Raw genomic sequence first — 54,513 nt, 5'->3', positions numbered from 1 at the left:
AGAATATGCCTGGCGGCGATAGCGCGGTGGTCCCACCTGACCCCATGCCGAACTCAGAAGTGAAACGCCGTAGCGCCGATGGTAGTGTGGGGTCTCCCCATGTGAGAGTAGGGAACTGCCAGGCTTAAATTTGAAGGTGTAATACACCGGGTTATCAGATTGACTCCTCTGATAACAGACAGAATCGGTGGTGCGGTAGTTCAGTCGGTTAGAATACCGGCCTGTCACGCCGGGGGTCGCGGGTTCGAGTCCCGTCCGCACCGCCACTTTTTCAAGCCCTAGGTGTCATACCTAGGGCTTTCTATTATTGTCAAAAAATCAGCAATGTGAACTGCCCCGCTCCGGTAGACGAACCTGCCCTATTGGAGGACTCCCCCCCGGTAGACGATCCTGCTCTATAGTTTGAGCATAGGGGGAGCATATGGGCACACCACGATTTACACCTGAATTTAAGGAAGAAGCCGTCCGTCAAATAACGGAACGCGGTTATTCCGTTGCCGAAGTATCTGACCGTCTGGGGGTTTCTGCACACAGCCTCTACAAGTGGCTACGGGCTATCAAACCTGATAACAGTGAACAGCATGCCCGTGATTTACTGGAAGCCAAAAGCGAGATCCTGAAACTACGGGCGCAGCTAAAACGCACCGAAGAAGAACGGGATATCCTGAAAAAGGCCGCGCGGTACTTTGCAAGGGAGCCCGACTGAAGTACCGCTTTATCAATGAGCACCGCAATATATGGGGTGTGATGACGAAGTGTCGGGTACTGAATGTCGCCCGGGCCGGGTTCTATGCGTGGCTGCATAACCCTGTTTCGGCGCGTGATAAAGATAACGAGCGCCTGCTGATGCTTATCCGTGACTCATACTCACTGAGCGGAGGCGTTTACGGTTACCGGCGGGTTCATGGCGACCTGAACGAAATCGGGGAAACCTGCGGTAAAAACCGGGTGAGCCGCATCATGCAACTGAACCGGATTAAAGCTGTGCGCGGCTATAAAGCGCCACGCCGTATCGCTGGCAGACCCTCAGTAGTCGCGCCTAATCGCGTGCAGCGGCAGTTTACTGTTGTCCGGGCCAATCAGGTCTGGGTCACCGACATCACTTATATCCGCACCTGGCAGGGCTGGTTGTATCTGGCGGTAGTTATCGACCCTCTTTGCCCGTAACGTAGTGGGCTGGTCGATGAAGCCGACTCTCTCACGCGAACTGGCGCTGGATGCGCTGATGATGGCTGTCTGGCGACGTAAACCCGACGGCGAGGTCATCGTACATAGCGATCAGGGCAGCCAGTACGGCAGTGATGACTGGCAACGCTTCTGCCGGGCCAATAACCTGGCCCCGAGCATGAGCCGGCGTGGCAACAGCTGGGATAATGCGGTGGCCGAATCGTTCTTCAGTTCGCTGAAAAAAGAACGCATCAGAAAGAGAATATACAAAACCCGGGCTCTGGCCCGAGCGGATATCTTCGATTACATTGAAGTGTTTTACAACCGGGCCCGGCGCCACAGTCATCTCGGCGGCGTCAGCCCGGAGGCCTTTGAACAGGCCTCGTCGTGAGGACAGGTTTTGTCTACTGTCGTGGGGTCAGTCCAAGGGGTTTATTCTTGCTAATGGATTGAAAGCCAGGAGCAAAGCTTCTATAACAAGGTTTATTACTACATGATTACAGCAAGTACGGGCGAAATGTGCGCAGTAAAACTTATGCAATGAGATACGTTGCGGGACAGCCCGTAAAACGTATTTTTCCTCCAGCACTGCAATACTATTCAGAGCATATTGCTCCTGCAGGGCGGTTATTGCGAAAAGAAGAGGTTTTACAAGTCGTTGTTTGGAATATATTTAAGCAGCAACGCATTAATTGGCTGTCTGTATTAAAACAATTTGGGCACAGCGCGCAACTGATGTTGTTGCAAGAGGCTCAGTCCACTCCCGAGCTCATTCGATTTGCCACTACGCACTATTTATCTGCTGATCAGGTTCCAGCATTTAGTCTTCCTCAGCATTCTTCTGGTGTTATGACGTTATCAGCTGTTCAGCCTATGTATTGCTTTCCTATGCGGGAACGTGAGCCATTGATTCGATTGGCTAAATCGGCATTGGTGACAGCATACCATCTCCATGATGGCCGATTGTTGATGGTGGTGAATATTCATGCGATCAATTTTAGCCTTGGTGTGGAAATTTATACCAAGCAGTTGGATGCTATAGGGATACAGCTTCTAAACCACCATGGACCAGTAATTATGGCTGGAGACTTCAATGCATGGAGTCAACCGAGGCTAAATGCACTCTATCGATTTGTTGAGCAAATGCGGCTGGTTGAGGTCATTTTTGCTGACGATCATAGACGAAGAGCCTTTGGGCGCCCCTTGGATTTTATTTTTTATCGCGAGTTGGATGTTTCGCGATCTTCAGTGCTAGTGACTGATGCATCGGATCATAATCCCCTGTTGGTTGAGTTTGGCGTATCTTGAATCTGGGTTGTGGACAGCGCTCATCGTGATATAGACGCTCCTGCGCTATAGTTTGAGCATGGGAGGAACGTATGGGCACACCACGATTTACACCTGAATTTAAAGAAGAAGCTGTCCGTCAAATCACGGAGTGCGGCTATTTCGTGCCGAAGCTTTCGATCTCCTGGGTGTTTCTGCACACAACCTCTACATGTGTTAAGGGCTATCAAACCCGCTAAAAACGAACAGCAATCCTGTTTTACTGGAAGCTAGAAATGAGATCCTGAAGCTCCGGTTGCGGTTGAAACGCACAGAAGAAGAACGGGATATTCTGAAAAAAGCCGCACGCTACCTTTGTCAGGGATCCTGTCTATCAATGAGCAGAGAGTCATGCGGTGAGTCGGGTACTGAATGTCGCCAGGGACTGGGGCATTCCAATGATTAACTTCACCAAAGTGCCTTTCCATAACATTCAGCACTAAAGGATGTAGCGGTCAATACGAGGGAGACACTAATCCTATCAAGCAAAGTATTTCTGCGAGATTGACAAGTGTACTCAGGGCGCGCGATCGTTGAGTGTTGGCAGGTTTGAGAAACAGGCATAGCGACGTTGGCTTACTTTTTACACATCAAGTAGTTCACATTCGCTACGCCTGTCTTTATTTACGAAGGGCAGCAGACAAACCTACGCTTATTTCTACAGAACTTATCATGATTCTGGAGACTGCTTATCGGTAACGTAAAGCGTTAATCTATCACCTGGCTGGATATTGGCGTTCTTATTGATCACCGAATTCCAGCGCATTACATCTGTGGTGTTCACACCATGGCGTTTCGCTATGCTTGCCAACGAATCACCCTTCTGAACACGATAGACTATCGAACTCTGTTTACTGCTGGACAATTTGACGGTTGCAGATGATGCGCTAACTTGCGCTACCTGCAGGCTTTGTCCTATTTTCAGTGAGTTACCCTTAAGGCGGTTCCATTTTTGCAAATCCTGGGTACTCACTTTCATACGCTTGGCAATACTGGATAACGTGTCGCCAGAACGAACCTTATATGTCGTACTGAGGCTTGCTTGCACCATCTTCACGGGTTGCACTGCCACTGCTATATCACCGTCAGCTAAAGAGTCTTTCAACTGAGCAACGTGTGATTTTGGCACCATTATGTAATGAGGACCATTGGGTGCCGTCACATCACGTTTGTAACCGGTGTTATAGCTTTTTAGCTTGCTGACGGATAAACCCGCAAGCTCTGCAGCCTGGGTCAATTCCATTTGCTGACCCAGCTCAACCCGCGCTAAAGCCCGATTTTCATTGGGCTTCGGTAACTCAACACCATACTTTTTGCTGTGTTTGAGAATTTCACTCAGTGCCAGCATTTTGGGTACATACGTAGAAGTTTCATAAGGCAAAGCAAGAGCCCAATAATTTATAGGGCGCCCCTTGGCCTTACTGGCTTTAACCGCCTGCATGATCCGTCCTTCTCCTGCATTATAAGCAGCGACAGTTAATAACCAGTCACCATCAAACATGCGGTTAAGACGTTGCATCATATCAAGCGCTACAGTCGTGGATGCCACCACGTCTCTGCGTCCGTCGTACCATTGATTCTGTTTCAAACCATAATTACGCCCTGTATGCGGGACTATCTGCCATAAGCCGACGGCATTGGCAGATGATCTGGCATTTGGGTCAAAAGCGCTCTCCACTATGGGTAGCAGTACCAGTTCCATCGGCATATTACGTTGTTTAATCTGCTCGACTATCCAGTACATGTACGGCTCTGCCCGTAATGTTACATCGTGGAGATAGCTCTTATTTTTTAAATAACGCGCTTTTTGCTCGCGGATCCGGGCGTTATCCGGAACCTCCATCTTCAGCTCGTCGCCAATGAAGTTCCACAAATCTCGCTGCGCGAGGCTGTTATCATCCAGCCAACGTGCATCGGTCTCTCGACCATTTGTGTACATTCTTGCTTCACTTTGACCTGCCGAAGACAGACTCTGTGCATGTTGTCTGGGTTGGGAAGTATCGTAAGGCGATACTTGGCAACCCGTTAACAAGACTGAGGCGATGAGGGTCGCTTTAGTCTTCATATATATGTCAATAGTTGCTTAAAAGACACGCAATCATACTTTGATTGGCTGTCAGGCACAACAAAAAACGTCAGAATTGGTTTTTCATTGTGCGTAAATGCGCAAAAATTTGCCAATCTGCATCAGTATCCATGTTATTTAAAAATTTTCTTTTTAAATCAATATCATTACATCTTAGAAAAATATTTATTCTACGTTCTACTCCTAATCGGGAAGGCAAGGATGGTGATCCTTTCTCTCGTAATTGTCTGATTTTGAGTAAATAATCGCGAATGTCAGTCTCTTCTGGCCAGATATGATGTGCGAATTCAAGATTGGACTGTGTGTATTCATGAGCACAGCAAACCAGTGTTTCATCTGGTAGCTGCGCTAATCTACTGACTGACCCCCACATCTGCTCCGGCGTTCCTTCAAAAATGCGCCCGCAGCCAGCAGAAAATAATGTGTCACCGCAGAACAAATATGGGGCGCTATAATACGCGATATGTCCCGCCGTGTGTCCCGGAACGGAAAAAACAGAGAATTCTGATCCTAACAGCAGTATGACACTACCTTCGTGTACGATTTGCGTTGCCCCCTTCAGTCGGGTTTCTTCCGGGCCATAAACCGGTATGGAAGCAAAGCGCTCTTTTAGTGCAGTCACGCCCCCTGTGTGGTCATGGTGATGATGGGTTAATAGAATTGCGACAGGATTTAGCTGACGTTCCTCAATGGCCGACAACACTGGAGATGCATCACCGGGGTCAACGATGACACATTGATTCTCATGCTCCAGTAGCCATATGTAGTTATCCGTAAAAGCGGGAACACTGATAAGATTCATACTGCATCCTTGTTTCGATTTGTCTGGGGAAGATACTGGAACATGAAACCTGCACAAACATTACAGAAGATAGCCGCGCCAGAATCATGGGAGAAGATTCCCTGGGGAAATTTGTATAAAGAAACGCTGAATACAGCGCTATCCCCTTGGTGGTCAAAGATTTTTGGTTTTCATTTATTGAAGGTCGGTGCTCTGAGCATAGAAATTGACAGTGAGGAATGTACGATCCCTCATCAAGTCAATATGTGCCCGGCTCTTGGCCGAGCGCATGTTGTCGCTGATCCTTATCAACTGCCTTTCGCCGAGAAATCTATTGATGCCTGCCTGTTGGCGCATACGCTGTCATATTCCGCTGATCCTCACCGAGTGTTGCGAGAAATTGATCGCGTGTTGATTAGCGATGGTTGGCTTATTATCAGCGGCTTCAATCCGATTAGTCTGGTTGGCATGGGGAAGTTGTTGCCCGGAGTCCGGCGTCGGCAGCCTTATTGCAGCAGAATGTTCAGCCAGATGCGGGTAATAGACTGGTTGAGTCTGCTGAATTATGAAGTAGTACACCATGACAGCTTGCATGTATTGCCCTGGCGTCATCAGGAACGTGGGGTCTGGCGAAATCATTTGCCTTTGCTTGGATGCATTAATGTGCTGATCGTGCGGAAGCGAACAATTCCACTGACGATTACCCCCTCTAAAACCTTGTTTAGAAAATCATCATTACGCCGTCCTTTGGGCGCGACGAAGAGCTACCACCAGAGTCATCAATCGGGTTGATACCCAGTGTCTTCCTGCGTGGGATTATTTGCCGCCTGTTTGGCCAGCACATCGCATCGCTCGTTTTCCGGGTGACCGGAATGCCCTTTAATCCATTTCCAGTGCAAATGGTGACGCTGAACTGCGGTATCCAATCGTTGCCATAAATCGGCATTTTTGACCGGTTTCTTCTCCGTAGTTTTCCAGCCGCGTTTTTTCCAGTTATGAATCCACTGAGTAATGCCTTGCCGGACATATTGGCTATCGGTGCTGAGTGTGACTTCACATTCGGTTGTTAACGTTTCCAGGGCTGCAATGGCGGCCATCAGTTCCATGCGGTTGTTGGTTGTCAGACGGTACCCCCCACTGAGGGTTTTTTCGTGCTGTTTATAGCGTAACAGCGCACCATAGCCGCCAGGGCCAGGGTTTCCGAGACAGGAACCGTCAGTGAAAATTTCAACCTGCTTGAGCATCTCTGGTAGACTCTTGTTCATAAGATCAAAAGCCCAAGTCTGACATAAACGAAACCGATGAGCACTGTAATTACGAGACAAGTCGTCCTTGATACCGAAACCACCGGCATGAACCGGCTGGGGGTTCATTATGAAGGCCACCGTATTATTGAAATTGGTGCGGTGGAAGTCATCAACCGTCGGTTAACGGGACGACACTACCATGTATATCTTAAGCCGGATCGGTTGGTAGATCCCGAAGCGTTTCAGATTCATGGCATCAGTGACGAGTTCTTGATTGATCGGCCAACCTATGCCGACATTGTCGATGAATTTATTGAGTTCATCCGTGGTGCGGAACTGGTAATCCATAATGCATCGTTTGATATCGGTTTTATGGATTACGAATTCCGTATGTTGAATCGGGATATCCCGAAGACCGAAACATTTTGCAGTATTACGGATAGCTTGGCGATGGCGCGCCGGTTGTTCCCCGGAAAACGTAATAACCTGGATGTGTTGTGTACACGCTATCAGATAGACAATAGCAAGCGAACTCTGCATGGAGCATTGCTTGACGCTGAAATTCTGGCGGAAGTTTATCTGGCGATGACCGGCGGTCAAACGTCTCTGGCGTTTTCCAGCGACAACGAAGGAACACAACAGGCGGTGGTGGCGGAAGCGATACAGCGTATTGCCCGTCCAGCCTCGGCGTTGAAAGTCATTCATGCCAATGATGATGAATTGATGGCACATGAGCAGCGTCTCGATCTGGTGATGAAGAAAGGCGGCAGCTGTTTGTGGCGGAATTGATCGCAGTGACGGGCAATAACTCGCCATTGCGACGAAATTGTAAACAAATAGAATCGGTTAGTGATAAAAAACATTGACGGTTTCTGCCGCGCGCAATAATATCCCTCCCGCTCTATGAGCACAGCGCGGTGCGGTAGTTCAGTCGGTTAGAATACCGGCCTGTCACGCCGGGGGTCGCGGGTTCGAGTCCCGTCCGCACCGCCAACCATTCAGAAGCCCTGGGCCTTGTCCGTCCGGGGCTTCGTCTTTTTGTCCTGTGATCAATCCTCGTTTTCAGTGATTCCGTTTTTCTTGTTCCGTACCCTGATGTCCGCTGACAAAATCGGAAAAGAGCGGGGACCGTCGCCCCCGATGTCCTTCAGGCCGTCAAACGATGGGAATATTTCTGCCGTAATAAATCTCCTGCATCTCGCGATACAACAGATTTGTAATGCGCTTACGCTCTTCCTGGCTGAGTTCTTCCGGACTGACGTTAAACAGATAGTGTTTGAGATCAAAATCCTTCAGCAACATTTTGGTGTGAAAGATGTTTTCCTGGTAAACATTCACGTCCATCAGGTGATACAGGGATTTCATATCTTCAGACATAAAGTTCTGAATAGAATTGATTTTATGGTCGATGAAATGTTTCACGCCGTTGATATCGCGTGTGAAGCCCCGAACACGGTAGTCGATGGTAACAATATCTGACTCAAGCTGGTGGATCAGGTAGTTGAGCGCTTTTAGCGGGGAGATAACGCCACAGGTGGAGACTTCGATATCAGCGCGGAACGTACACAGGCCCCCCTCAGGGTGGCTTTCCGGGTAGGTGTGTACGCAGATGTGGCTTTTATCAAGATGGGCGACGATGGCGTTTGGCAACGGGCCAGGATGCTCCGATGTATCCACATCCCGTGGATCGACCGGTTCTTCACTGACCAGAATGGTGACGCTGGCCCCTTGGGGCTCATAGTCTTGCCGGGCGATATTGAGGATATTGGCGCCGATGATAGAGCAGGTTTCGGTCAGGATTTCTGTCAAACGATTGGCGTTGTACTGCTCGTCGATATAGGCGATATAACCATCGCGATCGGCGGGCGTCTTGGCATAACAGATATCGTAGATACAAAAACTCAGGCTTTTAGTCAGATTGTTAAAGCCATGCAGTTTCAGCTTTTGCAATTTAATTCACCCCCTTATGCATTCAGGAGATCAGCGGGCGGCTGACAACGCATTCAGTAAATACTGCGGCAGGGCAAAACTGCCGACGTGAACGGCCGGATTATAATAGCGGCATACAATCCTGGAGGCGGTAAAACGCTGCTGCAGCGCTTCCAGCGAGAGTGTACGCAATAGAGGGTTATCGCTGGCCCAGGCAAACGTCATGATTCCACCGTAATAGGTGGGGATTGCGGCCTGATAAAAGCTGACATCGCTGAAATAATGACTCAGCTTCTGGTGGCTGTTGACGGCTTCATCCTGTTGCAGAAAGCAAACACCGTTCTGGGCAACAAAGATGCCACCATCATTCAGACAGCGGGCGCATCCTTGATAGAAATCAGAAGTGAACAGGCTTTCTCCCGGACCTATTGGGTCGGTGCAATCGGATATAATGACGTCAAATTTTTCCTGGCAGGCGCTAACGAAATCAACACCATCGGCAATGACCAGGCGGAACCGGGGGTCGTCATAGGCACCGGCATTATGATCAGGCAGGTATTGGCGACAGAATGCGACGACGCCAGCGTCTATTTCTACCATGGTGATCTGCTCAATATCGCGATGGCGACAGACTTCTCGCAACATACCGCCGTCGCCGCCACCGATGATCAGCACACGCTTTGCGTTGCCGTGTGCCAGCAGTGGGACATGGGTCAGCATTTCGTGATAGATGAATTCATCCCGCTCGGTGGTCTGTACCACGCCATCCAGCGCCATTACCCGGCCCAGTGCGGCATTTTCAAAAATGATTAAATCCTGATGGTCGGTCTTTTCGTGGTAAAGAACCTGATCTATTGAAAAATACTGACCGAAGTTGGCATGCAGCGTTTCATACCATATTTCTTTCCGGGACATGTCAGGGCTTCCTCCGCGATAGCAGCCATGAAAAATGGCGCGCCATGATAGCTAACTCTCATGGCGCTTGCACGGTCATATTTCACGCAATACGGAGGATTTTATCTTTTACTGGGCGCTGGAAAGCAGATTGAGCGAGTTTCGAGCCAGCGACTGACATTTTTTCGGTGTGGATATGGCTATTCCGCTCAGATCCCGATAACTGGCTTCGCCCAAGGCAATCATGTCGTACTGATTATAGTTACTGAGATCCCAGTGGTTTTGTTGGGCGAAGACAACCAGCGCACGGCGAATCTGTTCGTTGGGCAAATCCTTGTAGCCGCAGCTATTTTTCAGATAGACAAAAATTGCCGTAAGGTCGGCAAGGTCTTCTGCTTCGAACTCATTCAGCGCCTTGCTGGCGGAAGAGAAGCTCATTAAACCGATCAGAAGCAGCACCAGTGCAGAATTTTTCATGATTAGACCTGTTTATCTGTCATCGGATGACGTTAACACAGTTAGTGTCTGGTATTCCAAGCATTATTGCCATCTGAACGGTGCTGGCGTGTGGCATGAAATGTGATGGACGGCTACCGACAGGGGGAAGGAACGGCAATGGCATGATTACAACATATTTATTGTTTTTTGATGTTATGTTGCCCGCCTTCTGCTTTGATATTAATAGTGTAATCCGAATTCTATTGCAGCCTATCTCTCATGACATCAGGTATCTGGCGCGTAAGTAGTAGTGTATTGGCCTGCATGCTACTGTTCCCTATGGGAACGGTAGCCGTACTGGCATGGTTTATTCCTGTCGATACGATGGGAATATTGTGGCGTTGGTTTCCGGCTTATGGCCTGAATTCGGTGTTGTTGGCGTTGGGGTGCATGGTATTTAGCCTGCTGTTCGCCTTGCCGTTGTCGTGGGGGATGGCCCGGTATCGGTTTATCGGCCAGCGCTGGCTGCATCGTGGGTTGCTGTTGCCGTTAGCGATGCCGGCATACCTGTTAGCTGCCATTTATAGCGGCGTACTTGGGTATGACGGCCCGGTCAGCTATATCCTGCAGGCGTTGACGTTTGATGTCGACATGCCGCCGTTGACGGTATGGCAGCATTTTTCACCTATCATCAGAAGCAGTCTGTGTCTGGCACTGGTACTGTTTCCCTATCTTTATCTGTTGGTGCGAACCGCTCTGATGACGCAACATCCGAATCTGCATCAGACGGCGCAACTGATGCATCACTCACCGGTGCGGATTTTCTGGCGTATTTCGTTGCCTTTATGTCGCCCCGCCATGCTGTTGGGCATGATACTGATGGCGTCAGAGTCTCTGGGCGATTATGGCGTCTCGGCGTATTTTTCTTTGCAAACGCTGACAACGGCAGGTTTGGATCTCTGGCGGGATAAAGAGCAACATGCGGCTGCGGCTGCCATATCGGCGATATTGCTGCCGGTGATTCTGGCGTTGTGGTTGCTGGCGCAATACAGCCGTACCCGACAGTTGCGTTACCAGATGAATGATCGCGTTAAAACCGCTTCACTGCCCGTGTTGAGTGGATGGCGGCGATGTGGGTTGATGATTCTGGGGTGGGGGTTGGTCGGCATCGCTTTTATCATCCCGGTTTTCTGCCTGTTTTATTGGTCAGTGAGGGCGGAAGTGCAAACCTGGAACTTGTCGTTCCTGTTGGCATTCACCAATAGCGCCATGGCTTCAACCTGTTCAACGTTGGCGATGATGGCGTTGGCGCTGTTGTGCATATTCGATGCACAATCGATTGGCAATATCGCGCATCGTAATCCGCTGCGTTTGCTCAGTATCAATCGTCTGATACCGGGCACGGTACTGGGAATGGGGGTAATGGTTCCTTTTCTGGGGCTGGATCTCTGGCTGTCACCTTCTCGCTTGGCCGGGGAGTCACTATGGGCTGGGTCGATTTTGGTGCTCATTATCGCTTATTGCATGCGCTTTAGCGGGTCACTTATCGATCGTTTGCAGCTACGTATGCGGCATATCCCGAGCGCGATGAATGACATCAGCCGTTCCATGGGATACACCCCGGCTCAGCGCGTGTGGTGGGTCTACTTACCTCAAGTGCGGTATAGCCTGATTGTCGGGGTCTTGCTGGTTTTTTGCGAAGGCCTACGCGAGTTGAATGTTGCTCTATTGATGCAACCCTTCAATGTAGAGACCATGGCGGCCTATGTGTTTCGTTTTATCATGGATGAACGTCTGGATCTGGTGGCCTCTCCGGCACTGATGGTGGTTGGCATTGGTATTCTTCCGCTGTTTGGATTGAGCCGTTTGGTGATGATGGAGGAGTAGAAACATTATGACGACACCCGATGTGTTGACGGTTACGTCGTTGAACTGCCGTTATCCTAACGTCCCGGTGCTGGACAACATAAGCTTCTCCGTCCGGGAAGGTGAGATGGTCTGTCTGTTGGGGGCCAGTGGTGAGGGGAAAACAACGCTGCTGAAATCCATTGCCGGGCTGCTGGCATTCGAACAAGGTCGTATCACGATTGCCAATCAGAAAGTGGGCGACTCGACGGCGGTTGCTCTCGTGCCCAATTCGGTCGGTATGATTTTTCAGGACGACGTGCTGTTTCCCCACCTGACTGTGATGGAAAATATTACGTTTGGTCTGCGCGATAAATCCGCTGATGAAATGAAGGCGATCACCGAAGACGTGGCGGCATTGATGCGTTTAGAGGCGTTTACCCGCTGCTACCCGCATGAATTGTCGAAAGGCCAACATCAACGGGTGGCGATCGCCCGTACATTGGCTTGCCAGCCCAAACTGTTGCTGTTGGATGAACCGTTTTCCAACATCGATAGTCAGATACGTTATCAGTTGCTCAGCGAGTTGCGTAAGATACTGAAACAGCGCCAGATTGCAGCGTTATTCGCCACATCAGATCGCGAAGATGCCTTTACCTTCGCTGATCATTTGATACTGATACATGACGGCGGCATTGTGCAGCAGGGCGTGTCGGCCGCGCTCTATTACCGACCGGTGAGCCGTTATGTGGCTGATTTTTTGGGCAACAGCAACTATCTTCCGGTGCGAGTCACCGGCGATCGCTATTGGCAGAGTTTTCTGGGCGATCATCAGTCACTTAGGTCTTTGAACCTGCCGTTGGGGGGCTACGACTGGCTAGTGAGGCCGCAGGAGATTGCGTTGGCGCTGGATGCCGAAAGCTCGGCAATTGTTGTCGATCGGCTATTCATGGGCAACAGCAACGTTTATCACGTCCGGGTCAACGATATGGAGTTGCAGGTACAAACAGGAAACTGGTTTGAGCCTGGACAGCAGGTCCGGCTCAGTATCCGTACTGATCAACCCGTATTTTTCCCACCGACAGTGGTGGACACACAGGTTCCGCAGACACAAAGGCAGCAGGCCTAGAGCCCCGCGGTTCAAAATATTCGCCGTTGATGGTGCGTTTGTAATACCTTCCTTGCTTGACGTAGAAACGTTCCCCGTTGACATCGACGACCGATGCGCCGCTGGGCGCGTTGACTACCGTTTGCGGCGGGGCGTCGACGACGACATAGCGATTGTCATCCCGGCGGTAGAACATGCCGTTCAGCACATAATAAGTGATACCTGCGATCAACACAGTTTCCGCGCCTGGGGGCAATTGATAGAGAAAACCGCCAACGGGAGGCCGATGAGTCAGTGCATCGCCGAATCCGGGGCCGAATGGCATCGGCCCTGGCGGCGCGGCCAATGTTGGCAGGCTCAGCGTCATCAGCATCAACAGGGTGGCAGCATTTTTCATACAGCGTTTCCAGTTATCATCAGTTGTCAGGAAGGCCCGTGTATCAGGATTACTTGCCGGCGTTATTTTTGGGTTGCTCGGGCTGTGGCGGCAATTCCCGTATGCTGATGCTGACTTCATACAGTTTGCCGTTGCCGGCAGGAACATTGGCGCTCAGTTTGCCAACGGCTTGCACCGGGTCCGTTGTTTGCAGCGATGCATGATATAGGGCGGGCATCGGCGGCATGAACGCCGGCGGTGGAGGGAAGGCCCCAGCCTGACCGAAAGCCGGCGCATCGGCCCGTTCCGGACTGGCGGACGCGCCGGGGACAGCGGCAATCAGGGAAAGACAGGTAATGAATGTTGCGGTACCGCAGATCTTGGTTAACGTTTTCATACTGCACCTCGCATTTAGGTTGTTTGGTCAGGCATATGAAAACCCTTGTACTGCGCCGGCGCAACGCGATTTACCGACATTTATGCCGTGATAACGAAATCCTGACTGTCTTGTAAAAATAGTGTTGTTATCACAGCAATTGGTGTGGTGGACGGCCGGTTATTCCTGCGGACTATCGAATAATGTCATGTCGGCGACCCAGGCGCTGTGGTGCGCGCTGAAACCAATTTTCGGGTAGTAGTCGACAGCCTGCGGCGCGGCGAGCAGGATGATCTTACACATCGGTTTTAATTGTCGGGCGGTATGCTGGATAAGCTGTTTGCCGATACCTTGGTGTTGAAACGCTTCGTCGACCGCCAGGTCGGACAGATAACAGCAAAAGTGGTAATCCGTTACGCTACGTGCGATGCCGACCAGCAGCGCCTGGCTCCAGGCCGTCACCAGAATATCGCCTTCTGTCAGCATCCCGGCCAGCACTTCCCGGTTGTCGAGCGGACGGCGAGGGCCCAGTGTGGTGCGGGAGAGCAGGTCGATAAACTGATCGACATTGATGGGCTCATTGATTTTGTAACTGATTTTGGAAGACTGGGCGCTCATGTCAGATCCTGTTATGTGTGGGGGCGATTCGGCTTTCTGCTATACTGCGCGCTCAGGTCTTTAGGCCCAAACTGGCTGCGTGTCTGCCTCGGAGCACGATCGGCGCGGCTGATACCGAATACTTTTTTTCAATGAGTTGTCAGTATGATGAAACATACGGTGGAAGTCATGATTTCCGAACAGGAGATCAAGGCTCGGGTCGCTGAGCTGGGTCGCCAAATCAGCGAACATTATCAAAACAGCGGCAGCGATATGGTCTTGGTGGGGCTTTTGCGCGGTTCGTTTATTTTTATGTCTGATCTTTGCCGTGCGATTACTGTCTCTCATGAGGTGGATTTCATGACGGCCTCTAGCTATGGCAGTGGTATGAGCACTACCCGAGATGTGAAAATTCTCAAAGATTTGGATGAAGATATCCGGGGCAAAGACGTGCTGATCGTCGAAGATATCATCGACTCCGGCAACACCCTCAGCAAGGTGCGTGAAATTCTGCAATTGCGCGCGCCTAAATCATTGGCTATCTGTACGCTGCTGGATAAACCGTCGCGTCGTGAAGTGGCAGTGACCGTGGAGTGGGTCGGTTTTTCCATTCCGGACGAATTTGTCGTGGGTTACGGTATCGACTATGCCCAACATTACCGCCATTTGCCTTATGTCGGCAAAGTCGTGCCGCAGTAAGTTGAAAAAACGACCAGGTGGGTAGGGGATGGATGACGCGCCCATTCTGATGGGCGCGCAAATGTGTACTCAGAGGGCGGATATGGCCCGACGGTAGCCTTGCTCCAGCATTTCCCGGCTGGTGGCGGTGACTTCCAGATCCCGCAGGCGACCATCCTGGATGCCGTAAACCCAACCATGAATGGCGACTTTCTGCCCACGCTTCCAAGCGGATTGCATGATGGTAGAGTGCCCCAGGTTGTACACCTGCTCCACTACGTTGATTTCACAGAGTTTGTTAAAGCGCTCTTCCGGTGGAAGCTCCCCTAGCAGGGAACTGTGCTTGTACCACAAGTCACGGATATGCAGCAGCCAGTTATTGATCAGCCCCAGTTCGGGGTTTTCCACCGCCGCCTGGACACCTCCGCAACCATGGTGACCGCAGATGATGATATGTTCCACTTCCAGAACTTCCACGGCATACTGCACCACCGACAGACAATTCAAATCAGTATGAATGACCAGGTTGGCGACATTGCGATGGACGAACAATTCTCCGGGTTCAAGGCTGGTAAGGCTCTCTGCAGGGACGCGGCTGTCTGAACACCCGATCCACAGAAAGCGCGGACGTTGGGCTAGAGCCAACCGTTCAAAATAACCAGGATCTTCTTTCACTATTGTTTCGGACCATTGCTGGTTGTTGGCGATGAGTGTTTCTATCGTTTTCATGAAAGTAAATGACCTGTAACAGCAAATTGCGGTGCAGGCTAATATAGAGCAATCAGTATCGTTTGAAAATCGAAAACTGGGCCGGTGGCAAGTGGTCCACTCACTGAAAAATAAGGCATGTTCTTTATGACATACGCACTGGAACTGGGGAATGTCACCAAGATTTATTCAGGTGGCGTTCAGGCGTTGCGGGGGATCGATCTGCACGTCGAAGCCGGGGATTTTTATGCGCTGCTGGGGCCGAACGGCGCGGGTAAATCGACGACCATCGGCATCATCAGCTCTCTGGTCAATAAAAGCGCCGGCCGGGTACAGGTATTTGGTTACGACATTGATAAAGATATCGTCAACGCCAAACGACAGTTGGGTCTGGTACCGCAGGAGTTCAACTTCAATCCGTTCGAAACGGTGTTGCAGATTGTGGTCAATCAGGCGGGTTATTACGGTGTTCCTCGGCATGAGGCGTTGCAACGGGCGGAGACCTATCTGTCTCAGCTCGATCTGTGGGGAAAACGTCATGATCGGGCGCGCATGCTGTCCGGCGGGATGAAGCGGCGTTTGATGATTGCCCGTGCATTGATGCACAGCCCGCGCTTGTTGATCCTTGACGAGCCGACCGCCGGTGTAGATATCGAATTACGGCGCTCCATGTGGGGGTTTCTCAAAGAGCTGAACAGCCAGGGTACGACGATCATCCTGACTACGCACTATCTGGAGGAGGCGGAGATGCTATGTCGCAACATCGGCATTATCCAGAATGGCCTGCTGGTGGAAAACACCTCCATGAAGCAGTTGTTGGGCAAGTTGCAGTCGGAAACATTCATCTTTGATCTGGCGTCCAAAAGCGCTTTGCCGCATCTGGAGGGGTATCGTTTCCGTCTGACGGATACCTCGACGCTGGAGGTCGATGTCATGCGGGAGCAGGGCTTGAATGGTATTTTCAGTCAACTGAGCGCACAGGGAATTCAGGTTCTCAGCATGCGTAATAAGGCTAATCGTCTGGAGGAACTGTTCGTGGCACTGGTGAACAACGGAGGTAAGGCATGATGCGATTATTCTGGGTAGCATTACAGAGTATCTGGATCAAGGAAGTCACCCGATTCGCGCGTATCTGGGTTCAAACGCTGGTGCCGCCGGTGATTACCATGTCGCTCTATTTCATCATTTTCGGCAACCTGATCGGCAATCGTATCGGCGACATGAGTGGGTTTACCTACATGCAGTTTATCGTGCCCGGTCTTATCATGATGTCGGTGATTACCAATTCCTACGCCAATGTAGCGTCGTCATTTTTCAGCGCCAAGTTCCAGCGCAATATCGAGGAGTTGCTGGTTGCGCCGGTGCCGACCCATATCATTATTATCGGTTATGTCGGCGGCGGTATGGCGCGCGGTATCTGCGTCGGGATCCTGGTGACTATCGTGTCGCTGTTTTTTGTTCCTTTGCAGGTGCATGCGTGGTGGATGGTGATAGTGACCTTGTTGCTGACGGCGCTGCTGTTTTCGCTGGCTGGGCTGTTGAACGCCATCTTTGCCAAAACCTTTGACGATATCAGCCTGATTCCGACGTTTGTTCTGACGCCGCTGACTTATCTCGGTGGCGTGTTCTATTCACTGGCATTGCTGTCGCCATTCTGGCAATTGGTGTCGAAATTGAACCCCATCGTGTACATGATCAGCGGATTTCGCTTCGGTTTTCTGGGTATCCACGATGTACCGCTGTCCCTGACATTGCTGGTGCTGGCGGCGTTTATTCTGGCGTTTTACGGTCTAGCCTGGTGGTTGATCGAGCGAGGTCGTGGTTTGCGTAGCTGATGGTACGACGGCAGCGATGAAATGAAAGAGGCGGTGATTTTCACTGCCTCTTTCATTGGTAAACCTTCAACGCACTCTCCGCGGGAGATCATCGTTATGCTTTGCGGCGCATCAGGCGATTTGCACCGGGATGGCCTTAGCGGTGCGCTCCAGTTGGTTGTTCTCGCCGAAATACGCCACCTTGGGATGATGACTGCGGGCTTGTTCATCCGGCATTTGCACGTAGGAACAGATGATCAGCTTGTCGCCAACGCACGCGCAGCGTGCCGCCGCTCCGTTAACCGAAATAATGCGTGAACCGCGTTCAGCGGCGATGGCATATGTGGAGAATCGCTGGCCGTTGTCCACGTTGTAAATATCGATGGCTTCATATTCGAGAATGCCGGCGGCATCCATGAAATCCTGATCAATGGCGCAGGAGCCTTCATAATGCAAATCCGCCTGGGTGACTCTTACCCGGTGCAACTTGCCTTGCAGCATGGTTCGTATCATCGGTCTGTCTCTCTGAGAGTGAAAATTCAGGTGGTTAGATCCACTTGCTGGTTATCAATCAAGCGTGCTTTACCCAGCCAGGCCGCCATCAGTACCACAGCTCGGGTGCTTTCAGTGTTCAGCGGCTGAAGGGTATCGGCGTCGCGAATAAACAGTTCATCCGGCGTGAATCCCGCATCACGCAGCGCATTTGCCGCCTGAGTCAATAGGTCGTCAATCTGTCGGTCGCCGTTGGCCAACTGTTCCACGATATCGCCCATGATGCGAGGGAGATGCGGCGCGCACTGACGCTCTTCTGCGGTGAGGTAGCCATTGCGTGAACTGAGCGCCAACCCGTCCTGGGCTCGCACCGTCGGTACGCCGACAATACTGATGTCGTAGCCCATATCGGCCACCAGCTGGCGGATCAGCGTCAGTTGCTGGTAGTCCTTTTCACCAAAGCAGGCCACGTCCGGCTGCACCAGATTGAACAGCTTGCTGACGACAGTGGCGACGCCGCGAAAATGGCCGGGACGGCTTGCTCCTTCTAGCATCTGGGACAGGCCCGGCACTTCCACAAATGTCTGTTGCTGCAAGCCGTTGGGGTAAATCACGTCCGGTGACGGCGCGAAAACCAGATCCACATTATTGCGAGTCAGTTTTTCACAGTCTTCTTGTAAGGTTCGGGGGTAGCGGGCGAGATCGTCGGCCCGCTCAAATTGCATTGGATTGACGAAAATACTGACAACAACAATATCAGCCCGGGCGCGGGCTTCGTTCACCAGTTTGATATGACCTTCATGCAGATTGCCCATAGTGGGCACCAGTGCAATCCGCTTACCGTCCTGACGCCACCGACGGATCTCGCGGCGCAGCAGGATTGGGGTTTCAATAATCAGCACTCTGTTTCTCCTGTATTAGCGGAAAGCGTATTGCTCGCTAGGGAAGGATCCCTGTTCGACTTCCTGGATATAGAGGCGGATGGCCGAGCGAATATCATGTGTTTCCGCCAGAAAATTGCGGGCGAATTTCGGGGTCTGGGCGCCGGTGATGCCGAGCGCATCGTGCATGACCAGTATCTGGCCGTCGGTGGCATTGCCAGCGCCGATACCGATAACCGGAATATCCAACGCGGCGGTCACACGTTGCGCCAGCGACGCAGGCACACATTCCAGTACCATCAGTTGCGCGCCTGCTTTTTCCAGCGCCAGTGCGTCTGCCATTAATTGATTGGCGGCCGTTTCATCCCGCCCCTGTACTTTGTAACCGCCGAAGATGTTGACTGATTGCGGCGTCAATCCCAGGTGTCCGCAAACTGGCACTGCGCGTTCGGTCAGCATATTTACGGTCGGCACCAACCAACTACCGCCTTCCACTTTCACCATATTGGCCCCGGCGCGCATCAGTTCTCCCGCGTGCAGACAGGCTTGTTCCGGTGTCGCGCAACTCATGAACGGTAAATCGGAGAGCAACAGGCAATGAGGGGCGCCGCGTCGGACGCAACGGGTGTGGTAAATCATATCGTCGATCGTGACCGGGAGCGTGGAGTCGTGCCCCTGCACGGTCATACCGAGTGAATCTCCCACCAGCATGACCTGAATGCCCTGCTCAAAGAACAGGCGGGCGAAGCCGGCGTCATAAGCGGTGAGAGTAGCGAATTTCTTGTTATCCAGTTTCCACTGGCGCAGGTGGGAAATGGTCGTTGCTTTCATGGTGGCTGTCCCGAATCAACGTCAAGGTAATCAATAAGGAGGAATCATTCTAATGGATGCGGGAGAGGAGGGGTAGTGCTCTATTTTCCATTGAAAAATAAAGAGTTATTCTATTTTTTGTCCCAGATGGTCAACCCGTTGCGCGGAACCAGGCGCAACCGCTCGCTAAGACATTCACCATCAGGGAAAACCAGATCAGGCGCCAGTTCCGCCAGGGGATAAAGCATAAACTCACGATTTTTCATGTCGTAATGCGGCACAGTCAGGCGCTCGGTCTGAATAATCTGTTCGCCGAACAGCAGAATATCCAGGTCGAGCGTGCGTGGTCCCCAGCGATGATCCTTGCGAACCCGCCCTTGTTGCTGCTCGATACGTTGGGTATGGTCCAGCAGGGCCTCTGGAGCCAGACCCGTGTCCAGTTCCGCCACCGCATTCAGGTAATCGGGTTGATCTTGCGGCCCCAGCGGACGGCTGCGATAAAACGACGAGCAGCGCACCAACCGGGTTTCCGTAATTGCATCCAGTGCCTGTAGGGCGGATTCCACCTGGTGCAGCGGCTGGGCAAGGTTACTGCCCAGCGCCAGATAGACACGGGTCATCAGGATCTCTCACGGCGGCCGGGCGCCGGACGTTTGCGCGGACGGCGGGAACGGCGATGTGGCGTCGGGCCGTCATCCAGCGTGCTCAGCATGGACTGTTGGCGGTGAGGCGGCGCGACCTGAAATTCGCCCCACCATTCTGACAGACGCAGCAATTCCTGATTATGCTCGATCTCGGCACGCAGGCTGAGCAGGTCATATGCGGCGCGGAATTTGGGGTGCTCCATCAGTTTGAAGGCGCGTTTTCCCTGACGGCGCGATAGGCGCAGTTGTAACTGCCAGATATCACGGATAAGCGAGGTGATGCGTTTGGGGATCGCCAAAGAACGACATTGTTCATCCAGCACGTCATTCATCGCCAGTGCAAAGGCCTCGAAATAGGCAAGGCCGCTTTCCTGCGTCAGTTTCTGCGCGTGTTCCACCAGTGGGTACCAGAGCATGGCGGAGAATAGAAATGCAGGGTTGACGCGCATGTCGTTCTGGATGCGCTGGTCGGTATTTTTCAGCACCTGGACAAGCATGCGTTCCATTGTGCTTTCGCCGTTCGCCGTGAGATCGCGGCTGAGCAACGGGAACAGCGGCTGGAACAGTTGGTATTCGCACAACAACTGATACGTGGGATAACCGTACCCCGCCTGTAGCAGTTTCAACGATTCTTCGAACAGGCGTGCGGGCGGGATATCGTGCAGCAGCGAGGATAGACGAGGAATCGGCTCAGCCGTTTCCGGGCTGATCTTCATGCCGAGCTTGGCGGCAAAACGCACCGCGCGTAACATCCGTACCGGATCTTCCCGGTAACGGGTTTCCGGATCGCCCAGTAAACGGATAATGCCCTGGCGAAGATCGTTCACGCCGTTGGTATAGTCGCGAACGGTAAAGTCCGCGATGCTGTAATAGAGGCTGTTGATGGAGAAATCACGGCGTTGAGCATCTTCTTCAATGGTACCGAAGATGTTGTCACGCAACAGCATACCGTTTTGATCCTGCTGTGATGCGTTCTTCACCTGCTGTTCCTGATGCTGTTCATGATGGCCGCGAAACGTCGCCACCTCAATCACTTCAGGGCCGAACATCACATGCGCCAGACGGAAACGGCGACCGACCAACCGACAGTTGCGGAACAGTTTGCGCACCTGCTCTGGGGTGGCATTCGTGGTGATATCGAAGTCTTTCGGCTTCTTGCCTAACAGCAGATCGCGCACGCCGCCGCCCACCAGGTAGGCTTCATAGCCGGCCTTGTTCAGACGATAGAGGACTTTCAGCGCGTTTTCGCTGATGTCGCTGCGTGAAATTGGGTGCTGATCGCGGGGGATCACCGTCAGCGCTTGGCTTGGTATTTCCTCCGCCATGGGGCTGTTTTCACGATTGAGTACTTTGCGGCAAAAATTCGCTACCCGGGTAAAGATAATACACCTCGATAATGGTTCAGAAATTAACGGCACAACAAAAATAGCGGCTAATCATAGCTCACACTCAGCCCTTTGAGAATGCTGATGTTATTCCCGGCGGTGAGATGGCAAGGTCGACGGGAATGGTTTTAAGCGACCAGTTCTGCACGGCCTGGTGCAACAGTTCCGGCAGCGAAAGCGCCTGCCAGGGCGCGGTTAAGGGCTGGTTAAGGAATGTCAAGGCCTGTGCCAGCACCGGTCGCGGATCACCATCAGGCAATGCGGGCGCATGATTCTGCTTGGACAGTTTGTTGCCTTCGGCATTGAGCGCCAGCGGCAAATGAATGTAGGACGGCGCACGCCAGCCCAACTGTTGGTATAAGGATAACTGACGAACGGTCGGTTCAATCAGGTCTGCGCCGCGCACGATCTCCGTGACCCCCTGATCGTGATCGTCTACAACGACCACCAGATTGTAGGCAAACAGGCCGTCACGACGATGGATGATAAAGTCTTCGGCGGCCAGCGTGGGATCCGCCTCTATACGACCCCGCAGCCTATCATCAAAGCACAGTACCGGGCGTTCCTGACGTAACCGCAGGGCGGTATGGTACGGAGGTTGCGCCAAATCCCGACAGTGGCCGTCATAGAAGCCGCCGATCTGTTGGATACGTTGCCGGGTACAGGTGCAATGATAGCTTTTACTCTGACGTTGCAAATCCGCCAGCACTTCCCGATAACGGTCATGGCGCTGGGACTGATAGAGCACGTCGCCATCCCACTGCAAGCCATAGTGTTCCAACTGGTGCAGGATCCGGCTGGCGGCACCGGGAATTTCTCGCGGCGGATCGATATCTTCAATGCGCACCAGCCAATGCCCCCTGCAGGCGCGTGCCTGCAGGTAGCTGCCAAGAGCGGCAATCAATGAACCGAAGTGTAAATCGCCAGACGGGGAAGGCGCGAAGCGTCCGACGTAAAGAGGAGATTCAGGCATACAAATGCGGGCGTATCATGTCAGTAAAATCCAGCATCCGCGGTAAGCGACAGGATGAAATCAGGCGGGAAGGTTATAGGCTCCCGCCTGATTGAATCAACCCGCCATTTGCTTTTCGCGGATTTCGGCCAGCGTTTTACAGTCGATGCAAAGATCGGCAGTCGGGCGGGCTTCCAGACGGCGGATACCGATTTCAACGCCGCAGGATTCACAATAACCAAACTCGTTGTCTTCGATTTTCTGCAGCGTTTTGGCGATTTTTTTGATCAGTTTGCGTTCGCGATCGCGATTACGCAGTTCGAGACTGAATTCCTCTTCCTGCGCGGCACGATCCACCGGATCAGGGAAGTTGGCGGCTTCATCTTGCATATGCGATACGGTGCGATCCACTTCGTCCCTGAGTTGGTTGCGCCATGCTTCCAGAATACGCTTGAAATGAGCCAATTGAGCGTCGTTCATGTATTCTTCGCCCGGCTTCTCCTGGTATGGCTCCACTCCGGCAATTGCGAGAATGCTCAGAGAGGATGTCTTACGGTTTTGCCCTTCTTGCATGTTGCTTCTCCTACATAACACGACACGCAGTATCGATCCCCGGGGGGGAAAACAGGCCGCTATAAATAACAGATGGTGGTTGGGTTGGCAATCATTCCTAACACCGGCCTGACAAAGTGTGAGGAGTTCCGTATTCCCACCGATAATACCTGACATGTGGTGGAATTAGCTTACCCTTGTCACGTTATTGAAAGGTAACAACTCTCCCGGGTTGATGCCATCGGGGGAAAGATGGGTACCGTAACACAGTATTTCAACCCCTCGTTGCTGCGATTGCAGCAATAATTCAGCGTAATGTCGGTCGATATACTGTGCGGGCGCCACGCTCCGGATACCGGAGTGCAATACCGCAAACAGCAACACCGCTCGTTTCCCCTGGATGACAACCTGTTGCAGTTCGCGCAGATGCTTTTGTCCCCTGAGTGTCACCGCATCGGGAAAGTAACCACATCCATGTTGCAATAATGTGACGGATTTTACTTCAATATAGCAGTCGATTCTGCCGGGTGCCTGCAACAGCACGTCTATTCGGCTGTTTTCCTCGCCGTAACGAACTTCAGTTCTGAGTTCAGTATAGTCAGCGAGCGTCGGAATAAGTCGGGCCCTAAGCATTTCCTGTACCAACACATTAGCGCGTAACGTATTGACACAAATCCAGTCTCCCTGCGCCGTTTCCGTCAACTCCCAAGTATGTGGATATTTGCGTTTGGGATTATCGGAGGTGGAGTACCAGACGGTATCTCCCGGCGTAGCGCAGCCGGTCATGGCGCCGGTATTGGGGCAGTGCAACGTCAACGTGTCCCCGGCGGGGGTTATCACATCCGCCAGAAAACGTTTGTAACGCTTTATCAGAGTGGCGGCTTGCAGGCGTGGGGAAAATTCCATGGGTAGTGGACTCAGGATGTTAACGGCCAGTGGGCTCGTGGATGATAATGTATCCGGCCTTCTTCCTGGCGGGATTCATACAGCGTGAACTGTTGTATCGGTAGCGTCCACCTAAAGGTTGCCGCAGGCAGGGCGACTGGTCGTGTGGCTGCGCGTAACAAAGTAATGTGCGGATGAAACGGTTGCGGGCTTTGATAACAACCGTTGCGCGCTGCCTGAGAACGCAATAATTCAGCCAGTTGCAGCAGGCCGCGCGGTGCGTGTCGGCATCCCAGCCATACCACACCCGGCCGGGGCCAGTGCCCGGCGTCGTCCAGTGTCAGCGTAAAACCGGGCTGGTGAATACGGCCGGCCAACGTCTGCAGTTGCTGTGCCTTACGCTCGCTGACTTCGCCCAAAAACGCCAGCGTCAGATGCAGGTTGGCGGCGGCCACCGGTCTACCGGCCTGTAACGGGAATGACTGTGCTCGCCAGCGAATAATCTGCTGGCTTGTCTCTTCCGGCAGTGACAAGGCGAAAAACAGACGATGGGTCGTGTTCATGTCGGGATCTCTGTTCAGCGGGGTTCCGATGCTACAATGCTTGCCGCATAAAGTTAAGGCGTTGTCCCGCCGTGATTATGGAGCATGTTGTGAATTTACCCCCCGTCAGTGCGGTGCTGGATGACGTCGTTCAATCGCTGCGTTCTGCGCCGCAGGTACTGCTGCACGCGCCGACCGGCGCAGGAAAATCGACCTGGTTGCCGCTGCAACTGCTGCTGAAGGGCGGTTTTCCCGGTCGTATCGTGATGCTGGAGCCGCGCCGGCTGGCGGCGAAAAGCGTGGCCTGGCGGCTGGCGGAGCAACTGGGGGAAGCGCCCGGTCACACCGTGGGATATCGCATGCGCGCGGAAAGCCGCATTAGCGAACAGACGCGCCTGGAGGTGGTAACGGAAGGCATTCTGACGCGCATGCTACAGCGGGATCCGGCGCTGGAAGGCGTATCGCTGGTCATCCTGGATGAGTTTCATGAACGCAGCCTACAGGCGGATCTGGCGCTGGCGCTGTTGCTGGATGTACAGGCAGGGCTACGCGACGATCTGCGCCTGCTTATTATGTCAGCCACGTTGGATAACGATCGCCTCTCTTCTTTATTACCGCAGGCGCGAGCGGTGACATCAGCAGGTCGTTCCTGGCCGGTGACTCGGCAATATCACGCAATGGGGTCGCAAGAGCGGATGGAGGACGCGCTGTCACGGTTGATTTTACGGCTGTTGCAGCAGGAAACAGGATCGCAACTGGTGTTTCTGCCCGGTGTCGGGGAGATAAAGCGCCTGCAGGCTCTGTTGGAAGAAAAAGTGCCGGAGGAGATTGCGATCTGCCCGTTGTACGGCGCACTTACGCTGGCTGAGCAGCAAAAGGCGATCCTGCCGGCAGAGTCCGGCCGGCGCAAAGTCGTACTGGCGACCAATATTGCTGAAACCAGTCTGACGATTGAAGGGATCCGGGTGGTTGTGGATAGCGGTCTGGAGCGCGTGGCACTGTTTGACGTTAAAACCGGGCTGACCCGATTGGTCACACAGCGTATCAGTCAGGCCTCCATGACGCAGCGTGCCGGCCGTGCCGGTCGCCTGGAGCCCGGCGTGTGCTGGCATCTGTTTGCTCGGGAGCAGGCGGAGCGAGCGGCGGCGCAAAGCGAACCTGAAATCCTGCACAGCGATCTGTCCGGTTTCTGGCTGGAATTGTTGCAATGGGGATGTGCGGACGTCGGGCAATTGACGTGGCTGGATACTCCGCCGACGCCTGCCTTACTGGCGGCGCAGCAGTTGTTGCGGGCGCTGGCGATTTGCGATCCCCGGCAACGTTTGACACCGGATGGCAGGCAAATGGCGGCGCTGGGGTGCGATCCCCGTCTGGCAGCGATGTTGCACTATGCCAGCGACAATGACGATGCGCTGGCGACGGCCGCGTTGCTGGCTGCGATAATCGAGGAGCCGCCCCGCAGCGGCTCGCCGTCGCTGTCCGACTGGCTGCACCGCCCGATGGCGCACTGGCAGAAACGGGCGCAGCAACTGGTGCGGCGCGTCGGATATTCTCAAGGGCGATCTAATGAAGCGCTGGCGGCGGAACTGCTGGCCGTCGGTTTTGCCGATCGGGTGGCGCAACAGCGTTCCCGGGACGGTCGTTACCTGCTGGCTAACGGCACGGGCGCCAGCCTGCCGCCGGAGGAGGCGTTATCCGCCGCCGAATGGTTGATTGCGCCGGTGTTGATGCAGAGCCCGAACAGCGCCGATGCGCGGATTCAACTGGCATTGGCGGTGGATATCGAGTGGCTGACGCAATGTCATCCGGCGTTGGTGACACAGCAGAATCAGGTGCACTGGGATGCAGAAAAAGGTACCCTGCGCGCCAGCCGGCGCACCCGACTCGGCGAATTAACGTTGCGCGTTCAGCCGCTGGCTAAACCTTCCGATGAGGAATTGCAACAGGCCATGCTGGGATGGATTCGTGAGCAGGGGCTGAGCGTGTTGAACTGGAATGACAGCGCGATGCAACTGCGCCAGCGACTGCTCTGCGCCAGGCTCTGGTTGCCGGAGGTGGCCTGGCCGCTGGCGGATGATGACGCGCTGTTGGCGTCGCTGGATACCTGGTTGTCGCCGTCGTTGTCCGGCGTGTGCGATCGCCGGGCGTTGGAGCAGGTCGATCTGAGCGACGCGCTGTTGCGTCTGCTGGACTGGCCGTTGCGGCAACGTCTGGATAGCGCTTTACCCAGCCATTACACTGTGCCGGGCGGCAGTCGTTTGCCGATTCGTTATCAGTGGGAGCAGCAGCCGGTGCTGGCGGTGCGTCTGCAGGAGATGTTCGGCGAGCGGGAAAGCCCATCGGTGGCGGAAGGGCGCGTGGCGCTGGTGCTGGAATTGTTATCGCCTGCGCAGCGGCCACTGCAGATTACCCGCGATCTGGCGGCGTTCTGGCAGGGCGCCTATCGTGAAGTACAAAAAGAGATGAAAGGGCGTTACCCGAAGCACGTCTGGCCGGATGATCCGGCGAACGCCATACCGACCAGACGAACTAAAAAATATCAGCAATAGGGGATTGCCACGGCTCGGGGCCCGCCGGTTGTCTGTGGGCCGGTTTCTTATCCGCCACATCCGTGTGGCTCGCTCGGGGAGCCGTCGCTGACGCGACGTTAAAAAACGCTCCCGGCGTTTTTTTTCAGATGTTTCCCTCTTCCGAGTATGGGAAGGGGGACGCAGAGTAGGCGGCCACGGCAGAGAATCCGCGGCCGTCAGTAACCTGATGGAGAAGTCACTGTAAATGTCTCGGGATGACCGCGAACCCATCGGACGCAAGGCAAGTGCGTCACGACGAAAACCTCTCCGCCGCCCTGCGGTCCGACGTCGTAAGGATGAAGACTATGACGACGAGTACGAGGAGTACGAAGACGACTATGACAATGATGATGAAGAGGAAGAAGCCATGAGTCGGCGGCCACGCAAGAAACGGCGTTTGCTGGGGCTGATGATTCGCCTGTTCCTGATTTTCGTGATTGTGATGTCGGCTTATGGCGTCTATCTCGACAGCGAAATTCGCGGCCGCATTGACGGCAAAGTCTGGCAGCTGCCTGCAACGGTTTATGGCCGCATGGTTAACCTTGAACCGGGCATGGCCTACAGCAAAAAGGAGATGGTCAACCTGCTGGAGGGCATGCAGTACCGTGAGGTCAATCGCATCACCCGGCCGGGTGAGTTCACCGTCCAGTCCAATAGCATCGAGATCCTACGGCGACCGTTTGATTTTCCGGACGGCAAAGAAGGGCAGATCCGCGCCAAAATGACCTTCAGCAGCGATCGACTGCAACAAATCCAGAACCTCGAGAATCAGCGCAGCTTCGGGTTTTTCCGTCTGGATCCCAAATTGATCACCATGCTGCAGTCGCCTAATGGCGAGCAGCGGCTGTTCGTGCAGCGTTCCGGTTTCCCTGATTTGCTGGTGCAGACGCTGATCGCGACCGAAGATCGCCATTTCTATGAACACGACGGCATCAGTTTCTATTCCATTGCGCGCGCGTTGGTGGCGAACTTGACGGCGGGGCGTGCGGTGCAGGGCGGCAGTACCCTTACCCAGCAGCTGGTCAAAAACCTGTTTTTGACCAACGAGCGTTCGCTGTGGCGTAAGGCCAACGAGGCGTACATGGCGCTGATCATGGACTATCGCTACAGCAAGGATCGCATTCTGGAACTGTATCTGAACGAGGTTTATCTCGGTCAGAGCGGCAACGATCAGATCCGCGGTTTCCCGTTGGCCAGCCTGTATTACTTTGGCCGTCCGGTGAACGAGCTGAGTCTGGATCAACAGGCGATGTTGGTGGGGATGGTGAAAGGGGCGTCGCTGTACAACCCGTGGCGTAATCCGCAGGTGACGTTGGAACGTCGTAATCTGGTGCTGAAATTGTTGCAGAATCAGCAGATTATCGATGAAGACCTGTACAACATGCTGAGCGCCCGCCCGCTGGGAGTGCAGCCCAAAGGCGGGGTCATCAGCCCACAGCCCGCGTTTATGCAGATGGTGCGCCAGGAACTGCAACAGCGGCTGGGCGATAAAGCCAACGATCTGTCCGGCGTGAAGATTTTTACCACGCTGGATCCGGTCTCGCAGGACGCCGCCGAGAAGGCGGTGAGCGACGGTATTCCGGCGCTGCGGGCGGCGCGTAATGTGCAGGATCTGGAGGCCGCCATGGTGGTGGTCGACCGGTTCAGCGGTGAGGTGCGCGCCATGGTGGGCGGTTCCGACGCACAGTTCGCGGGCTTCAACCGTGCCATGCAGGCGCGTCGTCCGGTAGGGTCATTGGCGAAACCGCCGACATACCTGACGGCGCTCAGCATGCCGGATCGTTTCCGTCTGAATACCATTCTGGCGGATGAGCCGATATCACTGAAGCAGCAGAACGGCACCCTTTGGGAACCTAAAAACTACGATCGTGAATTCCGCGGCCGGGTGATGCTGGTGGATGCGCTGGCCAACTCCCTCAACGTACCGACGGTTAATCTGGGGCTGGCCGTCGGACTGGATCAGATTAGTGCCACTTTGCAACGGCTGGGAATACCGAAAGAGCAGATCCAAACGGTGCCCGCTATGCTGCTTGGGGCGATCAGCCTGACGCCGATGGAGGTGGCGCAGGAGTATCAGACCATTGCCAGCGGTGGCAACCGGGCGACGCTGTCGGCGCTGCGTTCGGTGATTGCCGAGGACGGCAAGGTTCTGTACCAGAGCTTCCCACAGGCGGAACAGGCGGTGCCCAGCCAAGCGGCTTATCTGACGCTGTATGGCATGCAACAGGTGGTCGAGCGCGGGACGTCCCGGTCGCTGATGGTGAAATTCGGTAATTATCATCTGGCGGGGAAAACCGGTACCACTAACGATCTGCGCGACAGTTGGTTTGCCGGTGTCGACGGTAAAGAGGTTGCCATATCCTGGGTGGGACGCGATAACAACGGGCCGGCGAAGCTGACCGGCGCCAACGGCGCACTGACGATCTACCGCCGTTATCTGGAGAACGAGACACCATTGCCGCTGATGCTGACGCCGCCGGAAGGGATCAGCACCATGTCGGTGGATGGCGGCGGCAACTTCATCTGCAACGGTAGCGCCGGACGTGCGCTGCCGGTATGGACGGACAACCCGCAGGCGCTGTGTCAGTCCAGCCAACAACAGATCCAACAGCAGCCGCAGCCGGGAGCGCCTGATAATCAGCCGGGCAGTCAGCAACAGGACAGCAGCGTGCCGGATTGGATCCGTCAGATGTTCGGTAAGTAATCGCGGTATTTCATCGACCTATCTTCCAGACGCCCGTCGGTTATCCGATGGGCGTTTTTTTGTTAGCGGCGGCGGCTTTCGTGGGCTGTGTGGATCACCATAAACCGGTGCGACCCCTCCGGGAATCCGGTCTGATTTATCATCGGAAGTGAGGAGACGCAGGGTTAAATCGGTTGCTAACCTCCCGTTCTTACGCCTATCATTCAATATTGATAATAATCATTATCGTTCGCATTTTTATGCGGTGCGTCATTGATCATCGCAACACCAAAAGACGGTTATGCAAAACAAAAACATCTCCTCAGGCGTGACGTTTCGGGTCGAAAACGTCAGTTTTTCCGTGGCGGATCGGGTGCTGTTGCATCCGCTGACGCTGACGTTCCCTGCCGGCCGCGTATGTGGCCTTCTCGGCCACAATGGTTCCGGAAAATCCACCTTGCTTAAGATGCTGGGACGGCACCAGTCTCCTGCATCGGGTGAAATTCTGCTGTCGGAAACGGCGTTGTCAGCCTGGAGTAATAAGTCGTTTGCCCGCCAGGTTGCCTATTTGCCGCAGCAGCTGCCGGCCGCTGATGGCATGACGGTACGCGAACTGGTCGCCGTTGGGCGCTACCCTTGGCACGGTGCGTTAGGGCGCCTTAGCCACGAAGATCATCGTCATGTGGATGACGCCATTGATATGGTGGGATTGACGCCGTTCACTCACCGGCTGGTGGATAGCCTTTCCGGCGGTGAGCGCCAGCGAGCATGGCTGGCGATGACGGTGGCGCAGGATAGCCGCTGTCTGCTGTTGGACGAGCCGACATCGGCGCTGGATATCGCGCATCAGGTGGAGGTGCTGGCGCTGATCCAGCGCATGAGCCAGCTGCGCGGTCTGACGGTGATCGCGGTACTGCACGACATCAACATGGCTGCGCGCTATTGCGATTATCTGGTGGCGTTACGGCAGGGGCGGATTGTGGCACAGGGCACACCGGAGCAACTGATGCAGCCGCCGGTGCTGGAAGCGATTTACGGTATCCCGATGGGGGTTATGCCGCACCCGGCGCAGGGTACGCCGGTAAGTTTTGTGTGTTGATCATGACGATGATTTCACCGGTATTCCATCGACCAGGCATCGCGCGTCGTCGTCTGCTGACGGCGATGCTGCTGGCTCCCTGGTGTTTTCCATTGCATGGTCGATCTCCGGCGCCGGAGATAGGGCGTATTGTGGCGCTTGAGTGGCTGCCGGTGGAATTGCTGATGGCGCTAGGCGTTACCCCGTTCGGCGTGGCGGACGTGCATAACTACCGGCAGTGGGTTAACGCGCCGGTGTTGCCGGACAACGTTATCGATGTGGGATTGCGTACCGAACCGAATCTGGAACTGCTGGCCCGTTTACGCCCGTCGTGGTTGCTCTATTCCGCTGGGTATGGCCCATCGCCGGAGCAGTTATCGACGATTGCCCCTGCATTGAGCGTCGCCTTCAGCGATGGCGGCAACCCGTTGCAAGTTGCGCGTGCATCGTTGGTGTCGCTGGCGACGACACTCGGCCTTGGCGATGCCGCCGAGCACCACCTGACGTTGTTTGCACAATTCATGCAGCAAGCGCGTATCCGCCTGCAACCTTATACACATCGTCCTTTGTTGATGTTTTCCGTGGTGGATGATCGCCATGTCGTGGTCATCGGCAAGAACAGCCTGTTCCAGAATGTGCTGGATCAATTGGACATTGAAAATGCCTGGCAGGGGGAGACCAATTTCTGGGGCAGCGCCGTGGTGGGTATTGAGCAGTTAGCGACGGTCAGCAATGCCAATGCGATTTGTTTTGATCACGGCAACGATAGCCAGATGCTTCGTCTGGCGGCATCACCGTTGTGGCAGGCGATGCCGTTTATTCGGGCGCGCCGCTGCCAGCGTGTCGAGCCGGTATGGTTCTATGGTGCGACGCTGTCGGCGATGCGACTTTGCCGGGTGCTAGAACGGGCGATGGAGAACGCATCATGACTATGGCCAATACGGTAAATACCGTTTCTCCGGCGAAGTCCTCACCATTGCTCGTTACCGTGTTGCTGGGGCTGCTGCTGCCGTCGATCGTTCTTTGCGGCTATAACCTGGGGCGGCAATTGTCGTTCTCGCTGTGGTTTGAGGGGCTGTTTGCACCCGCCGACGACGATATTCGTCAGGTCTTATTCCATTACAGCCTGCTGCCGCGGCTGGCGCTGTCGTTACTGGTCGGCGCCGGGCTGGGGCTGGTGGGGGTTCTGTTTCAGCAGGTATTGCGTAATCCGCTGGCGGAACCTTCCACACTGGGGGTGGCGACCGGTGCGCAATTGGGCTTGACGGTCGCCACCTTGTGGGCGTTGCCCGGCGGTGAACTGACGTCGCAGTTGGCGGCGATGACCGGGGCCTTGCTGGTGGGCGGGCTGGTGTTCGGCGTGGCTTGGGGGCGGCGGCTGTCGCCGGTCACTCTGATTCTGGCGGGGTTGGTGCTCAGCCTGTATTGCAGTGCGGTGAGCCAGTTACTGGCGCTGTTTCATTATGAGCAATTGACCAATCTGTTCCTGTGGAGCAGCGGCGCATTAAATCAGCAGGACTGGCAGGTGGTGAATCGGGTCTGGCCGATGTTGCTTGGTGGTTTGCTGATTGCGTCGCTGCTGGCTCGGCCGCTGACGTTATTGGGCTTGGATGACGATGTAGCCCGCAATCTGGGGTTGGCGCTGGCGTTGATGCGCGCCGGCACGCTGCTGTTGGCCATTTTCCTGAGTGCGCAGTGGGTGAACGCGGCAGGTATTATCGGTTTTATCGGCCTGTTCGCTCCGCTGATGGCGAAAATGTTGGGGGCTAGACGCCTCGGTCAGCGGCTGTGGCTGGCCCCATTGCTGGGCGCATTACTGCTGTGCCTGACGGATCAACTGTTGCAATGGCTGGCGACGGTATGGCTCGATGTGCCGACCGGTGCGGCGACGGCGCTGCTGGGAGCGCCGCTGTTGTTATGGCTGTTGCCGCGTTTACGCACGTCCGTACCATCGGCGGTGGCGGAAGGCCCTGCTGTGTTGCGGGAACGCGCTCACTGGGGATGGTGGTGGCTGGCCGGCTTGGGGGTGACTGGGCTGGCGGTAGTGGCGGCGCTGTGTCTGGGGCGTGATGCCGGCGGTTGGTATTGGGCGATGGGCGATGCGTTATCGTCGCTATTGCCCTGGCGCTGGCCGCGGCTACTGGCGGCATTGAGCGCCGGCGTGATGCTGGCGGTGGCGGGCGCGCTGATCCAGCGCCTGACGGGAAACCCGATGGGCAGCCCGGAGGTGCTTGGTGTGAGCGCCGGTGCCGCGCTGGGCGTCGTCGTGCTGCTGTTTCTGATGCGGGGCGATGCGCTGACCTGGATGCTGCCCGCCGGTAGTGCGGGAGCGCTGGGCACGTTGCTGATCATTATGCTGACGGCTGGGCGGGGCGGCGTCTTTTCCTCGCAGCGCATGTTATTGGTGGGGATCGCCATCGGTACGGCGTTTACCACGTTGATCAGTTTGGTACTGGCGAGCGGCGATCCGCGTTCCGGTCTGCTGTTGACCTGGCTTTCCGGCTCTACGTATCGGGTGACGCCTGTTCAGGCGCTGGTATCGGCGCTGACTGCATCGTTGCTCGTGGTGGTTGTGCCGTTATGTCAACGCTGGTTGCAACTGCTGCCGCTGGGGACGATGACGGTACGTTCGCTCGGTATGGCGGCGACGCCGGTACGGCTGGCGATACTGGCGCTGGCGTCGGTACTGACGGCGGTCGCGACCATGGTTGTCGGCCCGATGAGTTTTGTCGGCCTGATGGCGCCGCACTTGGCGCGTATGATGGGCTTTAACCGAGTGATACCGCAAATGGCGTTTGCCGCGTTGCTGGGCGGTGGCTTGATGGTGCTGGCGGACTGGTGCGGCCGGACATTGTTGTTTCCGTACCAGATTCCGGCCGGGTTGCTGGCGACGTTTATCGGCGCGCCTTATTTTATCTGGCTGCTGCGCCGTCAGGCCCGGTAAATACATATGCCGAGCGTGTCGTCACCGGTATTGCGGTGTGTGGGTTATCACGTTCGTCGCCTGACCTGAGGGTATGCAACTCAACGGTCAGCCGGTGATGCCGAAGCGGTCTGGTAAAGAAAACGCGGCGGGGCAAATCGGCCCGCCGCATTGGCGTGCGGCAACCTGGCGATGCGTTACAACTGGGCGAAGCAACGACGAGCGGCGGCGACGGTTTGCTCGATATCCTGCTCGCTGTGCGCCAGCGACATGAACCCGGCTTCAAAGGCGGACGGTGCCAGATAGACGCCTTCCGCCAGCATCAGGTGGAAGAATCGCTTGAAACGTTCCACATCGCACATCAACACATCCTGATAGCTGGCGATACGTTTGGCGTCGGTGAAGAACAGGCCAAACATGCCGCCGACGTGATTGACGACCAGCGGAATATTTTCCGCATGGGCCGCATCCAGCAGCCCCTGAGCCAATTGTTGGGTTAACGCGGTCAATTGCTGGTGTACGCCGGGCTTGGCGACCTCGGTCAGGCAGGCGAAACCGGCCGCCATGGCGATAGGGTTGCCTGACAGCGTACCGGCCTGATAGACCGGCCCGGTCGGCGCCAGTGCTTCCATGACGTCGCGCCGGCCGCCGAATGCGCCGACCGGCATCCCACCGCCGATAATTTTACCCAGACAGGTTAGATCAGGTTTGACGCCGTAATAGGCTTGCGCGCCGCCCAGCGCCACGCGGAACCCGGTCATCACTTCATCAATAATCAGCAGTGCGCCGAATTCGTCGCACAGCGCCCGCAGCCCCGGCAGAAACGCCGGCAGCGGTGGTACGCAGTTCATATTGCCGGCGACCGGTTCGACGATAATGGCGGCGATGTCTTGTGGGTATTGCTCGAACGCCGCACGAACCGAAGCCAGGTCGTTGTAGGTGCAAGTCAGCGTATGACGGGCGAAATCAGCCGGTACGCCGGGCGAGTTGGGTTGGCCCAGCGTCAGCGCGCCGGAACCCGCTTTGACCAGCAGGCAATCGGCATGACCGTGGTAGCAGCCCTCGAATTTGATGATTTTGTCGCGACCGGTAAAACCACGCGCCAGTCGAATCGCGCTCATGGTGGCTTCGGTACCTGAGTTGACCATGCGCACCATGTCTATACTCGGCACCAGCGACGTCACCAACCGTGCCATGGTGACTTCCATTTCGGTTGGTGCGCCAAAACTCAGGCCGCGCTCGGCAGCGGCGATCACCGCCTGACGGATCGCCGGATGGTTATGGCCCAGCACCATCGGCCCCCAGGATCCGACATAGTCGATATAGGCCTTGCCGTCTGCGTCATAGAGTCTGGCGCCTTCGGCCCGTTCGATAAACAGCGGTACGCCGCCGACGCCGTTGAATGCGCGCACCGGCGAGTTGACGCCGCCGGGAATCAACTGCCGCGCGTCGGCATACAGACTTTCAGATTTATTCATTACGGATCCCTGACTTGAAGAATTGCATAGCGGTGGCGCTCATTCTAATCGAGTGATACACCCTGTGTCCCTTCGCAATGCGTTGTGTCTAAAAGAAATAGATGGAGAGAGGGATGATGCGGTGAAATCATTGGCTACATTTCGCTGCCGGATCAACGTGTTTTATGCTGGGCAAGGCCGGGATTGAGACTCTAGAATGTTTCGCCATGTTTGGCTTTTTTCTGATAACGACATGTTTTCTTCTTCTGTTGCTGTACCGATACGGCGTGATGCCATCCGTCGTATTCTTCGGCGCGATAAAACGCCGGCACTTATTCTGATATTGGCGGCGATCACGGGTACGTTGGTCGGTTTCGTCGGTGTGGGTTTTAATCAGGCGGTGAATTGGGTGTACCAATCACGAACCGAATGGTTATCCGGATGGGCCGGCTCTTACTGGATCTGGCCGATAGCGATGATAGTCTCGGCATTACTGGCGATGACGGGGTACTGGCTGGTGCGTCGTTTTGCACCGGAAGCCGGCGGTTCCGGCATTCCGGAAATCGAAGGCGCACTGGAGGATATGCGCCCGGTGCGCTGGTGGCGGGTGTTGCCGGTGAAGTTTTTCGGCGGTATGGGGACGCTGGGCGCGGGTATGGTGCTGGGACGTGAAGGGCCGACGGTACAGATCGGTGGGAATGTCGGCGGCATGGTGGCGGATCTGTTCCCGTTGCGCCGTGCCGATATTCGTCATTCGTTGCTGGCGACTGGGGCGGCAGCCGGGCTGACCGCTGCATTCAATGCGCCGTTGGCGGGTATTCTGTTCATTATTGAAGAGATGCGCCCGCAGTTCCGCTATAACCTGATTTCCATCAAAGCGGTATTTATCGGCGTGATTATGGCCAGCATCGTGTACCGGTTTTTCCAAGGGGATGAAGCGGTTATTGATGTTGGCCGTCTGGCATCGGCGCCGGTAGGGACGTTGTGGCTTTATCTGCTGTTGGGTGCGCTGTTCGGCGCCGTAGGTGTCTTATTTAACGCGCTGGTACTGGGTGCGCAGGCGCGATTTATCCGTTTCCATGGCCATTCCATGCGTCGTTTTTTGATGATTGGCGCGTTGGTCGGGGGCGTGTCCGGTTTATTGACATTGGCATTCAGTGAGGCGACTGGCGGCGGTTTTGCGCTGATCCCGGCCGCAGCCGCCGGGCAATACGGCATTGCCACGCTGTTGGCGATTTTTGTTGCGCGAGTCGGCATGACGCTGCTCTGTTTTAGCTCCGGCGCGCCGGGTGGCATTTTCGCGCCCATGTTGTCGCTGGGAACGTTGTTGGGCGCCGCTTTCGGCATGACGTGCGGCCATGTGTTCCCCGATTATGGATTGAGCGCTGGAACCTTCGCCGTCGCTGGGATGGGGGCGTTATTCGCCGCCTCGGTGCGTGCGCCGTTGACCGGCATCGTACTGGTGCTGGAAATGACGGATAACTATCAGTTGATTCTACCGATGATCATTACTTGCCTCGGCGCTACGCTGGTGGCGCAGTTTCTGGGCGGTAAACCGCTGTATTCGTCGATTTTGGCCCGCACGTTGCAACGGCAGATGGAGGCTGACGCCGCGGCAGCATCGGGCAAGCCTTGAACGCGCTGGAGGGGTGGTGGATAATGAGACAATATAACAGGGGCTGACAACGTATGGCCCAATATTTGGCTGGGAGTAAGTGAAATGAGCGACGATGTAGCATTGCCTCTGCAGTTTACCGATGCGGCGGCGAATAAGGTGAAACTCCTGATTGCTGATGAAGAAAATCCAGAACTGAAACTCCGGGTGTATATCACCGGCGGCGGTTGCAGCGGTTTCCAGTATGGTTTTACGTTCGACGACAAAGTGAACGACGGGGACATGACCATTGAGAAACAGGGTGTGTCGCTGGTGGTGGATCCGATGAGCCTGCAATATCTGCTCGGCGGTTCAGTGGATTATACGGAAGGGCTGGAGGGGGCCCGGTTTGTCGTCCATAACCCTAACGCTAAAACAACCTGTGGTTGTGGTTCGTCATTCAGCGTTTGACGGTTGATGTCTTGCAATAAAAACCCGTGTCCTTCAGGGCGCACGGGTTTTTTATTGTGAAAATCAGCATGGTGTTAGCGCGGTATCACCGCCAATTTGTCACACAGTTGTTTAGCCGCCAGCATCAGTCTGGGGCCGGGACGACTGAACTCATCTGCGTTTAGCGCAATCACCCGGACATCCAGCGCCGGCTGCCAGAATGCGCGCGTTTTTCCCTCGATATCCACATCCACAGGCGCGCCGATCACAATGGCCTGCGGCTGACGGCGAATCACCTGTTCGCGGCTGACTTGCGGCCAGGAGACGGTGCTATCGGCAAAAATATTCTCGCCGCCGCACAGGGCTACAATCTGGCTTTGTAATGTGGCGCGGGATGAGGTGAACAGCGGTTGGGTGCCGAACTGCAGAAATACCCGCAACGGCGGGGTGGCGGCATAACGCTGCGCCAGCGCCTGCCACTGTGCCCGGAACGACTGAGCCGATTGTTTGGCCATCTCAGGGTGCGGGCTGTAGGCCGCCAGTTGATCCAACTGGCGTGGAATATCCTCCAGCGTCGTCGGGTCGAGATAAACGATCGGTATACCGAAGGCCGCCAGTTGTTCCAGCGGCCGCTGGGCGTTACCGCCGCGCCAGGCCAGAATCAGATCTGGTTTCAAGGCCAGAATGCGTTCAATGTTGATGCCTTGCCAGTTCGCCACCTGCTCAATATGCTTTGCGGCGTCGGGATAATCCGACCAGGCGCTGACCCCAACCAACTGCGCGCCGAGTCCCGCGGCGTAAGCCATTTCGGTGGCGTGCGGCGCCAGACTGACCACCCGCTGAGCGAGGGTGGACGCCTGTCCGGGCGACCACCACCACAGCATCAGCAGTATCAATACAGAGAAACGACGGCGTCGGTATGGCGAAGACATATTCGACGGCGATTTAGCGAGGCTGCGCCAGCGATTGCAGCATGTGTTCCACCATCTGGGTGGATTGCTGTGCGGCGGTGGCCAGAAATTCGTCGAAGCTGAGATGAGATTCCTGATCGGCGACATCGGATATGGCGCGCACGACCACGAAAGGTACGCCAAACTGGTGGCAGACATGGCCGATGGCGGTGGCTTCCATCTCAACGGCTATCGCCTGCGGGAACGTCTGACGAATGCGAGCCAGCGGTTCCTTGCCGTTGATGAAGGCATCGCCGCTGACTACTAGCCCGCTCACGGCATTCAGTTTGAGACTGGCGATGGACTGCCGGGCCAGTGTAATTAGGCCAGCATCGGCGGTAAAAGCGGCCGGGCAACCGGCCATTTGCCCCGGCGCATACCCGAAGGCGGTTACGTCGGCGTCGTGATAGCGCACTTCATCGGAAACCACGATATCGCCGACGTTCAGCGATGACGCCAGACCGCCGGCAGAGCCGGTGTTGATCACCACATCCGGCTGGACGTGTTCAAGCAGCAGCGTAGTACCTAATGCGGCGGCAACTTTACCGATGCCGGATTTCAATACGGCTACGTCCACGCCGTGCAACTGGCCGCTGTAAATTTCGCAGCCTGCACGCTGGAAGGTCTGGCGGTTCTGAATCTGATCCCGCAGCAGGATTACTTCTTGCTCCATCGCGCCAATAATGCCAACTTTCATAAGGTTCCCCACAGATTTGCCAGAAAGAACAGGAGTGTCATGGCGGCTAGTCTATCATGGCTGGTGCGGCGGCGAGAACGCGGCGACAGGATGGACGAAGGGGGAGCGATGACGCAGGCACAGCATGGGATGGAGAACAAATATGTCTGATATCGATTTTTCGCGGAAGATCAGTTTTCAGCGTCCGTTCAGTCAACCGATTAGCGCCGAGAATGAAGACGATATTACTCGCCAGTTTGAAAGCGACCGGGGGCGCATCATCAACTCCGCCGCCATCCGGCGGTTACAGCAGAAAACGCAGGTCTTCCCGCTGGAGCGTAATGCCGCGGTGCGTTCCCGTTTGACGCATTCGATGGAGGTGCAGCAGGTGGGGCGCTATATCGTCAAGGAGGTGATGAAACGCCTGCGCAAATCCGGCCAACTTCAGACGCTGGGACTGGCGCGGTTTGAAACGCCGTTCGAGAGCCTGGTGGAGATGGCTTGCCTGATGCACGATATCGGTAATCCGCCGTTCGGCCACTTTGGCGAAGCCGCATTGAATAACTGGTTCACACAACGTCTTGACCCGGTGTTCGCTCATTCCGATACCGGCCGGGAGGATGCCTGTCAGGTGCCCTGTCTGCAATTGCGCTCGGGCCAGGAAGAATTGAACCGGCTTCGATTGCGCATTCGCCAGGATCTCAGCCATTTCGAAGGCAATGCCCAGGCGATTCGGTTGGTGCATACCTTGCTGAAACTGAATCTGACCTATGCCCAGGTCGGCTGTATTCTCAAATACACCCGGCCGGCCTATTGGCAGGACGACGTACCCGCCGCTTATCGTTACCTGATGAAAAAACCGGGCTTTTATCTGGCGGAAGAGCCGTTTGTGAGAACACTGCGACGCGAACTGAATATGGGGGAGTATCAGCGTTTCCCACTGACCTACATCATGGAAGCGGCGGATGACATCTCCTATTGCATCGCGGATCTGGAGGATGCGGTGGAGAAAGACATCGTCTCTGTCGATCGTCTCTACCAGTTTATGTGTGCCGTTTGGGGCGATGTTAAACCGGGCGATCTATTCAGCGATACCATCGGCCGCGCTTTCGAGTCGATGTCGCGTCGCCGCTGGCGCAGCGAAAACGATCAGTTCTTCATGAATTTGCGCGTCAATACCGTAGCGAGTCTGGTGCCCCATGCCGCGCAGCGTTTTATCCGTAATCTGCCGGCCATTTTTGACGGCAGTTTTAATCAGTCCCTGCTGGAAGATGACGGGCCGCACAACAGATTATTAAAGGTTTTTAAAGAAGTCGCAGTGAAACATGTATTTAATCACCACGAAGTCGAGCAGTTGGAACTGCAAGGATACCGGGTGATTGGCGGCTTGCTGGATATTTACTCTCCGCTGTTGAACATGCCGTATGAGGATTTCCGCAAACTGGTGGCGGAGGAATCGCACCGCGGCTACCCCATAGAAACCCGCCTTTATCACAAACTGTCGCGCAAACACTGCCTGGCCTATTGCGAAGCGACCGAAGGCACGGCGAGGCTGTCGGCGGCAGAGCAAGAAGTCTGGGAATACTACTACCGCGCCCGCCTGATTCTGGATTACATCAGCGGTATGACCGACCTCTACGCTTACGATGAGTACCGTCGGCTGATGGCGGCGGACTAGACGGCGTTTTGTCATTATTGCATCGCCGATACCGCCTTTTAACGCGGTTGTCGGCACACAAAACAAGGTGTGTCGTGGCCCGGCGTGTGGCCCAACGCGCGGCTGCAAAACGTGGCGAGTTTTGTAAATTCGGACAATATTTACTTACGCTTCACTGCCTTGCGGAAGGTGAACTCCACTGCGCATAGTGAGTCCATACAGTACGACTTTCCGGGTGAAGCGCGGGTGGGCTATTTCCACTCTGTCGGCCTGCGGTTGACGCCTGACGATAAACACGGCGTCAGGCGAGCGTCGCCCGATATTTACCGGTTGACTGAATGTGAGACATATTGCGATGAAAAGAAAATCATTGATGTTGAGCGCGCTGGCGCTGAGTCTGGCGATGGCTGTCGGTACGCTGCCTGCCGCTGCGGCGGAATCGGTTTCTTCCTCCAGTACGCAACTGCCCAGTTTGGCACCGATGCTGGAGCGGGTGATGCCCTCCGTGGTGAATGTCTACGTCGATGGACATACGGCGGCGGCTAAACGCGCGAATGTGCCGCCGCAGTTGCAGCCGTTCTTCGGTGAAAATTCGCCGTTCTGCCAGGAGGGCTCGCCTTTCCAATCCTCGCCGATGTGCCAGGGCGACGATGAGGAGGGGAATGATGCGCCGCAGCAAGCGTTTCAGGCGCTGGGCGCCGGGGTGATCATCAATGCAGCTAAAGGCTATGTCGTGACCAATAACCATGTGGTGGATAATGCGGATAAGATCCAGGTACGCCTGAACGATGGCCGTAAGTATGACGCCAAGGTGATCGGTAAGGATCCGCGCTCGGATGTTGCGTTGATTCAGTTGCAGGATTTCAGCAATCTAACGGCGATTCATATCGCCGATTCCGATCAACTGCGCGTCGGCGATTATGCGGTCGCGATCGGCAACCCTTACGGGCTGGGCGAAACCGCGACGTCCGGCATCATTTCCGCCTTGGGTCGCAGTGGCCTGAATATTGAAAACTATGAGGATTTCATTCAGACGGATGCCGCCATCAACCGGGGCAACTCCGGCGGGGCGTTGGTCAATCTGAATGGTGAACTGATTGGTTTGAATACCGCAATCCTGGCGCCGAGCGGCGGTAATGTCGGCATCGGTTTCGCCATCCCCAGCAACATTGTGAAGAATCTGGTCAATCAGATTGTGGAATACGGCGAGGTGAAACGCGGTGAACTGGGTATTCTGGGCACCGAATTGAACGCCGATCTCTCCAAAGCCATGAAACTGGATACTCAGCGCGGTGCATTCGTCAGCCAGGTACAGCCGAATTCCGCGGCGGCGAAAGCCGGGATCAAAGCCGGGGATGTCATTGTTTCTCTTAACGGCAAAGCGATAAGCAGCTTCGCCGCGCTACGGGCTCAGGTCGGCTCTCTGCCGGTGGGCAGTTCGCTGTCGCTGGGGTTAATTCGCGATGGTAAACCCGTGACGGTGAATGTCACTCTACAGCAGAGCGCGCAAACGCAGGTGGCTTCGGGAAATCTGAATTCAGCCATTGAAGGGGCCGAACTGAGTAATACTCAGGTCAACGGTCAAAAAGGCGTGCGGGTCGACCAGGTGAAACCGGGCTCTGCTGCGGCGCGTATTGGTCTGAAGCCGGATGACGTCATTCTTGGGGTTAATCAACAGCCTGTCGAAAATATTGGTGAACTGCGCAAAATTATTGACAGTAAACCGCCGGTGCTGGCGTTGAATATTCGTCGTGGCGATACGGTACTTTATCTGTTGATTCAATAAATCGACTTGAATTTGCCGAATGCCTGCCGCTTGACCACCGAGAGGCGAGGAGGATTGCCGGGGGATCGCTCTCCCCCGGCTTGCTTTTAGAGTAGGCTTGGGCCAGCGGCCTGACCGACATAGCTGCTTTCTACGGCGGTCAGCCGGTTCTCCCAATTATTTTGTGATTTCATCCACAAATCCTATGCGATACACCAGTTTTCATGCATTTGCATAATGTGTGAGGGAATTCACAACGTTATGCTGGTGCAAATGTCTCTGTCTTTCCTGAGGTTGAAATGGCGTCCTACCATCTAAATGCCAAACTGGCGCAGGATATCGTTGCGCGAACCATGCAGATTATTGATAGCAATATCAATGTGATGGATGCAAGAGGGCGCATCATCGGTAGCGGTGACAGAGAGCGTATTGGGGAATTGCATGAAGGGGCGCTATTGGCATTGTCGCAAGGCCGCGTGGTGGATATTGACGAAGCGGTAGCCCGCCACCTGCAAGGGGTACGGCCCGGCGTCAACCTGCCGTTGCGCATTGATGGCGAGATTGTCGGGGTCATCGGTTTGACCGGTAATCCCGGTCAATTGCGTCAGTATGGCGAACTGGTATGCATGACTGCGGAGATGATGCTGGAGCAGGCCAGATTGCTGCACATGCTGGCACAAGACAGCCGTCTGCGCGAGGAGCTGGTGCTGAACCTGATTCGTACTGATGAATTGTCCCCGGCGCTGATGGAATGGGCGCAGCGGCTGGGAATTGATCTGAATCAGCCGCGTGTGGTAGCGGTGGTGGAAGTGGACAGCGGGCAACTGGGCGTAGATAGCGCTATGGCGGAACTGCAGCAACTGCAGACGTTGTTGACGACACCGGAACGGAACAATCTGATCGCCATTGTATCGTTGACGGAAATGGTGGTGCTGAAGCCCGCGTTGACCAGCCACGGCCGCTGGGATGCGGAAGACCATCGTCGTCGCGTGGATACGCTGCTCTCGCGCATGGAAGAGAGTAGCCGTTTGCGCGTCAGAGTGGCGCTGGGGAACTATTTCTCCGGCCCAGGCAGTATCGCCCGTTCTTATCGTACTGCACGTACTACCATGAGCGTCGGTAAGCAACGAATGCCGACGCAGCGTAGTTACTTTTATCAGGATTTGATGTTGCCCGTACTGCTCGACAGCCTGCGCGGCGGTTGGCAGGCCAACGAGTTGGTGCGCCCGCTGGCGCGTCTAAAGGCAATGGATAGCAATGGTTTGCTGCGCCGGACGCTGAATGCCTGGTTTCGGCAGAATGTTCAGCCGGGGGCTACGGCCAAGGCATTGTTTATTCACCGTAATACATTGGAGTATCGTCTCAATCGCATTTCGGAGCTAACGGGTCTGGATTTGAGCAGTTTTGATGATCGTCTGTTGCTGTATATCGCGCTGCAATTGGATGAAGACCAGTAATCCAGTTCATGATGCGTCTCGATGGGGCGCAGCATAGCGCAATCCTCTTCTGATGGGGACATGGCGGCGATTTTATTCCCGCCGTGAATGGCCCTAACGACGTATTTTTAGATTTAAAATGATGGTTAACGCCATGACAATATAACGAGACTGCATAAATTATCCCTAAAGGGTATTTTTGTCCTCCCCCCCTTATCCACTATTGTCCCTTCCATAGTTAAAAACCGGCGGCGGCCCATCGCGGGCCAACGTCAGTTGTCGATGACATTCATGACTCGTTACGGTTCTCTGGCGCGCGGTTGCCTAACTGCCTGCGGTCAGGGCGGATCGTATTAATGACTATTTTTAGGGAGTGAGGATTCATGTCTATGCGCCGTCTGGGAGTATCGCTGGCTACCGCCGCCCTGCTGTTTTCCGGAATAGCTTCTGCCGCTACGGAACTGTTGAATGTTTCTTATGATCCGACCCGTGAGCTGTATCAGCAATACAACGCGGCGTTTATCAAACATTGGAAAGCGACCACGGGTGAAGATATCACCATCAGGAATTCGCATGGCGGGTCAGGTAAACAGGCACGCTCGGTTATCGACGGCCTGCAGGCCGATGTGGTGACGTTGGCGTTGGCGGGTGATATTGATGCGCTCAACCTTAATCAGCAGCTGATCGATCCGAAATGGCAGGCGCGTCTGCCGGAAAATAGTACGCCTTATACCTCGGCCATCGTCTTTCTGGTGCGCAAAGGAAACCCGAAGCACATCAAGGACTGGGGGGATTTGATCAAACCGGATGTACAGGTGATTACACCAAACCCGAAAACCTCCGGCGGTGCGCGTTGGAATTTTCTGGCGGCCTGGGCATATGCGAAGCACTTGCCGGGCGGTACGGACGACAGTGCGTTGACGTTCGTGACTGAGCTTTACAAGCATGCTCCGGTGCTGGATACCGGCGCGCGTGGCGCGACCATCAGCTTCGTGCAACGCCAGTTGGGTGATGTGTTGATTGCCTGGGAAAACGAAGCTTACCTGTCGCTGCAGGAGCAGGGGGGCGATCAGCTGGAAATCGTCACGCCTTCTATTTCCATTCTGGCGGAACCGCCGGTCGCGGTTGTGGATGCCGTGGTGGAACGTAAAGGTACGCGTAAACAGGCGGAAGCCTACCTGGATTATCTCTATAGCGAAGAGGCTCAACGTATTATCGCGAAAAACTTCTATCGTCCACGTAATGCCAAGGTGGCGGAAGAGTTTAAATCCCAGTTTGCTCCGGTGAAACTGGTGACGATCGACGGCGAGTTTGGCGGTTGGAAGCAGGCTCAGCCTAAATTCTTCGATGATGGCGGTGTCTTCGACGCTATTTTCAAACAGATCAATAAATAACGTATTGATGGATTGCTGAAACCGTCCTCATCGGGACGGTTTTGTCACGCTGGATGCCATGCATGGCATGTCGGCCCTGTGTAGTGGTGAAAGGCGCTTTATGTCGAGAAGAATGTTGCCGGTTATTCCCGGTTTTGGTTTAACGCTGGGGTTCAGCCTGTCCTATTTGGCGCTTGTCGTGCTGATCCCGATGGCGATGATGTTGCTGTATGCCAGTCAGCTGACATTTCCCCAGTTCTGGCAGCTTATCTCCAGCCGACAGGTGTTGGTTTCCCTTCAACTGTCCTTCGGCTCCGCACTGGCGGCGGCTTTTATCAACGGTATTCTGGGCACTCTGCTGGCATGGGTATTGGTGAGATACCGCTTTCCGGGCCGTAAAATCATTGATGCCATGATCGATATGCCTTTCGCGTTGCCAACCGCGGTGGCCGGTATTGCGTTGACATCCCTGTACGCGCCGACCGGGCTAATTGGTTCGCTGTTTCCGTTTCGTATTGCTTATACCAGCCTGGGGATCACGTTGGCGCTGATCTTCGTGACGTTACCGTTCGTGGTAAGGACGTTGCAGCCGGTACTGGCGGATATCCCCAAAGAAATTGAAGAAGCCGCCGCCTGTTTGGGGGCTAACCCGTTGCAGGCATTTCGCCATGTGTTGTTGCCGGCGATCCTGCCAGCCTGGCTTACCGGTTTTGCGTTGGCGTTCGCTCGCGGCGTCGGGGAGTACGGTTCAGTGGTGTTCATCGCTGGCAATATTCCGTTCAAGACTGAAATTCTGCCGTTATTGATCGTCTCCAAATTGGATCAATACGATTACAAGGGCGCGACCGGCATCGGCGTCTTCATGCTGGTGGTCTCGTTCATTATGTTGTTGCTGATAAATTTGCTGCAGCGTCGTATTCAACCCAGGTTGTAAAGGATGACCATGGATCAAAGCATTTCTGTGCCGATCAGTGCGCGTTCTGCCTCCGGCAGACGTCCGGCAGCGTTTTATATTCTGGTGTCGTTGGCTTGGATCGTCTTTTTCCTGATTCTTGTTCTGCCGTTGCTGATGGTGGTAACACAGGGGTTGCACAAAGGCATCGGCGCTTTCTGGTCGGCGATTGTCGAGCCGGATGCGCTGTCTGCGCTCAGACTGACATTGTTGGCGACAGTGATCTCTGTGCCGCTCAACATGATCTTCGGGCTGGCGGTTGCCTGGTGTGTCACGAAATTTGAGTTTCGCGGCAAATCGTTACTGCTGGCGTTGTTGGATCTGCCGTTTTCAGTCTCTCCGGTCGTCACCGGCCTGATGTATGTATTGCTGTTCGGTGCCCAGAGTAAACTGTATCCGTTCCTGACTGCGCATCATCTGGAAGTCGTGTACGCGGTGCCCGGCATTGTATTGGCAACAATTTTCGTGACTTTGCCGTATGTGGCGCGCGAGTTGATCCCACTGATGGAACAGCAAGGGAGCCAGGAAGAAGAAGCGGCTCGTTTGTTGGGAGCCAATGGGTGGCAGATGTTTTGGCATATCACTTTGCCCAACGTGAAATGGGCATTGGTGTATGGCGTGGTGCTGTGTACGGCGCGCGCTATGGGAGAATTCGGCGCAGTATCTGTGGTGTCGGGGCATATTCGCGGCCTGACCAACACGTTGCCGCTGCACATCGAAATTCTGTACAACGAATACAATATTGTGGCCGCTTTCAGTGTGGCGATTCTGCTACTGGTGATGTCGTTGTTGGTATTGCTGCTGCGCCAGTGGAGTGAAATGCGTTTGACAAAACAATTTGAGGAACAACGGGAGCTGACCAAAAATGAGCATTGAGGTTCACAATATTAATAAGCAGTTTGGTCAGTTTCGGGCATTGAATGAGATCAATCTGGCGATTCAAAGCGGCGAGCTTGTCGCGCTGCTTGGCCCTTCCGGGTGCGGTAAAACAACGTTGCTGCGCATTATCGCCGGTTTGGAAAAACCGGATACCGGCAACATTGTGTTCCACGGTGAGGATGTTTCCGTTCACGATGTCCGTGATCGCAATGTCGGGTTCGTTTTTCAACATTATGCGTTGTTCCGACATATGACGGTCTTCGACAATGTGGCGTTTGGTTTGCGTATGAAACCGAAGGCTATACGCCCTTCGAAGCGCGAGATCGACGTCAAAGTCCATGAGCTGCTTAACATGGTGCAGTTGGACTGGCTGGCGGATCGCTATCCGGAGCAATTATCCGGCGGGCAACGCCAGCGTATTGCGCTGGCGCGTGCACTGATTGTCGAACCCCGAATTCTGCTGTTGGATGAGCCTTTCGGCGCGCTGGATGCCAAAGTGCGCAAGGAACTGCGTCGCTGGTTGTCCCGATTGCATGAAGAGATCAACCTGACGTCGGTGTTTGTCACGCACGATCAGGAAGAGGCGATGGAAGTGGCGGATCGCATCGTGCTGATGAATAAAGGCGTTATTGAACAGATCGGGACGCCGTATGAGGTTTATAACCATCCGGCCAGCGAGTTTGTCTATAGCTTCCTGGGAGATAGTAACCGTTTGGTGGTAGGTGGAGGGGAGAAGATGATCCAGTTCCGGCCGCATGAGGTATTACTGTCTCGGCAGATTCAGGCGGATTTCCAACCTGTGGTCGTGAAGGATATCCGTCCCCTTGGCGCGTTGACGCGTGTCGTGCTGAAAATCGAGGGGCAGAGTGAATTTATCGAGGCGGAAATTGCCCATGATGATGACGTGCTGTCTGGATTGAGCCGCGGTGATACGCTGCAATTCAGACCGAAGCGCTATAATTATGACTGGGAAATTTGAGATATAAAAAAACGCCTGAAAAGGCGTTTTTTTATGCGTTAAAACCAGTGGGGTAACTTAGCGATAGTCATCGTTGGACGCGACGGAATAACGACCGCTGCCCAGCAGCATGATGACCAGGCTGCACAGGAAGTAGAAGGCTTCGCCTTCAAGCCCCCATGCGCCGACGTTGGTGATGGTGAAGAATTTACCCAGCGTCACCAGTAAGGTGGCGATCAACAGATTAAAGGCAACCACGGCGGCGGAAATGCGGGTAAAGAGACCCAGAATAATCAGCACCGGCGCAATGATTTCACCAATATAAGCACCGTAGGCGATAAAGCCCGGCAGCCCTTGTTTGGCCAGCATGCCGGCAATCCAGCCCACGCCATTCTCGATTTTTGCCACTCCATGAAATAGCAGCAAGATACCGACAGTCAGACGCAGTAGCAATTTGCCGGCGTCAGGATGATGGGTTAAACCTGTAAAAAATTTGTTTGCCTTGACGATCATCATGGTTTCCTTTGTGGACAATGGTTCTGCGTACGGCGCTAGTGTCTTAGTTTCACTACGGAATAAAAAACAAATACATTTGACATACCTCGTCAAAAAATTTGCTTTACAGGCGCGGAGCAATAAATAAAAGCCTATTGGCTAAACAGTCGTTTTTCTGGGGCTTTCTGGTCAGGATCGTCGCTGAAGCGGAGAGGGAACCGATTTTCAATGGTGTATGGACTGTGTTTTCGGAGATTGAAGGAGGTATTTCGCGCTATTTTTTCTGCCAGCATGGCAATTTGTACGGTACAAGAATTTGATGGGAAGGTGAAATATCCTTCTTCCCGACGATATAAAACACCGTCAATCCAATAGCAGCGCTGAATCCGGCAATATATTTAAAATAAAATGAATAATAGGCGTAATGACGTTGACGGCTTGATGATGGGCGATAAGAAATGATGATGAAAAGCATTTAATTGGTGGGTCGTGCAGGATTCGAACCTGCGACCAATTGATTAAAAGTCAACTGCTCTACCGACTGAGCTAACGACCCATAGAAGTGGTGGGTGATGACGGGATCGAACCGCCGACCCCCTCCTTGTAAGGGAGGTGCTCTCCCAGCTGAGCTAATCACCCACTTCTAATTCAAGATTCAAGGCGCTGGCGATATGTGGTGGGTGATGACGGGATCGAACCGCCGACCCCCTCCTTGTAAGGGAGGTGCTCTCCCAGCTGAGCTAATCACCCACATATCAACTTGAATTCTTCACAGCGGGACACTCTCACAAAGTTGTTTAAGTGGTGGGTGATGACGGGATCGAACCGCCGACCCCCTCCTTGTAAGGGAGGTGCTCTCCCAGCTGAGCTAATCACCCTCGCTGTGTGGAGTCGCATTATAGGGATAGTTCAAAGTGAGTCAACGCTTTTTCAGATGAAAATCACTGTTCGTCGTAAAATTAGGCGAAATGCCGTGTTTGTATGCGTTGTCGTTGAATTCTTGCACGTTTTGCTGTTGCAACAGGCCTCGCGGCGTTGTTATGGCGTTGAGGATTCAAGGTAGAGTGGTAGAATATTGCCCACTTTTTCGTAACCCCGTACCGGATATTATTGATAGCCGTTACGTAATAAGGCTGTAATCCCAATGAAAATCAAAACACGTTTTGCGCCAAGTCCTACTGGTTATCTTCATGTCGGCGGTGCGCGTACTGCGCTCTATTCCTGGTTATTCGCCCGTAGTCACGGTGGTGAGTTTGTATTGCGTATTGAAGATACCGATTTGGAGCGCTCAACCAAGGAAGCCATTGACGCCATCATGGATGGTATGAATTGGCTGAACCTGAATTGGGATGAAGGTCCGTATTATCAAACCAAGCGTTTTGATCGCTATAACGCGGTTATCGATCAAATGCTGGAGAATGGTACGGCATATAAATGTTATTGCTCCAAAGAGCGCTTGGAAACGCTGCGTGAAGATCAGATGGCGAAAGGTGAAAAGCCGCGCTATGACGGGTGTTGCCGCGATTCTCATGAACATCATGCCGCAGATGAGCCGCATGTCGTGCGCTTTCGTAATCCACAAGATGGTTCCGTCGTGTTTAATGACACTATTCGCGGCCCGATCGAGTTCAGCAATCAGGAATTGGATGATCTGATTATTCGTCGCACTGATGGTTCACCCACTTATAACTTCTGTGTGGTTATTGATGACTGGGATATGGAAATCACACATGTGATTCGTGGGGAAGACCATATCAACAACACGCCGCGGCAGATTAATATCCTGAAGGCATTAGGCGCTCCGGTGCCGGAATATGCACATGTATCTATGATTCTGGGCGACGACGGTAAAAAATTGTCCAAACGTCATGGCGCTGTTGGTGTGATGCAATACCGTGATGACGGCTATCTGCCGGAGGCGTTGCTCAATTATCTGGTGCGTTTGGGATGGGCCCACGGTGATCAGGAAATTTTCTCTATCGACGAGATGAAGCAATTGTTCTCTCTGGATGCGGTCAGCAAATCCGCCAGTGCATTTAATACCGAAAAATTGTTGTGGCTGAACCATCATTACATTAACCATTTGGCACCTGAGTATGTGGCGACTCACCTTTCCTGGCATATAGAGCAGGCAGGGATTGATACTCGCTGCGGCCCACAATTGAGCGAGTTGGTGACGCTGCTGGGCGAACGTTGCAAGACGCTGAAGGAAATTGCCGCTTCATGTCGTTACTTCTATGAGGAGTTCGACGAGTTTGATGCCGATGCGGCCAAAAAACACCTACGACCGGTTGCCCGCCAGCCGTTGGAGTTGGTGCGCGTCAAGCTTGCGGCTATCACGGATTGGACGGTGGAAAATATTCATCATGCGATTCAGGGAACGGCTGATGAACTACAGCAAGGTATGGGGAAAGTCGGCATGCCGTTGCGCGTCGCGGTGACAGGTATCGGTCAGTCTCCGGCTGTAGACGCAACCGTGCATGCGGTTGGTCAGGCCCGCTCACTGACGCGCATAGATCGGGCGCTTGCTTTTATCGCTGAGCGTGAGGCACAGGCGCAGTAATTTGCTGTCGAATGCGCATGAGAACCCTGGCTTGCCAGGGTTTTTTGTCTAATGGCGTCAGGCATTCAGCGCCTGTTCAAGGTCGTCCAGCAAATCCTCTATTGCTTCTATGCCGACGGATAACCGAATCATCTCCGGTTTTACTCCCGCCTTGGCTTGTTCTTCTTCCGTCATCTGTCTATGTGTCGTTGAGGCTGGGTGGCAGGCCAGCGATTTCGCATCGCCAATATTTACCAGCCGTTTGAATATGTTGAGCGCATCGTAGAAACGGACGCCCGCTTCATAACCCTCTTTCAACCCGAAAGAGAGGATCGCTGAGGGGGTACCCTTCATATACTTTTGAGCCAGCGCGTAATGTGCATGATCGGGCAGCCCGGCATAGCTCACCCAGCCGACCTTGGGATGTGATTGCAGATATTCAGCAACTTTACGGGCATTTTCTACATGCCGCTCCATGCGTAGCGACAGCGTTTCCAGCCCTTGCAGAAGCAGGAAGGCATTCGTGGGTGATAATGCTGCGCCGGTGTTGCGCAATGGTACAGTGCGCGCTCTGGCGATAAAGGCAGCGGAGCCGAATGTCTCTGTGTAGACCACACCGTGGTAAGCCGGCTCAGGGTGATTCAACCCGGGGAATTTTTCCGGGTACTGCTGCCAGGGGAAGGTGCCGGCATCGACAATGACGCCGCCCAACGAATTGCCATGCCCCCCGACATATTTGGTGATGGAGTGAACCACAATGTCAGCGCCAAACTGGATGGGTTTACACAGTACCGGAGATGCCACGGTGTTATCCACAACCAGCGGAATCCCATGGCGGTGGGCGACGTTCGCAAACCCTTCCAAATCTACAATATTCCCCGCTGGGTTGCCGATGCTTTCGCAATAAACCAGCCGAGTTTTGTCATCAATCAGCTTTTCGATAGCGTCGGGAGAATCATCGCTGGCGAAACGGACTTCGACGCCGAAACTGGGCAGCATGTGGGCGAATAGCGTATAGGTGCCGCCATAAAGCTGAGGCGTGGAAACGATGTTATCTCCCTGACGGGTCAGCGTCTGAATCGCATAGGCAATGGCCGCACTACCGGCTGAAACCACCAATGCGGCGATACCGCCCTCCAGCGCTGCGAGACGTTGTTCCAGCACATCGTTGGTCGGGTTCATGATGCGGGTGTAAATATTGCCTGGAACCTCAAGATTGAACAGGTCTGCGCCATGCTGCGCGTTATCGAATTCAAATGCGACGTTCTGGTAAATCGGTACGGCTACGGCTTTGGTGACGGGGTCGGCGCGAAAACCATGGTGTAGGGCGATGGTTGCATCTTTCACTTCAAGGCACTCCATAGTAATAAGGAAAATGTATTGTTGATGTTTTACCGATAATCAAAAAGACTTTTTACTCATAAAGTAATCGAAAAATCAGTTTTGCCGTGAGTGATGACAAATGACGTTAATCTGGTTGATATCTGTGGAGCCGATGGTCTTATCAGCTGGTTTTGACGGCTTTTTCAGCGTTCGGTCAGGGAAATTGATTTTGGCGTTGACAGCACGGATAGCGTTGCATATTATCCGCCCCGTTCACACGATACAGCGTATGAAACGGGGCTATAGCTCAGCTGGGAGAGCGCTTGCATGGCATGCAAGAGGTCAGCGGTTCGATCCCGCTTAGCTCCACCAAACAGCGCACTGTTTGGATGTTTCATGGGTTGACCCAGGTGTGGGGCTATAGCTCAGCTGGGAGAGCGCTTGCATGGCATGCAAGAGGTCAGCGGTTCGATCCCGCTTAGCTCCACCAAATTCTTCCGTAATACTTCATGTCGTCTCCTTAATCCTTAATCCTTAATCCTTAATCCTTAATCCTTGCGTCGCGTTGTCTGCAGAATATCTAACGATATCAGCCATTGATCCGACGAAGGGGACAATGGCTGACGCCGTTATTCCCTTTCCGGTAATTGAGGAGTCCAATCTATCGGTGTATCTCCCTGTTGTTCCAACAAGGCATTGGCTTTTGAGAAATGCCTGCATCCTAAAAAACCACGGTGGGCGGAAAGTGGGGAGGGGTGAGGTGCTTTCAACACATGGTGGCGTTTAGGGTCGATAATGCTGCCTTTTTTCTGCGCGTGTGAACCCCATAGTAAAAACACGACGCCTTCACGATGCGCATTCAGTGTCTCAATGACCTTATCGGTAAAGGTTTCCCACCCAAGATTGGCATGCGAGTGTGCTTTCCCTGCTTCTACCGTCAACACGGTATTGAGCAGTAATACCCCTTGTTGCGCCCAACTTTGCAGGAAACCGTGAGCGGGAATGGTGAAGCCGGGGATATCGTTGGCAAGTTCCTTATAGATATTGACCAGCGATGGGGGGGCCGGTACGCCGGGACGCACCGAGAAAGACAGCCCGTGTGCCTGATTTGGGCCGTGATAGGGATCCTGGCCAAGAATGACGACCTTCACCGCGTGAAACTCTGTAAAGCGGAATGCATTGAAGACGTCTTTCTGTGGAGGATAAATCACTTTGCCTGCGGCTCGTTCTTGGTGAACGAACGTCATTGTTTGGGCGAAATAAGGTTGCTGTTTCTCTTGTGCCAACACATCGTGCCAGGTCAGGGAAGTTGCCATCATGTGCCTTTTACATGTTCAAAGAAGAGGAGCTGATTAAAGGCGAGTAGCTTACCGTCCCTTGCACTGCAGGTAAAACCTGAAGGTGTCTGATTTGCCGAAGTCATTGTTGCAATGCAAAAAAAATTGAAAATTTACAAAAAATATTTAATTAATTGTTCTGGGTAAAATTGATGTGAAACAATTATTTATGCTCAATGGCCCTTGTTTTGATTTTTTAAAATTGATTTAAATCAAGGATTGCCCATCAATGGGCTGGTATATAAGAGAACAAATCTGGCCGCGTTAATGCTGATGTTAATGAATATTGGCGTTTGTTGCAGGGTGCGGCCCTTTTCTTTTAGGCAAAACGATGCTGCCCACGGAGGCCTTATGATTACAGGTATTCAAATCACTAAAGCAAACAACAACGCCCTGGTTAATTCTTTTTGGTTGCTGGATGACGAAAAATCCCAGGCGCGTTGTGTTTGTGCAAAATCTGGTTTTAGCGAAGATCAGGTAATCGCCGTCAGCGATCTGGGCCAATTCGAATACCGCGAAGTTCCGCTCGAAGTGAAGCCGCAGGTTCGCGTTGAAGGAGGACAGCATCTGAACGTTAATGTTCTGCGTCGTGAAACGCTGGAAGATGCAGTAAAGCACCCGGAAAAGTATCCTCAGTTGACTATTCGCGTATCCGGTTATGCCGTCCGTTTCAATTCACTGACGCCGGAACAGCAGCGTGACGTTATCACCCGTACTTTTACGGAAAGTCTGTAAGTTATTACGGGTATCGATTTGAAAACAAAAAGAGGGAGCCGATAGGCTAATGCCGATCGTTTAAGGATCGGTTGACCGATCCGGTGGCTGATGTAAAAAGGGTTCATGTCTTCACATGGACCCTTTTTAATGGAACTTTCACAGGCCCTCGGCATTATCAACCTTAC

General features: G+C 54.1%; 49 protein-coding genes, 8 tRNA genes, 1 rRNA gene and 2 pseudogenes. 31 read left to right on the top strand and 29 right to left on the bottom strand.

What is annotated here, in order from left to right:
* Positions 1 to 8 precede the first annotated feature (8 nt).
* From rrf to HEP82_RS20010, 5 genes and pseudogenes are all read left to right on the top strand, one after another.
* Positions 9 to 124, top strand: a 5S ribosomal RNA gene (gene rrf / locus HEP82_RS17365).
* Positions 125 to 189: 65 nt separating this feature from the next.
* A tRNA-Asp gene (locus HEP82_RS17360) sits at positions 190 to 266 on the top strand.
* Positions 267 to 421: 155 nt separating this feature from the next.
* Positions 422 to 1,558 (top strand): annotated as a pseudogene (locus HEP82_RS17350) (IS3 family transposase).
* A 128-nt stretch (positions 1,559 to 1,686) separates the two neighbouring features.
* The gene (locus HEP82_RS17345; protein WP_192459220.1) at positions 1,687 to 2,475 is read left to right on the top strand and encodes an endonuclease/exonuclease/phosphatase family protein; all 789 of its coding nucleotides are present in this window, start codon (positions 1,687 to 1,689) and stop codon (positions 2,473 to 2,475) included.
* Positions 2,476 to 2,546: 71 nt separating this feature from the next.
* A pseudogene (locus HEP82_RS20010) lies at positions 2,547 to 2,827 on the top strand (transposase); the annotation flags it as partial.
* 336 nt (positions 2,828 to 3,163) lie between these two features.
* Here the strand turns inward: HEP82_RS20010 and mltD are convergent.
* Positions 3,164 to 4,558, bottom strand: a complete 1,395-nt coding sequence (mltD, locus tag HEP82_RS17340; RefSeq protein WP_192459219.1) for a murein transglycosylase D — start codon at positions 4,556 to 4,558, stop codon at positions 3,164 to 3,166.
* A 70-nt stretch (positions 4,559 to 4,628) separates the two neighbouring features.
* Positions 4,629 to 5,381: a hydroxyacylglutathione hydrolase gene (gene gloB / locus HEP82_RS17335; RefSeq protein ID WP_192459218.1), complete on the bottom strand. Its 753-nt coding sequence runs from the start codon at positions 5,379 to 5,381 to the stop codon at positions 4,629 to 4,631.
* Between the two features lie 42 nt (positions 5,382 to 5,423).
* Here gloB and HEP82_RS17330 point away from each other — a divergent pair, with 42 nt between their 5' ends.
* Positions 5,424 to 6,152, top strand: coding sequence for a class I SAM-dependent methyltransferase (locus HEP82_RS17330; protein ID WP_192459217.1), 729 nt, complete (start codon positions 5,424 to 5,426; stop codon positions 6,150 to 6,152).
* On the opposite strand, the gene rnhA is transcribed toward HEP82_RS17330, so the two are convergent.
* Positions 6,140 to 6,604, bottom strand: a complete 465-nt coding sequence (rnhA, locus tag HEP82_RS17325; protein ID WP_015854521.1) for a ribonuclease HI — start codon at positions 6,602 to 6,604, stop codon at positions 6,140 to 6,142. The two genes, HEP82_RS17330 and rnhA, sit on opposite strands and share 13 nt — an antisense overlap.
* 57 nt (positions 6,605 to 6,661) lie before the next feature.
* Between rnhA and dnaQ the strand changes: the two genes are divergently transcribed.
* Complete coding sequence (dnaQ, locus tag HEP82_RS17320) at positions 6,662 to 7,396, top strand: DNA polymerase III subunit epsilon (RefSeq protein ID WP_192459216.1); 735 nt, start codon at positions 6,662 to 6,664, stop codon at positions 7,394 to 7,396.
* A 127-nt stretch (positions 7,397 to 7,523) separates the two neighbouring features.
* Positions 7,524 to 7,600 (top strand) — tRNA-Asp (locus HEP82_RS17315).
* A 162-nt stretch (positions 7,601 to 7,762) separates the two neighbouring features.
* On the opposite strand, the gene speD is transcribed toward HEP82_RS17315, so the two are convergent.
* From speD to HEP82_RS17300, 3 genes are all read right to left on the bottom strand, one after another.
* A complete protein-coding gene (gene speD / locus HEP82_RS17310) occupies positions 7,763 to 8,557 on the bottom strand; it encodes an adenosylmethionine decarboxylase (RefSeq protein WP_192459215.1) in 795 nt (264 codons plus the stop codon).
* 30 nt (positions 8,558 to 8,587) lie between these two features.
* The gene (gene speE / locus HEP82_RS17305; RefSeq protein WP_192459214.1) at positions 8,588 to 9,451 is read right to left on the bottom strand and encodes a polyamine aminopropyltransferase; all 864 of its coding nucleotides are present in this window, start codon (positions 9,449 to 9,451) and stop codon (positions 8,588 to 8,590) included.
* 108 nt (positions 9,452 to 9,559) lie between these two features.
* Positions 9,560 to 9,907, bottom strand: a complete 348-nt coding sequence (locus tag HEP82_RS17300; RefSeq protein ID WP_192459213.1) for a YacC family pilotin-like protein — start codon at positions 9,905 to 9,907, stop codon at positions 9,560 to 9,562.
* A 285-nt stretch (positions 9,908 to 10,192) separates the two neighbouring features.
* Here HEP82_RS17300 and HEP82_RS17295 point away from each other — a divergent pair, with 285 nt between their 5' ends.
* The gene (locus tag HEP82_RS17295) at positions 10,193 to 11,755 is read left to right on the top strand and encodes an ABC transporter permease (RefSeq protein WP_192459212.1); all 1,563 of its coding nucleotides are present in this window, start codon (positions 10,193 to 10,195) and stop codon (positions 11,753 to 11,755) included.
* 7 nt (positions 11,756 to 11,762) lie between these two features.
* Positions 11,763 to 12,842 (top strand): ABC transporter ATP-binding protein, encoded by a 1,080-nt coding sequence (locus HEP82_RS17290; protein WP_192459211.1) that lies wholly within the window; start codon positions 11,763 to 11,765, stop codon positions 12,840 to 12,842.
* On the opposite strand, the gene HEP82_RS17285 is transcribed toward HEP82_RS17290, so the two are convergent.
* The 3 genes from HEP82_RS17285 to HEP82_RS17275 form a co-directional block, all read right to left on the bottom strand.
* Complete coding sequence (locus HEP82_RS17285; protein WP_192459210.1) at positions 12,757 to 13,218, bottom strand: DUF6515 family protein; 462 nt, start codon at positions 13,216 to 13,218, stop codon at positions 12,757 to 12,759. The two genes, HEP82_RS17290 and HEP82_RS17285, sit on opposite strands and share 86 nt — an antisense overlap.
* A 49-nt stretch (positions 13,219 to 13,267) precedes the next feature.
* Complete coding sequence (locus HEP82_RS17280; protein ID WP_192459209.1) at positions 13,268 to 13,594, bottom strand: hypothetical protein; 327 nt, start codon at positions 13,592 to 13,594, stop codon at positions 13,268 to 13,270.
* Between the two features lie 159 nt (positions 13,595 to 13,753).
* Positions 13,754 to 14,191: a GNAT family N-acetyltransferase gene (locus tag HEP82_RS17275; RefSeq protein ID WP_192459208.1), complete on the bottom strand. Its 438-nt coding sequence runs from the start codon at positions 14,189 to 14,191 to the stop codon at positions 13,754 to 13,756.
* Positions 14,192 to 14,338: 147 nt separating this feature from the next.
* Here HEP82_RS17275 and hpt point away from each other — a divergent pair, with 147 nt between their 5' ends.
* Positions 14,339 to 14,869 carry a hypoxanthine phosphoribosyltransferase gene (hpt, locus tag HEP82_RS17270; protein WP_023638412.1) on the top strand — a complete coding sequence of 177 codons (531 nt, stop codon included), beginning with the start codon at positions 14,339 to 14,341 and terminating at the stop codon, positions 14,867 to 14,869.
* A 69-nt stretch (positions 14,870 to 14,938) separates the two neighbouring features.
* Here hpt and can read toward each other — a convergent pair whose 3' ends face one another.
* Complete coding sequence (can, locus tag HEP82_RS17265) at positions 14,939 to 15,577, bottom strand: carbonate dehydratase (protein WP_015854510.1); 639 nt, start codon at positions 15,575 to 15,577, stop codon at positions 14,939 to 14,941.
* A 126-nt stretch (positions 15,578 to 15,703) separates the two neighbouring features.
* On the opposite strand from can, the gene HEP82_RS17260 reads away from it, so the two are divergent.
* Entirely contained in the window at positions 15,704 to 16,624 is a 921-nt protein-coding gene (locus HEP82_RS17260; RefSeq protein WP_192459207.1) for an ABC transporter ATP-binding protein, read from the top strand.
* Complete coding sequence (locus tag HEP82_RS17255) at positions 16,621 to 17,391, top strand: ABC transporter permease (RefSeq protein ID WP_192459206.1); 771 nt, start codon at positions 16,621 to 16,623, stop codon at positions 17,389 to 17,391. The genes HEP82_RS17260 and HEP82_RS17255 overlap by 4 nt, the downstream gene beginning before the upstream one ends.
* A 111-nt stretch (positions 17,392 to 17,502) precedes the next feature.
* On the opposite strand, the gene panD is transcribed toward HEP82_RS17255, so the two are convergent.
* The 9 genes from panD to thpR all read right to left on the bottom strand — a co-directional run bounded on the left by panD (position 17,503) and on the right by thpR (position 24,534).
* Complete coding sequence (gene panD / locus HEP82_RS17250) at positions 17,503 to 17,883, bottom strand: aspartate 1-decarboxylase (protein WP_192459205.1); 381 nt, start codon at positions 17,881 to 17,883, stop codon at positions 17,503 to 17,505.
* Between the two features lie 26 nt (positions 17,884 to 17,909).
* The gene (gene panC / locus HEP82_RS17245) at positions 17,910 to 18,764 is read right to left on the bottom strand and encodes a pantoate--beta-alanine ligase (RefSeq protein ID WP_192459204.1); all 855 of its coding nucleotides are present in this window, start codon (positions 18,762 to 18,764) and stop codon (positions 17,910 to 17,912) included.
* A gap of 15 nt (positions 18,765 to 18,779) precedes the next feature.
* On the bottom strand, positions 18,780 to 19,574 hold the full coding sequence (gene panB, locus HEP82_RS17240; RefSeq protein WP_192459203.1) for a 3-methyl-2-oxobutanoate hydroxymethyltransferase: 795 nt from the start codon (positions 19,572 to 19,574) through the stop codon (positions 18,780 to 18,782).
* 110 nt (positions 19,575 to 19,684) lie between these two features.
* Positions 19,685 to 20,173 (bottom strand): 2-amino-4-hydroxy-6-hydroxymethyldihydropteridine diphosphokinase, encoded by a 489-nt coding sequence (folK, locus tag HEP82_RS17235; protein WP_192459202.1) that lies wholly within the window; start codon positions 20,171 to 20,173, stop codon positions 19,685 to 19,687.
* The gene (pcnB, locus tag HEP82_RS17230) at positions 20,173 to 21,579 is read right to left on the bottom strand and encodes a polynucleotide adenylyltransferase PcnB (protein WP_192459225.1); all 1,407 of its coding nucleotides are present in this window, start codon (positions 21,577 to 21,579) and stop codon (positions 20,173 to 20,175) included. Before pcnB ends, folK begins: the two co-directional genes overlap by 1 nt.
* A gap of 67 nt (positions 21,580 to 21,646) precedes the next feature.
* Complete coding sequence (gluQRS, locus tag HEP82_RS17225; protein WP_192459201.1) at positions 21,647 to 22,555, bottom strand: tRNA glutamyl-Q(34) synthetase GluQRS; 909 nt, start codon at positions 22,553 to 22,555, stop codon at positions 21,647 to 21,649.
* Between the two features lie 96 nt (positions 22,556 to 22,651).
* Positions 22,652 to 23,107, bottom strand: a complete 456-nt coding sequence (gene dksA, locus HEP82_RS17220; RefSeq protein WP_015854501.1) for an RNA polymerase-binding protein DksA — start codon at positions 23,105 to 23,107, stop codon at positions 22,652 to 22,654.
* 165 nt (positions 23,108 to 23,272) lie between these two features.
* Positions 23,273 to 23,992: a DNA/RNA nuclease SfsA gene (gene sfsA, locus HEP82_RS17215; protein ID WP_192459200.1), complete on the bottom strand. Its 720-nt coding sequence runs from the start codon at positions 23,990 to 23,992 to the stop codon at positions 23,273 to 23,275.
* Between the two features lie 11 nt (positions 23,993 to 24,003).
* Positions 24,004 to 24,534, bottom strand: coding sequence for an RNA 2',3'-cyclic phosphodiesterase (thpR, locus tag HEP82_RS17210; protein WP_192459199.1), 531 nt, complete (start codon positions 24,532 to 24,534; stop codon positions 24,004 to 24,006).
* Positions 24,535 to 24,623: 89 nt separating this feature from the next.
* Here thpR and hrpB point away from each other — a divergent pair, with 89 nt between their 5' ends.
* From hrpB to fhuB, 5 genes are all read left to right on the top strand, one after another.
* Positions 24,624 to 27,062 carry an ATP-dependent helicase HrpB gene (gene hrpB / locus HEP82_RS17205; protein WP_192459198.1) on the top strand — a complete coding sequence of 813 codons (2,439 nt, stop codon included), beginning with the start codon at positions 24,624 to 24,626 and terminating at the stop codon, positions 27,060 to 27,062.
* A gap of 226 nt (positions 27,063 to 27,288) precedes the next feature.
* On the top strand, positions 27,289 to 29,787 hold the full coding sequence (mrcB, locus tag HEP82_RS17200; RefSeq protein ID WP_192459197.1) for a bifunctional glycosyl transferase/transpeptidase: 2,499 nt from the start codon (positions 27,289 to 27,291) through the stop codon (positions 29,785 to 29,787).
* A 280-nt stretch (positions 29,788 to 30,067) separates the two neighbouring features.
* Positions 30,068 to 30,865, top strand: a complete 798-nt coding sequence (gene fhuC / locus HEP82_RS17195; RefSeq protein ID WP_192459196.1) for a Fe3+-hydroxamate ABC transporter ATP-binding protein FhuC — start codon at positions 30,068 to 30,070, stop codon at positions 30,863 to 30,865.
* A 2-nt stretch (positions 30,866 to 30,867) separates the two neighbouring features.
* A complete protein-coding gene (gene fhuD / locus HEP82_RS17190; RefSeq protein WP_192459195.1) occupies positions 30,868 to 31,773 on the top strand; it encodes a Fe(3+)-hydroxamate ABC transporter substrate-binding protein FhuD in 906 nt (301 codons plus the stop codon).
* Positions 31,774 to 31,775: 2 nt separating this feature from the next.
* Positions 31,776 to 33,788 carry a Fe(3+)-hydroxamate ABC transporter permease FhuB gene (gene fhuB / locus HEP82_RS17185; protein WP_192459224.1) on the top strand — a complete coding sequence of 671 codons (2,013 nt, stop codon included), beginning with the start codon at positions 31,776 to 31,778 and terminating at the stop codon, positions 33,786 to 33,788.
* A 176-nt stretch (positions 33,789 to 33,964) separates the two neighbouring features.
* On the opposite strand, the gene hemL is transcribed toward fhuB, so the two are convergent.
* Positions 33,965 to 35,245: a glutamate-1-semialdehyde 2,1-aminomutase gene (hemL, locus tag HEP82_RS17180; protein ID WP_192459194.1), complete on the bottom strand. Its 1,281-nt coding sequence runs from the start codon at positions 35,243 to 35,245 to the stop codon at positions 33,965 to 33,967.
* Between the two features lie 232 nt (positions 35,246 to 35,477).
* Between hemL and clcA the strand changes: the two genes are divergently transcribed.
* Together clcA and erpA are read left to right on the top strand one after the other, a co-directional pair.
* Entirely contained in the window at positions 35,478 to 36,860 is a 1,383-nt protein-coding gene (gene clcA, locus HEP82_RS17175) for a H(+)/Cl(-) exchange transporter ClcA (RefSeq protein ID WP_192459193.1), read from the top strand.
* Between the two features lie 84 nt (positions 36,861 to 36,944).
* On the top strand, positions 36,945 to 37,289 hold the full coding sequence (erpA, locus tag HEP82_RS17170; protein ID WP_015854491.1) for an iron-sulfur cluster insertion protein ErpA: 345 nt from the start codon (positions 36,945 to 36,947) through the stop codon (positions 37,287 to 37,289).
* A gap of 74 nt (positions 37,290 to 37,363) precedes the next feature.
* Here erpA and btuF read toward each other — a convergent pair whose 3' ends face one another.
* Positions 37,364 to 38,200 (bottom strand): vitamin B12 ABC transporter substrate-binding protein BtuF, encoded by an 837-nt coding sequence (btuF, locus tag HEP82_RS17165; RefSeq protein ID WP_192459192.1) that lies wholly within the window; start codon positions 38,198 to 38,200, stop codon positions 37,364 to 37,366.
* Between the two features lie 13 nt (positions 38,201 to 38,213).
* Positions 38,214 to 38,915 (bottom strand): 5'-methylthioadenosine/S-adenosylhomocysteine nucleosidase, encoded by a 702-nt coding sequence (gene mtnN, locus HEP82_RS17160; RefSeq protein ID WP_192459191.1) that lies wholly within the window; start codon positions 38,913 to 38,915, stop codon positions 38,214 to 38,216.
* 142 nt (positions 38,916 to 39,057) lie between these two features.
* Between mtnN and dgt the strand changes: the two genes are divergently transcribed.
* The 7 genes from dgt (at position 39,058) to HEP82_RS17125 (ending at position 47,935) form a co-directional block, all read left to right on the top strand.
* The gene (gene dgt / locus HEP82_RS17155) at positions 39,058 to 40,572 is read left to right on the top strand and encodes a dGTPase (protein ID WP_192459190.1); all 1,515 of its coding nucleotides are present in this window, start codon (positions 39,058 to 39,060) and stop codon (positions 40,570 to 40,572) included.
* A 334-nt stretch (positions 40,573 to 40,906) separates the two neighbouring features.
* A complete protein-coding gene (degP, locus tag HEP82_RS17150; protein ID WP_192459189.1) occupies positions 40,907 to 42,337 on the top strand; it encodes a serine endoprotease DegP in 1,431 nt (476 codons plus the stop codon).
* Between the two features lie 278 nt (positions 42,338 to 42,615).
* Positions 42,616 to 43,773 carry a CdaR family transcriptional regulator gene (locus HEP82_RS17145; RefSeq protein WP_192459188.1) on the top strand — a complete coding sequence of 386 codons (1,158 nt, stop codon included), beginning with the start codon at positions 42,616 to 42,618 and terminating at the stop codon, positions 43,771 to 43,773.
* A gap of 368 nt (positions 43,774 to 44,141) precedes the next feature.
* Positions 44,142 to 45,146 carry a sulfate ABC transporter substrate-binding protein gene (locus tag HEP82_RS17140; protein WP_192459223.1) on the top strand — a complete coding sequence of 335 codons (1,005 nt, stop codon included), beginning with the start codon at positions 44,142 to 44,144 and terminating at the stop codon, positions 45,144 to 45,146.
* A 100-nt stretch (positions 45,147 to 45,246) separates the two neighbouring features.
* On the top strand, positions 45,247 to 46,059 hold the full coding sequence (gene cysT, locus HEP82_RS17135) for a sulfate ABC transporter permease subunit CysT (RefSeq protein ID WP_192459187.1): 813 nt from the start codon (positions 45,247 to 45,249) through the stop codon (positions 46,057 to 46,059).
* Positions 46,060 to 46,068: 9 nt separating this feature from the next.
* Entirely contained in the window at positions 46,069 to 46,953 is an 885-nt protein-coding gene (gene cysW / locus HEP82_RS17130; protein WP_192459186.1) for a sulfate ABC transporter permease subunit CysW, read from the top strand.
* A complete protein-coding gene (locus HEP82_RS17125) occupies positions 46,943 to 47,935 on the top strand; it encodes a sulfate/molybdate ABC transporter ATP-binding protein (protein ID WP_192459185.1) in 993 nt (330 codons plus the stop codon). The genes cysW and HEP82_RS17125 overlap by 11 nt, the downstream gene beginning before the upstream one ends.
* Positions 47,936 to 47,992: 57 nt before the next feature.
* On the opposite strand, the gene HEP82_RS17120 is transcribed toward HEP82_RS17125, so the two are convergent.
* The 5 genes from HEP82_RS17120 to HEP82_RS17100 all read right to left on the bottom strand — a co-directional run bounded on the left by HEP82_RS17120 (position 47,993) and on the right by HEP82_RS17100 (position 49,287).
* Positions 47,993 to 48,427 (bottom strand): DoxX family protein, encoded by a 435-nt coding sequence (locus HEP82_RS17120; protein ID WP_192459222.1) that lies wholly within the window; start codon positions 48,425 to 48,427, stop codon positions 47,993 to 47,995.
* Between the two features lie 462 nt (positions 48,428 to 48,889).
* A tRNA-Lys gene (locus HEP82_RS17115) sits at positions 48,890 to 48,965 on the bottom strand.
* A 7-nt stretch (positions 48,966 to 48,972) separates the two neighbouring features.
* Positions 48,973 to 49,048: transfer RNA gene (locus tag HEP82_RS17110), tRNA-Val, on the bottom strand.
* 35 nt (positions 49,049 to 49,083) lie between these two features.
* Positions 49,084 to 49,159 (bottom strand) — tRNA-Val (locus tag HEP82_RS17105).
* A 52-nt stretch (positions 49,160 to 49,211) separates the two neighbouring features.
* A tRNA-Val gene (locus HEP82_RS17100) sits at positions 49,212 to 49,287 on the bottom strand.
* Between the two features lie 266 nt (positions 49,288 to 49,553).
* Between HEP82_RS17100 and gltX the strand changes: the two genes are divergently transcribed.
* Positions 49,554 to 50,972, top strand: coding sequence for a glutamate--tRNA ligase (gltX, locus tag HEP82_RS17095; RefSeq protein WP_192459184.1), 1,419 nt, complete (start codon positions 49,554 to 49,556; stop codon positions 50,970 to 50,972).
* A gap of 57 nt (positions 50,973 to 51,029) precedes the next feature.
* On the opposite strand, the gene HEP82_RS17090 is transcribed toward gltX, so the two are convergent.
* Positions 51,030 to 52,298: an O-acetylhomoserine aminocarboxypropyltransferase/cysteine synthase family protein gene (locus HEP82_RS17090; RefSeq protein WP_192459183.1), complete on the bottom strand. Its 1,269-nt coding sequence runs from the start codon at positions 52,296 to 52,298 to the stop codon at positions 51,030 to 51,032.
* A 272-nt stretch (positions 52,299 to 52,570) separates the two neighbouring features.
* Here HEP82_RS17090 and HEP82_RS17085 point away from each other — a divergent pair.
* Positions 52,571 to 52,646: transfer RNA gene (locus HEP82_RS17085), tRNA-Ala, on the top strand.
* A 42-nt stretch (positions 52,647 to 52,688) separates the two neighbouring features.
* Positions 52,689 to 52,764 (top strand) — tRNA-Ala (locus HEP82_RS17080).
* A 139-nt stretch (positions 52,765 to 52,903) separates the two neighbouring features.
* Here HEP82_RS17080 and ung read toward each other — a convergent pair.
* Complete coding sequence (ung, locus tag HEP82_RS17075; RefSeq protein ID WP_192459221.1) at positions 52,904 to 53,590, bottom strand: uracil-DNA glycosylase; 687 nt, start codon at positions 53,588 to 53,590, stop codon at positions 52,904 to 52,906.
* Positions 53,591 to 53,962: 372 nt separating this feature from the next.
* On the opposite strand from ung, the gene grcA reads away from it, so the two are divergent.
* The gene (grcA, locus tag HEP82_RS17070; protein ID WP_192459182.1) at positions 53,963 to 54,346 is read left to right on the top strand and encodes an autonomous glycyl radical cofactor GrcA; all 384 of its coding nucleotides are present in this window, start codon (positions 53,963 to 53,965) and stop codon (positions 54,344 to 54,346) included.
* Positions 54,347 to 54,513: the final 167 nt, after the last annotated feature.

Origin of the sequence: Musicola keenii (assembly GCF_014855505.1) — a bacterium.
Classification (GTDB): domain Bacteria; phylum Pseudomonadota; class Gammaproteobacteria; order Enterobacterales; family Enterobacteriaceae; genus Musicola; species Musicola paradisiaca.
The sequence above is the reverse complement of the archived record's forward strand: the minus strand, read 5'-3'. Positions and strand labels throughout refer to the sequence as shown.

Excerpts from the sequence above, each read along its gene's own strand:
- mltD (WP_192459219.1), bottom strand. The coding sequence starts at position 4,558 with ATGAAGACTAAAGCGACCCTCATCGCCTCAGTCTTGTTAACGGGTTGC.
- gloB (WP_192459218.1), bottom strand. The coding sequence starts at position 5,381 with ATGAATCTTATCAGTGTTCCCGCTTTTACGGATAACTACATATGGCTA.
- HEP82_RS17330 (WP_192459217.1), top strand. The coding sequence starts at position 5,424 with ATGAAACCTGCACAAACATTACAGAAGATAGCCGCGCCAGAATCATGG.
- rnhA (WP_015854521.1), bottom strand. The coding sequence starts at position 6,604 with ATGCTCAAGCAGGTTGAAATTTTCACTGACGGTTCCTGTCTCGGAAAC.
- dnaQ (WP_192459216.1), top strand. The coding sequence starts at position 6,662 with ATGAGCACTGTAATTACGAGACAAGTCGTCCTTGATACCGAAACCACC.
- speE (WP_192459214.1), bottom strand. The coding sequence starts at position 9,451 with ATGTCCCGGAAAGAAATATGGTATGAAACGCTGCATGCCAACTTCGGT.
- HEP82_RS17300 (WP_192459213.1), bottom strand. The coding sequence starts at position 9,907 with ATGAAAAATTCTGCACTGGTGCTGCTTCTGATCGGTTTAATGAGCTTC.
- HEP82_RS17295 (WP_192459212.1), top strand. The coding sequence starts at position 10,193 with ATGCTACTGTTCCCTATGGGAACGGTAGCCGTACTGGCATGGTTTATT.
- HEP82_RS17290 (WP_192459211.1), top strand. The coding sequence starts at position 11,763 with ATGACGACACCCGATGTGTTGACGGTTACGTCGTTGAACTGCCGTTAT.
- HEP82_RS17285 (WP_192459210.1), bottom strand. The coding sequence starts at position 13,218 with ATGAAAAATGCTGCCACCCTGTTGATGCTGATGACGCTGAGCCTGCCA.
- HEP82_RS17280 (WP_192459209.1), bottom strand. The coding sequence starts at position 13,594 with ATGAAAACGTTAACCAAGATCTGCGGTACCGCAACATTCATTACCTGT.
- HEP82_RS17275 (WP_192459208.1), bottom strand. The coding sequence starts at position 14,191 with ATGAGCGCCCAGTCTTCCAAAATCAGTTACAAAATCAATGAGCCCATC.
- hpt (WP_023638412.1), top strand. The coding sequence starts at position 14,339 with ATGAAACATACGGTGGAAGTCATGATTTCCGAACAGGAGATCAAGGCT.
- can (WP_015854510.1), bottom strand. The coding sequence starts at position 15,577 with ATGAAAACGATAGAAACACTCATCGCCAACAACCAGCAATGGTCCGAA.
- HEP82_RS17260 (WP_192459207.1), top strand. The coding sequence starts at position 15,704 with ATGACATACGCACTGGAACTGGGGAATGTCACCAAGATTTATTCAGGT.
- HEP82_RS17255 (WP_192459206.1), top strand. The coding sequence starts at position 16,621 with ATGATGCGATTATTCTGGGTAGCATTACAGAGTATCTGGATCAAGGAA.
- panD (WP_192459205.1), bottom strand. The coding sequence starts at position 17,883 with ATGATACGAACCATGCTGCAAGGCAAGTTGCACCGGGTAAGAGTCACC.
- panB (WP_192459203.1), bottom strand. The coding sequence starts at position 19,574 with ATGAAAGCAACGACCATTTCCCACCTGCGCCAGTGGAAACTGGATAAC.
- folK (WP_192459202.1), bottom strand. The coding sequence starts at position 20,173 with ATGACCCGTGTCTATCTGGCGCTGGGCAGTAACCTTGCCCAGCCGCTG.
- gluQRS (WP_192459201.1), bottom strand. The coding sequence starts at position 22,555 with ATGCCTGAATCTCCTCTTTACGTCGGACGCTTCGCGCCTTCCCCGTCT.
- dksA (WP_015854501.1), bottom strand. The coding sequence starts at position 23,107 with ATGCAAGAAGGGCAAAACCGTAAGACATCCTCTCTGAGCATTCTCGCA.
- sfsA (WP_192459200.1), bottom strand. The coding sequence starts at position 23,992 with ATGGAATTTTCCCCACGCCTGCAAGCCGCCACTCTGATAAAGCGTTAC.
- thpR (WP_192459199.1), bottom strand. The coding sequence starts at position 24,534 with ATGAACACGACCCATCGTCTGTTTTTCGCCTTGTCACTGCCGGAAGAG.
- mrcB (WP_192459197.1), top strand. The coding sequence starts at position 27,289 with ATGTCTCGGGATGACCGCGAACCCATCGGACGCAAGGCAAGTGCGTCA.
- fhuC (WP_192459196.1), top strand. The coding sequence starts at position 30,068 with ATGCAAAACAAAAACATCTCCTCAGGCGTGACGTTTCGGGTCGAAAAC.
- fhuD (WP_192459195.1), top strand. The coding sequence starts at position 30,868 with ATGACGATGATTTCACCGGTATTCCATCGACCAGGCATCGCGCGTCGT.
- fhuB (WP_192459224.1), top strand. The coding sequence starts at position 31,776 with ATGGCCAATACGGTAAATACCGTTTCTCCGGCGAAGTCCTCACCATTG.
- hemL (WP_192459194.1), bottom strand. The coding sequence starts at position 35,245 with ATGAATAAATCTGAAAGTCTGTATGCCGACGCGCGGCAGTTGATTCCC.
- clcA (WP_192459193.1), top strand. The coding sequence starts at position 35,478 with ATGTTTTCTTCTTCTGTTGCTGTACCGATACGGCGTGATGCCATCCGT.
- erpA (WP_015854491.1), top strand. The coding sequence starts at position 36,945 with ATGAGCGACGATGTAGCATTGCCTCTGCAGTTTACCGATGCGGCGGCG.
- btuF (WP_192459192.1), bottom strand. The coding sequence starts at position 38,200 with ATGTCTTCGCCATACCGACGCCGTCGTTTCTCTGTATTGATACTGCTG.
- mtnN (WP_192459191.1), bottom strand. The coding sequence starts at position 38,915 with ATGAAAGTTGGCATTATTGGCGCGATGGAGCAAGAAGTAATCCTGCTG.
- dgt (WP_192459190.1), top strand. The coding sequence starts at position 39,058 with ATGTCTGATATCGATTTTTCGCGGAAGATCAGTTTTCAGCGTCCGTTC.
- degP (WP_192459189.1), top strand. The coding sequence starts at position 40,907 with ATGAAAAGAAAATCATTGATGTTGAGCGCGCTGGCGCTGAGTCTGGCG.
- HEP82_RS17145 (WP_192459188.1), top strand. The coding sequence starts at position 42,616 with ATGGCGTCCTACCATCTAAATGCCAAACTGGCGCAGGATATCGTTGCG.
- HEP82_RS17140 (WP_192459223.1), top strand. The coding sequence starts at position 44,142 with ATGCGCCGTCTGGGAGTATCGCTGGCTACCGCCGCCCTGCTGTTTTCC.
- cysT (WP_192459187.1), top strand. The coding sequence starts at position 45,247 with ATGTCGAGAAGAATGTTGCCGGTTATTCCCGGTTTTGGTTTAACGCTG.
- cysW (WP_192459186.1), top strand. The coding sequence starts at position 46,069 with ATGGATCAAAGCATTTCTGTGCCGATCAGTGCGCGTTCTGCCTCCGGC.
- HEP82_RS17125 (WP_192459185.1), top strand. The coding sequence starts at position 46,943 with ATGAGCATTGAGGTTCACAATATTAATAAGCAGTTTGGTCAGTTTCGG.
- HEP82_RS17120 (WP_192459222.1), bottom strand. The coding sequence starts at position 48,427 with ATGATCGTCAAGGCAAACAAATTTTTTACAGGTTTAACCCATCATCCT.
- gltX (WP_192459184.1), top strand. The coding sequence starts at position 49,554 with ATGAAAATCAAAACACGTTTTGCGCCAAGTCCTACTGGTTATCTTCAT.
- ung (WP_192459221.1), bottom strand. The coding sequence starts at position 53,590 with ATGGCAACTTCCCTGACCTGGCACGATGTGTTGGCACAAGAGAAACAG.
- grcA (WP_192459182.1), top strand. The coding sequence starts at position 53,963 with ATGATTACAGGTATTCAAATCACTAAAGCAAACAACAACGCCCTGGTT.